Annotated in this window: 36 protein-coding genes and 6 pseudogenes; 21 read left to right on the top strand and 21 right to left on the bottom strand. The window is 40.0% G+C overall.

Translation table 11 applies throughout. The features are described from left to right. Positions 1–782, top strand: a pseudogene (locus JMX13_RS11775) (IS3 family transposase); the annotation flags it as partial. A 48-nt stretch (positions 783–830) separates the two neighbouring features. Here the strand turns inward: JMX13_RS11775 and JMX13_RS11770 are convergent. Beyond that, a complete protein-coding gene (locus JMX13_RS11770) occupies positions 831–1,286 on the bottom strand; it encodes an Lrp/AsnC family transcriptional regulator (RefSeq protein ID WP_045456039.1) in 456 nt (151 codons plus the stop codon). 148 nt (positions 1,287–1,434) lie between these two features. Between JMX13_RS11770 and JMX13_RS11765 the strand changes: the two genes are divergently transcribed. The 4 genes from JMX13_RS11765 (at position 1,435) to JMX13_RS11750 (ending at position 3,936) form a co-directional block, all read left to right on the top strand. Then, the gene (locus JMX13_RS11765) at positions 1,435–2,352 is read left to right on the top strand and encodes a DMT family transporter (protein WP_227676802.1); all 918 of its coding nucleotides are present in this window, start codon (positions 1,435–1,437) and stop codon (positions 2,350–2,352) included. A gap of 149 nt (positions 2,353–2,501) precedes the next feature. Beyond that, on the top strand, positions 2,502–2,777 hold the full coding sequence (locus JMX13_RS11760; RefSeq protein ID WP_045456042.1) for a transposase: 276 nt from the start codon (positions 2,502–2,504) through the stop codon (positions 2,775–2,777). Positions 2,778–3,394: 617 nt separating this feature from the next. Continuing rightward, on the top strand, positions 3,395–3,685 hold the full coding sequence (locus tag JMX13_RS11755; protein ID WP_201612787.1) for a type II toxin-antitoxin system Phd/YefM family antitoxin: 291 nt from the start codon (positions 3,395–3,397) through the stop codon (positions 3,683–3,685). After that, entirely contained in the window at positions 3,682–3,936 is a 255-nt protein-coding gene (locus JMX13_RS11750) for a Txe/YoeB family addiction module toxin (RefSeq protein ID WP_045456466.1), read from the top strand. The genes JMX13_RS11755 and JMX13_RS11750 overlap by 4 nt, the downstream gene beginning before the upstream one ends. Before the next feature lie 1,173 nt (positions 3,937–5,109). Here JMX13_RS11750 and JMX13_RS11745 read toward each other — a convergent pair. The 3 genes from JMX13_RS11745 to JMX13_RS11735 form a co-directional block, all read right to left on the bottom strand. After that, a complete protein-coding gene (locus JMX13_RS11745; protein WP_201540987.1) occupies positions 5,110–6,078 on the bottom strand; it encodes a DNA-binding protein in 969 nt (322 codons plus the stop codon). A gap of 331 nt (positions 6,079–6,409) precedes the next feature. After that, the gene (locus JMX13_RS11740; RefSeq protein ID WP_201540988.1) at positions 6,410–7,648 is read right to left on the bottom strand and encodes a replication initiation protein; all 1,239 of its coding nucleotides are present in this window, start codon (positions 7,646–7,648) and stop codon (positions 6,410–6,412) included. Between the two features lie 724 nt (positions 7,649–8,372). After that, the gene (locus JMX13_RS11735; protein WP_045455751.1) at positions 8,373–8,714 is read right to left on the bottom strand and encodes a hypothetical protein; all 342 of its coding nucleotides are present in this window, start codon (positions 8,712–8,714) and stop codon (positions 8,373–8,375) included. 260 nt (positions 8,715–8,974) lie between these two features. Here JMX13_RS11735 and JMX13_RS11730 point away from each other — a divergent pair, with 260 nt between their 5' ends. Continuing rightward, positions 8,975–11,623 carry a MobA/MobL family protein gene (locus JMX13_RS11730; RefSeq protein WP_201606171.1) on the top strand — a complete coding sequence of 883 codons (2,649 nt, stop codon included), beginning with the start codon at positions 8,975–8,977 and terminating at the stop codon, positions 11,621–11,623. Positions 11,624–11,648: 25 nt separating this feature from the next. Next, positions 11,649–12,605 (top strand): hypothetical protein, encoded by a 957-nt coding sequence (locus tag JMX13_RS11725; protein WP_201540989.1) that lies wholly within the window; start codon positions 11,649–11,651, stop codon positions 12,603–12,605. Positions 12,606–12,925: 320 nt separating this feature from the next. Here JMX13_RS11725 and JMX13_RS11720 read toward each other — a convergent pair whose 3' ends face one another. Both JMX13_RS11720 and JMX13_RS11715 read right to left on the bottom strand, forming a co-directional pair. Beyond that, entirely contained in the window at positions 12,926–13,201 is a 276-nt protein-coding gene (locus tag JMX13_RS11720; RefSeq protein WP_045455769.1) for a hypothetical protein, read from the bottom strand. Positions 13,202–13,357: 156 nt separating this feature from the next. Then, positions 13,358–13,582: a helix-turn-helix domain-containing protein gene (locus tag JMX13_RS11715; protein WP_045455772.1), complete on the bottom strand. Its 225-nt coding sequence runs from the start codon at positions 13,580–13,582 to the stop codon at positions 13,358–13,360. Between the two features lie 309 nt (positions 13,583–13,891). On the opposite strand from JMX13_RS11715, the gene parA reads away from it, so the two are divergent. Both parA and JMX13_RS11705 read left to right on the top strand, forming a co-directional pair. Beyond that, entirely contained in the window at positions 13,892–14,530 is a 639-nt protein-coding gene (gene parA / locus JMX13_RS11710) for a ParA family partition ATPase (RefSeq protein ID WP_045455775.1), read from the top strand. A gap of 3 nt (positions 14,531–14,533) precedes the next feature. After that, entirely contained in the window at positions 14,534–14,743 is a 210-nt protein-coding gene (locus tag JMX13_RS11705; protein ID WP_025652656.1) for a plasmid partition protein ParG, read from the top strand. A gap of 151 nt (positions 14,744–14,894) precedes the next feature. On the opposite strand, the gene JMX13_RS11700 is transcribed toward JMX13_RS11705, so the two are convergent. Continuing rightward, complete coding sequence (locus tag JMX13_RS11700) at positions 14,895–15,314, bottom strand: PPC domain-containing protein (RefSeq protein WP_201612784.1); 420 nt, start codon at positions 15,312–15,314, stop codon at positions 14,895–14,897. Between the two features lie 253 nt (positions 15,315–15,567). Here JMX13_RS11700 and JMX13_RS11695 point away from each other — a divergent pair, with 253 nt between their 5' ends. Further along, the gene (locus tag JMX13_RS11695) at positions 15,568–16,014 is read left to right on the top strand and encodes a hypothetical protein (protein WP_025651568.1); all 447 of its coding nucleotides are present in this window, start codon (positions 15,568–15,570) and stop codon (positions 16,012–16,014) included. Between the two features lie 318 nt (positions 16,015–16,332). On the opposite strand, the pseudogene JMX13_RS11690 reads toward JMX13_RS11695, so the two are convergent. Then, positions 16,333–16,659 (bottom strand): annotated as a pseudogene (locus JMX13_RS11690) (DDE-type integrase/transposase/recombinase); the annotation flags it as partial. Positions 16,660–16,842: 183 nt separating this feature from the next. On the opposite strand from JMX13_RS11690, the gene JMX13_RS11685 reads away from it, so the two are divergent. Continuing rightward, entirely contained in the window at positions 16,843–17,295 is a 453-nt protein-coding gene (locus JMX13_RS11685; RefSeq protein WP_144298059.1) for a PH domain-containing protein, read from the top strand. Between the two features lie 81 nt (positions 17,296–17,376). On the opposite strand, the gene JMX13_RS11680 is transcribed toward JMX13_RS11685, so the two are convergent. Together JMX13_RS11680 and JMX13_RS11675 are read right to left on the bottom strand one after the other, a co-directional pair. Next, on the bottom strand, positions 17,377–18,015 hold the full coding sequence (locus JMX13_RS11680) for a tetratricopeptide repeat protein (protein ID WP_011954796.1): 639 nt from the start codon (positions 18,013–18,015) through the stop codon (positions 17,377–17,379). Between the two features lie 33 nt (positions 18,016–18,048). Continuing rightward, positions 18,049–18,399 carry a hypothetical protein gene (locus JMX13_RS11675; protein WP_201612782.1) on the bottom strand — a complete coding sequence of 117 codons (351 nt, stop codon included), beginning with the start codon at positions 18,397–18,399 and terminating at the stop codon, positions 18,049–18,051. 312 nt (positions 18,400–18,711) lie between these two features. On the opposite strand from JMX13_RS11675, the gene JMX13_RS11670 reads away from it, so the two are divergent. The 3 genes from JMX13_RS11670 (at position 18,712) to JMX13_RS11660 (ending at position 21,123) form a co-directional block, all read left to right on the top strand. Next, positions 18,712–19,269 carry a GNAT family N-acetyltransferase gene (locus JMX13_RS11670; protein WP_007115212.1) on the top strand — a complete coding sequence of 186 codons (558 nt, stop codon included), beginning with the start codon at positions 18,712–18,714 and terminating at the stop codon, positions 19,267–19,269. Between the two features lie 360 nt (positions 19,270–19,629). Beyond that, entirely contained in the window at positions 19,630–20,226 is a 597-nt protein-coding gene (locus JMX13_RS11665; protein WP_045456436.1) for a recombinase family protein, read from the top strand. A gap of 228 nt (positions 20,227–20,454) precedes the next feature. Next, a complete protein-coding gene (locus tag JMX13_RS11660) occupies positions 20,455–21,123 on the top strand; it encodes an epoxyqueuosine reductase QueH (protein WP_045456433.1) in 669 nt (222 codons plus the stop codon). Here JMX13_RS11660 and JMX13_RS11655 read toward each other — a convergent pair. The 3 genes from JMX13_RS11655 to JMX13_RS11645 all read right to left on the bottom strand — a co-directional run bounded on the left by JMX13_RS11655 (position 21,120) and on the right by JMX13_RS11645 (position 24,413). Continuing rightward, positions 21,120–22,514 carry a methylenetetrahydrofolate reductase C-terminal domain-containing protein gene (locus JMX13_RS11655; RefSeq protein WP_201606173.1) on the bottom strand — a complete coding sequence of 465 codons (1,395 nt, stop codon included), beginning with the start codon at positions 22,512–22,514 and terminating at the stop codon, positions 21,120–21,122. The two genes, JMX13_RS11660 and JMX13_RS11655, sit on opposite strands and share 4 nt — an antisense overlap. Before the next feature lie 731 nt (positions 22,515–23,245). After that, a complete protein-coding gene (locus JMX13_RS11650; RefSeq protein ID WP_045456504.1) occupies positions 23,246–23,743 on the bottom strand; it encodes a hypothetical protein in 498 nt (165 codons plus the stop codon). Between the two features lie 49 nt (positions 23,744–23,792). After that, positions 23,793–24,413, bottom strand: coding sequence for a hypothetical protein (locus JMX13_RS11645; protein ID WP_045456507.1), 621 nt, complete (start codon positions 24,411–24,413; stop codon positions 23,793–23,795). A gap of 213 nt (positions 24,414–24,626) precedes the next feature. Between JMX13_RS11645 and JMX13_RS11640 the strand changes: the two are divergent. Continuing rightward, a pseudogene (locus JMX13_RS11640) lies at positions 24,627–24,989 on the top strand (Fic/DOC family N-terminal domain-containing protein); the annotation flags it as partial. A 215-nt stretch (positions 24,990–25,204) separates the two neighbouring features. Here JMX13_RS11640 and JMX13_RS11635 read toward each other — a convergent pair. The 4 genes and pseudogenes from JMX13_RS11635 to JMX13_RS11620 all read right to left on the bottom strand — a co-directional run. Beyond that, positions 25,205–25,783: a biliverdin-producing heme oxygenase gene (locus JMX13_RS11635; protein WP_045456012.1), complete on the bottom strand. Its 579-nt coding sequence runs from the start codon at positions 25,781–25,783 to the stop codon at positions 25,205–25,207. A 142-nt stretch (positions 25,784–25,925) separates the two neighbouring features. Further along, entirely contained in the window at positions 25,926–28,412 is a 2,487-nt protein-coding gene (locus JMX13_RS11630) for a TonB-dependent hemoglobin/transferrin/lactoferrin family receptor (RefSeq protein WP_227686305.1), read from the bottom strand. A 236-nt stretch (positions 28,413–28,648) separates the two neighbouring features. Next, positions 28,649–29,089 carry a YbaN family protein gene (locus JMX13_RS11625; protein WP_045456021.1) on the bottom strand — a complete coding sequence of 147 codons (441 nt, stop codon included), beginning with the start codon at positions 29,087–29,089 and terminating at the stop codon, positions 28,649–28,651. A gap of 614 nt (positions 29,090–29,703) precedes the next feature. Next, a pseudogene (locus JMX13_RS11620) lies at positions 29,704–30,138 on the bottom strand (recombinase family protein); the annotation flags it as partial. An 880-nt stretch (positions 30,139–31,018) separates the two neighbouring features. Between JMX13_RS11620 and JMX13_RS11610 the strand changes: the two are divergent. Both JMX13_RS11610 and JMX13_RS11605 read left to right on the top strand, forming a co-directional pair. Then, positions 31,019–31,435 carry a hypothetical protein gene (locus tag JMX13_RS11610; protein WP_045456027.1) on the top strand — a complete coding sequence of 139 codons (417 nt, stop codon included), beginning with the start codon at positions 31,019–31,021 and terminating at the stop codon, positions 31,433–31,435. Positions 31,436–31,757: 322 nt separating this feature from the next. After that, on the top strand, positions 31,758–33,062 hold the full coding sequence (locus JMX13_RS11605) for an NAD(P)/FAD-dependent oxidoreductase (RefSeq protein WP_201540930.1): 1,305 nt from the start codon (positions 31,758–31,760) through the stop codon (positions 33,060–33,062). A 70-nt stretch (positions 33,063–33,132) separates the two neighbouring features. On the opposite strand, the gene uvrA is transcribed toward JMX13_RS11605, so the two are convergent. From uvrA to JMX13_RS11585, 4 genes and pseudogenes are all read right to left on the bottom strand, one after another. Then, the gene (gene uvrA / locus JMX13_RS11600; protein ID WP_045456030.1) at positions 33,133–35,667 is read right to left on the bottom strand and encodes an excinuclease ABC subunit UvrA; all 2,535 of its coding nucleotides are present in this window, start codon (positions 35,665–35,667) and stop codon (positions 33,133–33,135) included. 333 nt (positions 35,668–36,000) lie between these two features. Beyond that, a complete protein-coding gene (locus JMX13_RS11595; RefSeq protein ID WP_102076504.1) occupies positions 36,001–36,384 on the bottom strand; it encodes a VOC family protein in 384 nt (127 codons plus the stop codon). Positions 36,385–36,671: 287 nt separating this feature from the next. After that, positions 36,672–37,598: pseudogene (locus JMX13_RS11590) on the bottom strand (bestrophin family protein). A gap of 117 nt (positions 37,599–37,715) precedes the next feature. Continuing rightward, positions 37,716–38,588, bottom strand: a complete 873-nt coding sequence (locus JMX13_RS11585; RefSeq protein WP_045456034.1) for a LysR family transcriptional regulator — start codon at positions 38,586–38,588, stop codon at positions 37,716–37,718. Between the two features lie 135 nt (positions 38,589–38,723). Here JMX13_RS11585 and JMX13_RS11580 point away from each other — a divergent pair, with 135 nt between their 5' ends. The 4 genes and pseudogenes from JMX13_RS11580 to JMX13_RS11565 all read left to right on the top strand — a co-directional run. Further along, positions 38,724–39,050, top strand: coding sequence for a DMT family transporter (locus tag JMX13_RS11580; RefSeq protein ID WP_010199117.1), 327 nt, complete (start codon positions 38,724–38,726; stop codon positions 39,048–39,050). 207 nt (positions 39,051–39,257) lie between these two features. Beyond that, entirely contained in the window at positions 39,258–40,382 is a 1,125-nt protein-coding gene (locus JMX13_RS11575; RefSeq protein WP_265088415.1) for an S-(hydroxymethyl)glutathione dehydrogenase/class III alcohol dehydrogenase, read from the top strand. 143 nt (positions 40,383–40,525) lie between these two features. Next, positions 40,526–41,359: an S-formylglutathione hydrolase gene (gene fghA, locus JMX13_RS11570; RefSeq protein ID WP_205703355.1), complete on the top strand. Its 834-nt coding sequence runs from the start codon at positions 40,526–40,528 to the stop codon at positions 41,357–41,359. A 370-nt stretch (positions 41,360–41,729) separates the two neighbouring features. Then, a pseudogene (locus JMX13_RS11565) lies at positions 41,730–41,990 on the top strand (transposase); the annotation flags it as partial. Positions 41,991–42,007 lie beyond the last annotated feature (17 nt).

Raw genomic sequence — 42,007 nt, 5'->3', positions numbered from 1 at the left:
TTAAAGAGCATGGCATCAGTATCCGCAGGGCTTGCCTGATCTTTAATATCAGCGTCACCTGTTATTATCACAAGTCGTTAGCAACGGATGAGAATCAGCAGATCGCGCACTTGCTTATAGAGCTGACCGAGCAGAACAAGAACTGGGGCTTTGGATTGTGCTTTTTAAGCCTGCGTAATGTACTGGGGCTACCATACAACCATAAGCGCGTGTATCGCATTTACCGTGAGCTTGAACTGAACCTTAGAATTAAACCTAAGCGTCGCATTAAGCGCGCTAAACCGCTACCCTTGGCTGTACCAGATAAAATAAACCAAAGCTGGAGCGTGGACTTTATGCATGATGCCTTAACTGATGGCAGCGGCTTTAGACTATTCAATGTCATTGATGATTACAACCGTGAAGCCTTAACGGTTGAGATCGACTTCTCATTACCCGCTCACAGAGTCATACACAGTTTAAATCAGCTGATTGAATACCGAGGTAAAACGGTTCAAGTGAGATGTGATAACGGACCTGAATATCTTAGTAGTGCGCTCAGAAACTAGGCTTTCGATCAAGGCATCACCATTAGTTGTATTGAGCCTGGCAATCCACAACAAAATGCTTATGTGGAGCGTTTTAACAGAACGATGCGCTATGATTGGTTGAACCAAGAGCTGTTTACGGATTTAGATCAAGTCCGTCAGCAAGCAGAGGATTGGTTATATCACTACAATTACGAGCGCCCGAACATGGACAATGGCGGCTTTACGCCGATACAGAAACTAAACCACGCAGCTCAATTCTATTTGATAAGTGTCTTATGGTTGGGACGATTACCTACCATATCACGTAAAAATAGGCAACGTTGTTTTATTAATCACTTTTCTCACTGATAAGTGGGTATGTATGCCTTTAACGCTAGTAAGCTTATGCAATTTACGAGTAAACTCTTCATAATCATTGAGGTCTGCGCTGACTACTTCCAATAAGTAATCATAAGGGCCCGAAACAACATGTCCATTGATTACCTCATCCATCTCGGATAACGCTTGTTCGAAGGCTGTAATCGATCCTTCTTGATGGTTGCTCAGACTGACTTCCACAAAAAAGCTCATCGTAATGCCAGCTTTAGCTCTATTTATGTTCGCTTGGTAACCCTCTATATAAAATTCATCTTCTAAACGTTTCAGGCGCCTAGCACAAGGTGAGGGTGACAGACCAATGCGCTCGGCTAATTCAGCTGTTGATAAGCGTCCTTCTTTCTGAAGCGCTTCCAAAATATGACGGTCGATTCTGTCCATATATTGCCTTTCTGGTGTTTTCAGCCAATAATTCTATATTATTTGGCATTATCCGCTAAATAACTATAGATTTGCAATAAATGAATAGAGATAAAAGCGCGATTTTTGATTGATAATTAGGCTTTATATACAAGCATAAGCCATCCATATGAATACCATTTCTCAGCCCTCATCACGTAAAAACCCCTTGTTTACACTATCTCCGCTGATGAAAGGCTATGCGGCGATGATTGTTGTGATATTGATTTGGTCAGGCTTTGCATTAACGGTAAGGGCGGTCGGGGCATCGTCGTTAAGCATTGCTGATGTCATGGTCATTCGATTTAGCGTGCCATTACTTTTATTGACGCCTTGGGTATTCTCTAGTTTGAAGGAAATCAGAAACATTAGAGGGGCTGATGCCATTTTTATTTTATTTGGCGGTGCTCCTTTTCTGTTGCTTGCCACTTTTGGCGCGAGCACTGCTCCTGCAGCTTACGTTGGTACTATTTTGACAGGGACGCCAGTATTCTTTGCCGCACTCTTATCCTTTGTTTTTTATCGCCAACGTATATCGCTAAAGAAATTTTTGGCATTCATGATTATTTTCTTTGGCGTAGCCACGATGATGGTGGGAAATGCAGGGCCAACACCTAATAGTCTGCTACAGGGTATGACCTTTCTAGTGATTGCGAGTTTGGTTTGGGCAGGTTACACATTAGGTTTAAAAAGTACGAGTTTGAGTCCAGTAGCGGTTGCTATCGTCCTTTCTTATACCGCATTTTTGGTGACATTAGTGATGATTCTATCTGGACTTTTAGAGACCAACCTCGGGGCTGTTTCGTTTGACGATGCCCTACCTTTTATCTTAATACAGGGCGTTGGTGTTGGTATTGTCTCAACCATTGGGTTTTCTTATGCGGTCAACAAGCTCGGTTCCATTCGCACCTTATTGCTTGGCTCCTTGTCTCCTGGATTAACCGCTTTACTCGCAGCATTAATACTCAATGAGTCTTTATCAATCGCAATGATGTGCGGCATCGTGTTAAGCACAGTTGGCGTCATTTTATCTAATCGAGCGAAGTAAGAGCTGTCCTCATTTTAAAAATGAGCGTCAAAAATAAAAGCTTAATCTTTCATCGAGTAGTGTTCTTGAGCCCTTTTATCTATGTGTAGTGGCATAATAAATTAGGACAGCACGGAAGAGGTTTATACTAACCCAAAGAGGAAAATAGTATGACCACCAAACGCAACCAATACACCCGAGAATTCAAATTAGAAGCGATTAGCTTAGTTGTTGATCACAAACGTAAAATACCTGACGTGGCCAATTCCTTAGGGATAGGTAAATCCACCTTGCAGAAATGGCTGAGTCAATACCGTCAAGAAATGAGTGGCCAAGCGCCTAAAGTCGGCAACGCTTTAACGGATGAACAGCGCGAGCTCCAAGATCTGCGTAAACAGGTTAAGCGGCTGACTATGGAGCGCGACATCTTAAACGAGGAGGGATAAAACGAAGCACTGCTTCGTCCCGACGCAAGACGAGAGCTATGCTCAAGTGAACCGCCCCGGTATTGTCGGAGACTTAACATTCTGAGAGAATACGACAATGAAAAGACAAACCTACACTCCTGAGATTAAAGAACGCGCCGTTCGTATGCTGATAGGGGCGTCGAGCGCCTATTAGGAAATTACCATTGTAGAAAAGATACCGAGAAACGTAAGTTTATCGTTATCTTTTCTACAATCTGGACATAGCTACTCTGCAAACAACTTACAGCTAAGTGCTCTCGTCAGCTGATAGATGTTATAGCTAAAGAAGTGAGTTTATACTCACATACTCACATACTCACATACTCATATACTCATATACTCATATACTCATATATGTAATTTGGTTGTTTCGACAATATAATGCGGAAAACGTGCCAAGCAGTTTAAACCAAGATCAATATGTCAGCTTTCATATGTACGTTTTAAAAGGTATGCATGGGAACATATCAAATTACCCCTTTGCTTTTTACTAAAATGTGTACAGATATAGGTACGTATATAGTATATACTAGTGTAGCATTTAACCTATAATGATAGGTCATATAACCAACATAATTAAACGTGGAGTAATTATTATGGACGTTGTGAACTACACTGATTTTAGAAAGAGCTTAGCAAAGTATATCGATAAGGTAGACACCGATAAAGGCCCGATATTAATTACAAGACAAAATGCTAAACCGACGGTATTGATGAGTTTAGAAGAGTTTAACTCGTATGAGGAAACACTGCATCTTTTAAGCAGCCCTACCAATGCCAAGCGTCTCAGACGCTCTATTGCTGATGCTAAAGCTGGTCGCTTAATTGAACGTGAGATTGATACCAAAGATATACCCTTCACTTTTGATGATGAGGTAGACGCTTGATACTATCTTGGACGGAAGACGCGTGGGAGGACTATGAGTACTGGCAAAAAACCAGTAAAGAGAAAGTCAAACAGATCGGTAAGCTGATTAAAGCCATCAAACGTGACCCATTTAAGGGTATTGGCAAACCTGAACCACTCAAACATGACCTTGCAGGCTACTGGTCTCGTCGAATTGATCAAGAGCATCGGCTGGTTTATGAAATTCAAGATGATGCGATCATTATCGTCCAGTGCCGTTATCATTATTAAGTAAGGATATGACAGCCTAAAAAATCGCCTGATTTTAAATCAGGCGATTTTTTATAGTGATAGGTAGATAGTTACTGCCCCAGAAGTACTCTTTAATTCTTGAGACATCTCAGCAATCAACTGACGGCAGCACTTAGCCACGACTTGTATTTCAGAATATGAACCGACCCAATATTGTCCGGAACTTAACGTCTTGTGAGGATGTGCTAACTTCATAATAATTGAATTGCTTACGCTAAGATGACGACAAAAAAAGCCTAAGCAATTCAACGAAAAACCAGATATCAAAAAACTAGTCTGCATGACAAACAAAAAAATGCCTCTGGGAGTTGACTCCTAGAGGCATTTAGTTTTTAATGTAATTAACGGTTACAGTGTGCGTCAACACCCTGTAACGAACAAATAAGCATACGCAGTGCGTTATTTGAACAGCATTAAATGCCCGTGTAGGTGCATTTTATCCAAAAACTGCTTTCATATCAACCTTATTCACTATACATTTTAATAAACCGCTTGTTCGCTCGTTACATCCTCGTGCTGCTCTCTTTGTACCCGTTACCCGTCAAATGGGTGGCAGGCCTCGGCGACGACTGCGTTTGACATAAGGGTGAGCTCCCTACAGGGGTGACTAGACAAAGGATCAGAGCAACGCAATGAGTGGTTACTCGTGCATATCGTAGCGGTATATTGGGTTTGGGCCCTTGCTAGCGTATGACAGCACAGTAGCGGTTAAGAGCGTGTCTAGGCGGTGCTATCAGCCGTAATCTTAACAACCGTAGCTTGATACAGTGATACGGTCTTGATGATGCGATGGGCGATGAAGTCGGCATGACTAATCACATCAAATCCAAGGAATGCACTGAAGCGTTTGTGAGTATTTTTTTACTCATAAACGCTTTAGGGTGAGTGTTCCTTGAAATCTGCTCAAGGCTCCAAAATCAGCATAAATTTACTTAGGCTAATTCAAGTAGTATATAGCACACTAGTCTATATACTATAAGACTTAAGAGAAAAAATTAGAATAGTTATTATACAATAGTCACTTATTCAGTGAGTCGATATTGTCATGGTTGATTCATAAGTTTAGTGTGAATAGAACAGGATCTATGCCTTGGGTAAAGTCTCTCCCACACTTATAACTGTTCTTTATCTTGAAACCTCTAATACTTTTATTTAATCAGCATCCAAAGCATTATCTTTGTTTTGAATAAGTATCAGCTCATCTTGTGCTTTCTGAAGTTGATCTTGTAACACAGTCACTCTCTCTTGCTCTGATAGGTGACGGCTTGATAGCTCGCTATACTGCTTATTCAATACGCTATACTCAGCTTCAAGCTTAGCTTGTGTTTGAGTCAGCTGATCATTGAGTCCTGATAGTTTGTTACGCTCAGCGATTATAGCCTTTAACTCTCCTTTGACTTCTGCTGTGTCAGTCGCTATCTCATTGCGTTCAGTAGTTACTGTCTTTAGCTCATCCTTAGTCGCTGTCAGTTCTGCCTGCAGACGTGCAATTTCTGCTTTATCGCTATTAGCAGTGGCTTCAAGCGTGGCCACCTTTGATATGTTGGCACTCAGATCTTTTGATTGCTGATCAAAACTTCTACGCAGATCAGTAAGTTGAGCCTGAGCTGCCGCTGTTTTAGCTCGTTCAAGTTCCAGCTGGTGCTGAGCATCGCTAAGTGTCTGTGTCAGCGTATCCCGTTCAAAAGTCACTTGAGCCGCGGTGATAGCCGTTGCCTCTGCGGTTGCTGCGACCTCATCGAGCTGCCCTAACAAATCAGTCTGCTCACTCTCTAGTGTCTTAACCGCTTCTTGTGCCTCGTCTGTCTCAGCTTGCGACTTGGCCTTAATACTCTCTAAAGCTTCCCGTTCTTTAACCAGACGATCATTGGCAATATCAATGGCCGTCTGCCACATATCCGCACCAAGCGTTTGTAAGCGTTCAGCAATGCCACTTGGTAGCTCAACCTGTCTTAGCTGCTCTTCTTGTTGGTTATCCTGACGCCAAGACTTCATGGCTTCACTGATGGTCGTGAATGATCCACCACCCAGCGCCTTACGCACTTCGGCTAAAGTAGGTTTGATACCTTGTTCATGCAGTTGATCAGCAATAGCATGAATTTGCTGTGTAGTAATGGCCATAATCACTGTCCTTAATTTTGTATGAGTAGATATGTAGCGTTTGTATTTTATTGTATGTAGTATAATACAACATATAACATAATACAATAAGAGGTATAAAAAAACCTCAAGCAATCTTGAGGTCGTAATCGTTAGATTATGGCTAATGATCAGTTAAGTACTCTTCTAGCGCATTACTATCATTTATTAATAACTAGCGCCTGTTTGGCTCTATCCCTAAATTTGGCTGTAATACTTGGGCTAATAGTGCTGGTTTTTTTAGAGAACCCTAGTGGCTTAATACTGCCAAGGCTAGCACCTAACCACTCAGCAATAGGATGTTTTTATTAGTTTACGCATATTCTAAATAATCACGAATAGGACATTTATTGAAAACTGAAGAATCCGTCTTTAGTCTTTTGACCATCTCAATTGCCCACTCTGCCTCATTTTGGCCTGCTAGACTGGTGGAGCTGACCAGATGGTTATAATTGGCTATAAATTCTTTATTCAGAACAATGCGCTTTAATTGTGCGTCGCTTAGACCTTTAGTTGAAAAAGGGTTCAGATCACTCTTCAACACTTTTGACTGCTTAGCCTCTACCTTGGCTTGACTGCTATCTTCAAAACTAAACACAATCTCACTCACCACCCGCCCTTTTTTCTTTTGAGTATAGGTTATCTGATAAGGCGTGTGCGCATGAATATCACTGATGGCTTTATCGATAACATAGCGTTTAAAATTATAAAAATCGGAATAACTTTCAACGCAATTAAATTTTTCACGCAAATAGTCAATGGTATATGTCTTCTTTTTGTGATCTTGGAACATACAACTGGCAATTAGTTCAAATAAAATCATGCCATAACTGCCAAGATTAATAATCCAATGCCGCTCCCACTTGGTAAACGGATTTTCACGGTCGAATACTGACAGCATCTCAATCACCGTATCGGCCAATATAATTTCTAACTGTCCCTCGTTTTCCTTATATTCGCACTGAACAAGCCAAGACACTCCAGTTCTATGCGTTCGTTCGTTATTTTTAAAGTTCCAAAAAAAGAACGCTTTGTGCAGCATACTATCAGCAACTTCTGCCAAGGTACGGTAAATACTTTTTTTTCCTAAATTATATTCATGAGCGAACTCTAGGGCATTAACCGTAAACATTCGTTTTCTGGCATCAGGGTCGCTTTCTACATGCTTACGTACTAATGGCGATAAAAACATAATCAGACGCCGCTCATTCAAGTCCAAATCCGAGATAGCATTTAATAAACGGTTTTGCATCACCAGCCATTTATCACTATAAATTGGCTTGGGTTTATTCTCAACTTCACTGATATTCCGTGGTGGTTTGATTTCTTTAGTATTTGAGGTAATCAAATTGAAATTAAAATCAAATTTTGGTTCTATAACAGGTTCAATAATAAGAATATTGGCATCATTATCACCTACTGTCCTTCTCACATGAGCGATAAGTTCATCACGCTCTTTTTCGCTTAAGTTCTTATCTACTTTGACCGTATAAGACTCGCCTATAGACTCTCGTAGATTATTTTGGAACTGCGTCATCTCATCGCTATTCATATCACAATATTTCGCTTTAACTAACCATTTAGGTAATAATAAGCGGCATTAACGAAAAATACAATTTATAATTTCGTTAATACCGCCTAAACTTTCGTATAATGCCGCCTAAACTTTCGTATAATACCGCCTAAACTTTCGTATAATACCGCCTAAACTTTCGTATTGAAAAAATATTTTTCCGCTGTAGACCAAGTAAAATCAGTGTTTGTGACTGTTTTAACTTTTAGGACAAAAGCTTTTAAAAAATTATTAAAAAATAAGAAATATATTTTTGTTTTAAGTAATAGGAAAAAAGCAGTCACTCACTCATAAAACTGATTAGTATCTCAAAATGCTATGGTCAATAATTTACTCGGTATCAATCTCTATTCTCATGGTTCGATCTTTGAAAATCTCCAAAAGCAAGGCCAAAGACATTTTGAATGTTTGCATCTGTCATTTTAGACAAAGCTGGTTTCATGTTCTCAACTTCAATCTAAGGCTCATTTTTTGTAGATAGTTTGTCTTCATTTTCATTAGCCATTATCGATACCTCCGTAAACACATCTTAAATCGTTGATAGAAAGCCTAAAAAGCACCCTTATATGCATACTACGCTCTGTTTTATACAATAGTAGCTAAAGATATTTTAGGACGCTTAAAACAGCTAGTAATCGTCTCCCAACTTTTCACTAATTAGCAGACGATCCAGCTGTACCGTCAATTAGGTTATTTCTAGCAGTTACTGTGCTGATGAATCATCATCAAACAATGAACCGTGATCACTGTTCTGACTGCTTTTAGGCGGTGTAAAGCTGCTTGATGCCACCTCAGCTTTACTTTGTATTTTATTAGCAATTACATTTAAAAACTCACGGTGCTTTTTTAAACGAACGTACCTTTCATTATCGTGTGCGTCTAAAAATATGGCTTGTAACTCATGATTTTCATCATCGTCTAATGCGTTGGCCAACCACTCCCCCAACACCTGATGTGCTTCAAGCCTGTCCTGATTGATCTCTTTTTTAAGAGCCTGCAACTGCTTCATCTTATCTGTGAATAGATCATCTGATATTACTGACATTAATTTATCCTTTTCTAGCCAACTATGATAGAGTTGATCCTAGCAGTACAAACATAAGGATGCAAGGTAGTAAAATACACAAGACCACGTCTTTTTGTGGCCGCAGTAGTATTTTAACCCTCTGTTAAGAGCGAACTTAGGAGTTTACGTAAAAAAGACCCACAAGGGGTGCTGTTTTTTTACATAAACTCCGTCGTTCGGCAGGGGGCGATCCCCCTACAACCCCCAAAAAACCGTCTTTTAACTTCGGATTTTTCGCCATGAATAATAAAGGATTTCATCTGTCGGTTAGCGCCGTTAGTAAGGCGAAAAATCATAGTGTGCTAGCAAAATCAGCCTATAATTCTGGCTCAAAACTAATCGATAAACAGTCGGGAGAGATACATGATTACACCAGTAAAACCAAAGATAAAATTTTAAATTTAGTTGATAGTGATGGCGCTAAGTACACACAGATGATTGAGAAAAATGTGTTGCATACGGCGTTGATCACACCAACTGTTGCTGGGGATTTGGCAGTAACGCGTGAGGGGTTCTGGAATGATATCGAACGTATTGAGTCTCGTAAAAACGCGCAGTTCGGTACTGAGATTGATGTTATGTTTCCCGAGGGAGTCACGGCTGATCAGCGAATAGGTCTGGTCGAGCGCTACGCTCAAACCTTATCTGATCGCTATAATGTGCTTGTCGATGTGGCCATCCATCGACCCCACAGTCATGAGAAACATGTGGGGAAGGGTGAAGTGGTTGAGCTGACCAGCAGTAACTTTCATGCCCATATTTTACTCTCAAGTCGTGAGATATTAGCGGATGCTGATGGTTATGCCTTGTCAAAGCGTAAAAATTGGTTGCAGTGGTCAACCGGTGAGCGGCTATCTAAAGGATTAAATGGGCGTGGCGATGAGCTTAAATATCAACGCACCCTTTGGGCGGATATGGCTAACGAGCTATTGCCTGAGAATAAAGCGATCAATGAGAAATCGTACCGTGAGCAGGCCATTAATCGCTTACCAAAAATGAAACTGGGTAAATCCTTGTATAAGGATGTCCTAAAAGGTAAGCGCTCAGTGATTAATGAGTACAACGAGACAATTGATGAGATCAATGCCTATATCGAAAAAAATGGTCTGGTAATTGAGTATGACGACAAGGGTCGCATTGATCTTGAGAGCAACGCACAAGAGGTTAATGGCGTTACAGTACATTATAAAAAGCGTAAACCCTTTGCACGACTTGAGCTTAGTAATATCCGCTTGGTAGATCCCGCCGCTGAACTTACACCCGCTACTCCTAAAGAGGATAGTCAGACTCATAGTGATGCGGCCAATGATGACGTACTTGATGAGCTTTTAGTGATCTCAGGCGATTTTGAGCAGCAAAAAAAGATGGTACGCAGCGCCTTATTCTCAACCATTGATAGGCTGCATGAAGAATTAGCACACCAGTCTAAACAGACCATCACCATTGACAAAAACATTAAAAGCACACCGCGGTTCACCGAGGAGGTGGGACAGGATTACAGCACGTCCCGCCAAAAAATGATTGAGCTTGCCAGGCAGATAAGCACAAAAGAGCAAAGCGAGGCTCTAAAGGAGGCTTTAGCGTTGGTTGAGCAGTTTAGACAAGACGATACCCTACAAACGCGCCGCGCCGTTACCAGTCTTGAGAAGCAACTGTCACAGATTGATAAAATAGTGCTGAACAACGAAACGGTGCTAAAAAATCTGATCCCGCTTAATAATGAAGTCATTGCTGACTACGAAGGGTTAAAGGCCACCCTAAAACCGTTTGCCGCAAAGCTGAATAAACTGGCGACTGGCTTTAAAGCACTTGATGAGATTGATATTGAAAAATCTGACTTATCCTTACAGTGGGATCAAGCGTTTGCGGATCTACAAGAGATAGACGTCACCAATAACATGGACACTTATCATAAGTTTGCTGCATTTGCAGATCTGGATGTTGAGCGTTTTAAACACTTTCAAGAAGAACGTGAGGCGCTCAGTACGTTAAAAGCGGTAGAGATAGACACGGATGCTGACACTCGTTTGACGGCCTTGACAGCTGATGTTAAAGCGTTTAAGACTGCCAATGATAACGACATCAAACAGTTAAAGCAGCAAATTAATGCCAGTACAAAGACTTATCAGCGCCTATCGCCGTTTTATGAGCAGCGTATCGCCTTACTGGATCAAAGTGAAGCTGTGATTGTGCAAGATGATGACCTATACGATGAGATTACCCGTACCAAGACCACTCAATTGAACGCAGATCGGCTTGATGACTGGCGCAACCGTACGATGGTGCTTCACCACCAGCTCAACAAAGCACATGAGCAAGCAAAGCTTAAGGAAGAGGCTGAGCGCGCACGAGAGAAGGCTTTGATAAGGCGGCGAGTAGCTTTACAACAGAGACGGCAGCAGGCATCTCTTAAGCGTCAGCGAATCAATGAGACCAAAGCATATCGAGATCGATTTGACAATTTAGTGGTACGGGTGCGTAACCGCGTTGATACTCTTGATTTTAAGGTCATTGATGCACCGATCGAAGTGATCAACGCGGCTGAGGCGGTTGCCGCACAAGCATTTATATTCACCACTCTAAAACACACTGACAGCTTTACGACACTACAAAAAAGTTTACGAGACACCGATGCCAAAAAAATTGCAACGCAGGTGCAGAAGGCAGCAACATCGCTGTGGCAACAGCTTGAGCGCTTGCCTGACAATCAAGATAAGGTCGAGGTGTTAACGAAAATCAATGAGCGCTTTGATCACGTTCCTGCTATCACCATAGATGGGGCAACGCTCACGCAAACCGTGACAGAACACCTGCAAAAAACTAAGAACGCCATCCAAGCGCATGAACAAGCACAAACACGCCGCTACTCCTCACCACGCCCATTTTAGGCGGCATTATGATAATGAGCATCCTATGAATAAAGACAATAGCAATGAGTACGACATTCACGACGAGCTTGTTAATCTCGTGACCAGACTCAAACCTGTAATCGAAGCGCTGCGAGCACTGATTGGACAAGCCGATGATGCAGTGGCAACGCGCCTTGATCACTCTCTTAGCCATATTGATGCCAAGATAGAGGAGATGACTGCCGTTACTCAAAAGCTGGATGATAGCGCAATCAGTGCCTCAGAAGCATTGAGTCAGTATCAGAATCTGGTGTTAGAACAGCTACAAGCGGCAGTGACTACCTTTACTGATACTGAGATGCCGAGCCGTTATGATGACAAAATAGCGGACATCATCACCAATATGAAACAGCAGATTGATACAGCTGTACAGGCGGTCATCACTGCTAAAAACGACAGCATAGAGGCGAAAGTGAATGCCATGCAAGCGGTGGCTGATAAGCTTGGCGTTAGTGCGGACAGTCTTGCGCTATTTACCAGTCAGTATCAAGCTGGTCATGAGCAGATTATCAAAGATATTGAGGCCTTTGAGAACGCTACAAAAAAGCGGATTGGAGAAGTAAAAGAGGATGCTGATAAAGACTTGGGTAAGATTTACAAGTCTATTGAGTCCATGAGTATTAAAAGGATAGCAGCAGTAGCCGCTGCGTGTACGGCAGCAGTGGTAATAAGCCTTATGGCCCTGGTATTTTGGTATGTACCAAGCTTTGATAAGATTGCAGAGATGAGACAGCAGCAAGCAGAGCTACAGCGCGGCATCGATGAGCTTGAAACGGGTTGGAAACAGGCCTTTAATAATGCTCAAAGTGCGCAGTTTATTTTGGCTTGTGATGTTAATAAAGGTCAGCCTGATGTGATCAGCTGGTGCGTCAGAGCAGACAGTAAAAGCTTTTTGAGAGATGAAAAAGGCTTTGTTTATTATAAAATAGCTGGGTCGACTCGCGCGAAACCTACTGAGTAAAGGTTTATGGTAATAGTGAACCATACTCCCCAAAGAGGCCTTTATAGGGTTAGGGTAGCGTAGATAATTGTACGGGCATTTTTAGGCTAAATACTGGTAGCAGATAGCCTTGGTCAAAAATGAGTCTTCTAAAACATATATCAATGAAAAAAGGTTTGTTTGACTGCCGTTATCTTTGTCTATATTAAAAAGCCATTAGTATGGCGTCTGTTAAATTTTTATGGCCATATCAGAAAAAAGCCAGATAATGAAAATTTATCTGGCTTTAGAGATAATTGTTTCTTGTCGAACAAGATATCTGTGCATATCAGCTAAAACGATTATGCTGCTTGGTCAGTATGAGCTGTGACCAAATCAATGAAAGCGGTTTCAAGGGTGCTTAAAGTGTAGTCGTTAACGATAAGACCGTCATCTATCTGTCGTTGCACCCAGACATAAATCGCTTCATCATTATAAAGAATAGCGTCAACACCCAGTAATGATGCCAGTTGTACGCCTTGCTGTATTTGTAAGCTGAATACCAGCTGAGAGGCTAAAGCTTTAGTCTGTTTACTAAACCATGTGCAGCTGTTGAGCCGCGATAAATTGATATTCATATATGTTCTCCTGCAGATTATTATATATTAATAAAGAATAAATTGGCTTACTACAGGTCAAATTATACCTATATTTTAATCTATTGCAAGATAAAATAATCTTCTACAGGTCTTTTTGTTTTTTTGAAGGTAATTAATGTTTATAAATGAGGGTGTTCACACTGGTGACCCATTGCTGTCCTCATTTATGATTTCATATAAATCACCAACATTGATTCTAAGATACGTGCATAAAGACTCGATGACATCTAGGTCAACTCGGGTGGCTTCTTCATGATACATGCGAGTAATGGTGCCACGATTGATGCCAGTATCCCTTGCGACATCGGCAATTTTAAGGCGTCTTTCGCCCATGATGGTCGATAAGTGACACTTCACCATAGTAGTTTCCTTATTAACGATTAGTGGTTTTGATTGGTGAGCGGATTATAACGAATATAAGCGGCTAAAGTATTCCTTTTAGTAGCTCAAATTGGTATCCAATAGCGGCAATTTACCTAGTAGTAGGCAGATTATTATGCTGTCTTTGATATAGGACGTCCATCATGGTGGATATACGCCTTTTTAGAAAAGGCGATGCTATTTTTACTATGAAATATTGCTATTAGTAGTGATGTGACGTACATTTTTAGATATACTTATATACTTATATATTTATATACTCAATGCATGCTACAGGGATCTGTATTTATGAAGGTAATCGCGGTATTAAATCAAAAGGGTGGCAGCGGCAAGACTACCATCGCAACGCATCTGGCTCGTGGCTTACAGTTAAAAGGCCATAGTGTTCTGCTAGTAGATAGCGATCAGCAGGGCAGTGCGCGTGACTGGAGAGCGGTTGATGAAGACAATCCGGTACCAGTGATCGGGCTCGACAGACCAACACTTGATAAAGATTTAAAAAGCGTCTCTGATAAAGATTATGTGGTGATCGATGGATCGCCGCAAGCTACTAGTCTGGCTATTTCTGCTATAAAAGCGGCTGATTTTATATTGATTCCGGTGCAGCCGAGCCCCTATGATATCTGGGCGACCAGTGATTTGGTTGATTTAGTGCAGCAGCGTATTGAGATGATGGATGGCCAACTAAAGGCAGCCTTTGTCGTCTCACGCGCCATTCAAAATACCAATATTGGTAAAGAGGTTGCAACCGCGCTGCTTGATTATAATATTCCGGTATTAGAGACCAGAGTGATGCAGCGAGTTGCTTATCCTAATAGTGCTGCCCTTGGTAAGACAGTATTTGATACCGAATCGCCTAGTAGCAATGCGATACAAGAGATAACCGCATTGGTCAGTGAGATTCAAACATTTTTTGGTGAGGAGTAAGTCATGAGTTTATCAGCAGGTCGTCCTAGTAAGAACGTTAAGGATCAATTGGCTTTATCGGATGTGACGGACAGTCCCAAAAAGACGGTACGCGTGAATTTTAATTTAGATGAAGATAAACACATTGCGCTCAAGCGGTACGCGCTTGAAAGCCGAAAAACGGTGACTGAGTTGTTGACTGAAATGATTGAGGAAAAATTGGTTGAGCGATAGGTATAAAAAATTCGTTTTTCTATACCTATAAAAAGCAGATGGCTGGTAGCATGAAAAGCTGAGAGCATCCTACATTTTGTGTAATTATTGATGAAAGCCACATAGCTGTTACACAGAATATAGGATGCTCTCCATTATTAAGCTTATATACCTATAGAATAGATAATTCTAGCCAATATGGAGGTGTTTTTCCTTTAGAAGCTTGAGAACGTGGCTGAAGAATACGCAATTCATATTTACCTGAATATGGAAGCTTGTAATAACCTTGGTTATCTAGTTCAGAGGAATATTCTCCTACATTGACAGAATCTGATAAATTCTTATTAAATAAATAAGAATCTACATTCCCTCCCGTTGTTTTAACAGAAAGCTTTTGGTTCTTTTTGGCATAAAATGTATAGGAATCGTACTTAATACCCTTTAATTTCCCATAATAGTTAGCTGAACTAGCGCCTTTTTTAAATTGAACATCAACAGTTTTAGCCACTGCATCTGAAGATGCGGCCATTGCTGTAGGACTTACCATTAGAACAGGAAGCGCAATTAGAATAGCAGCAGTTAAGTTTTTCATATTTTAAACACTCAAACAGTAAAAAAACGATTTTATCTCAACGCACACTGTCAACCTTTATAGATATGTTATATTAGTATTACTAATATAGAGAGTACGTTGGTAAGTTACTGAATAAGGCCACCTGTAACGACCCTAACTTCTAGTTCTACCGTAAACCTACTTATGGTAGTAAAAACCTGAATTTCATCACGTAAACAAAGAGAACACTGCTAAATAGTGGTGTTCTCTTATTATATTTAAAGGAAAAATTATGCGTTCTTTGCTTCTAACGACAATGTGCTTAACGGGCAGCTTAGCTCTAGTGGCTTGTAATAACCATCGTGCCGACACCACGGATCTGAGTAAGCAGCCTACAATAGAAGTGCCGGTAGCGTCAGCGGCATTTACTGCTTTTGGAAACACCGCTAAAGAAAAAATTTGGCGAATAGTGATTGAAGGAAATGAGCTAAGTATAGAGGCGAATTTCTTAAAGCCAACGACAGCAACAGTTATCGTGGTGGGTTCTGGTTCTGTCAATACTGAAGGTGTCGAATACGCGAGTACTATCAATGGACAGCCTATTGTTGTGAATATAAAAAATAACCTTTGTATCGATGACAATGGCTATCAAAATGAACTTACTGCAATATTAACTTACGCAGGCGAAGTATATCAGGGTTGTGCCGTTGCCGGTGCAATAGAAATTGCGCCCACATAGAAGATAAGCCTAACCTATGAATAAACCATTGAAAAAATTTAGCCTAGTATTCTTACCATCATTTTTGTGGGTCGTATTAACTGGGCTAGGATTTGGCTCTCAAAGTCTATCTAATTTGATTGAAATTATAGGAATTTTTATAGTATCTGTGCTGTGTTTATTTATCCCAGAACGATTTATAAAATATCAACACCTTCTTCTAATACTCTTAATAATCACTGCCTTAGTGCGTTTTTTAACCCCATATATACCGGAATAATATTAAACCAGTTGGCTATCTGAACCGCCCCGACTATATCGGAGAGCGTTTTATTTGAGTCAGGCAACTTTGCCTGACTCATTAAGACGATCATAATATTGCTTTTCAAACTCAAAAGGTGATACATAACCAATTGTACTATGCATTATCATATGAATTACCCGCGTTCCAACAAAGGTAATAACGCCAGAATCAGCCATCTTATCAGTATAACGAATAGATAAATACTGAACGCCTCTATCACTACGATGAATAACGTCTTTTGGGTTGTTTCTGTCTGCAATGGCTTGATTTAACGCTGCCATCACCATATCGATGTTCATACGATTAGACACCTTCCAGCCAACAATACTACGGACAAACACATCTATAATAAACGCAGTATATCCATAAGGAACTAATTAGGTACTTTCACTGATTCGGTTCCCTAGTGAGGACTTGAACACTAGGCTGTGGGCTATATACGATAGTAGATACAGCCATCAAGATTATGACAGTGTACTTGGTGGTGTACATGAACTGAGCTATTCTAATATAAATATTAACTAAAGGCGCTCTGCTAACAAATTATGATAAATACTATATTTACATCAAAGATTGATTTTTGGTTGGCGTTTTTAATATTGGGTTCTAGCTTACTACTCGTTTTGGTGCCTGTATGGGAATGGATGTACAACAATAGTTCTATTAAAAGAATAATATTTATAAGCCTTTTTACCATACCAACTGCGTTACTGCTATTGGTACTGTTTTTTAATATAAAGTACACTTTGACAGCTGACACATTGTTAGTGAAAAATGGTTTTTCTACTCAGAGTATCTCGTTAGAAGACATTACCCATATCACTCCTACCAGCAGTACTTTATCTGCTCCAGCACTGTCTTTAGATAGGATTGAGATAAGATATGAAGGTGGTAGCATAGTGATATCACCAAAAGACAAAGATAGGTTCTATCATGCAATACAAGAACGTGTACCAGCATTAAAAACCGATGATAATAATGGGCTGATAAAGAGATAGCCGATAGTTCGATGCGCTATACAGACATCGAACTGTAGGTTATAACCCTAATTTTTGAGGAGGTATTTAGATTTCAGATATCTATTTTTGATAAAGTCTTCGATACTCAGCACAGGCAAACGGATATCCATTGCTGCAAGACTTTTGATACCATTCTAGCGCTTTGTTTTTATCCTGCTGTATATTGATACCCTTCTCATAGAATACTGCCAGCCCTGATTGAGCCATTGGAAGATCCTGCAAAGCTGCCTTGCGCGTCCACTCAAAAGCCTTCGTATCACTTTGGGTTGTACCTTTACCTTTAAGGTACATATCTCCAATTTTTGATTGGTATAAGTCAATACCGTCATTGGCTAAGTTTTGATATAACTCAAACGCTTTAGCATCGTTTTGATCTACGCCTTGACCCTTCTCATACATCAATGCCAGCATCCCCTGCATTTCTTTATGTCCATGGTTAGCTGCTTGTTGTAACCAATAAAATGCTTTTGAATAATCTTGAGGAACGCCTCTACCATAGTAGTATATAAGCCCTAATTCCGCTTGGCTTGAAGCATCTCCTAGATTAGCTTGTAATGTGAGATTTTCAAAATCCTTCTCAACATCAGATTTTACGGTTGGAACATTGTTTTGAGTGCTCTCCCTCTGAGTATCAATAACTTTAGTACACCCTGTCAGCATAATACACGTCAGCAAAAATACTGCTAGTCTCTTTTTCATGACTGCTTGTCCTTTTAGTTAATCAAGGTAACACTAACCTTTTTTAACTGACCTTGAGTGTGGAAATATCGTAACTATCACTAAGACAATGCCAGCTACACCTAAAATTAATGGACTCAATTGCAGAATATGAACTGAACCAAATATAATAAAATACATACAAACTGCTATAACCTGAAAATCGTAAGTATGGTCTTTAAAGAATTTAAATATAATAATTAAAAGAAGCGCTATACCTACTATAAGGAAGAAAGTTCCATCAAGAAACATGTCTTTCATAAAAAAATAATAGATCACAGCAAATATGATATAAATGCCTAAACCAATTTTTCTATGAATTGAGTTTTTCTGTGTGGACTTAGTATTTTCTAATTCATCTCTCATAAAGCTATTAACCCCTATCACCTAACATAAAAATATAAATTAACAATTTTTACTATTGTTGGAACACGTTAGATCCTTATATAGGAAACCAAACCAGTGAGAGGGCCTGAGTGGTCCCTTATAGGTATACTCTATTCATGTTCGGTGCGCTATACACGCACCGATCATGAATAGAGTATGTATGGTAATACACTGTGGCTATCTCAGCGAGTTAAAGCCCTGAAACCATCATTCTACAGCCCAAGTTTCAAGTCCTCACTAGGGAACAGCCTTTATTCCTATAAATAACTTCTAGAAGAACGTAGAGTAGATATGCCAAAAAAAATAGAAACAAACCGCCTTTATTTAAGACAATGGCAGAAGATGGACTTAGAGCCATTTTCTAAAATGAATTCGGATAAGGACGTAATGGAGTATTTCCCTAAGCTACTATCAAAAGAAGAAAGTGATGCCATGGCCTCAAAATGCCAATCGCTTATAGAAGAAAGAGGCTGGGGAATTTGGGCAGTAAGCCTAAAAGATAGTGGTGCTTTCATAGGATTTGTAGGCTTACATCAACCGCAATATGATTTCCCATTCAACCCTTGCATTGAAATAGGTTGGAGATTAGATAAAGAGTTCTGGGGCTATGGCTACGCAACGGAAGCGGCAAATGCTGCTTTAAAATTTGCTTTCGAAGAGCTAGAACTTAATGAGGTAGTATCGTTCACTTCAAAGATAAATAAACGTTCACAACTAGTCATGCAACGCCTTAAGATGAAGAATACGAAAAAAGACTTCCACCACCCTGCTTTTGAAGTAGCAGACCCACTTGCCGAATACGTACTATACAAAATAACTCAAAAAGAATGGATTGAAGACAAGAATTAGTGTTAGTTAAATTATGATAAATGACTTTAGATGTATTTGAGGTAGTTCCGCTAGGTATACCCCAAGGAAACCAGTTATTTTACCTTTCAAACCTATTAACAGACTACTTAAAGCAGACTGTTAGCATGGAACCATCTATAACAGACTTTTGAATTATAAGACTGGCTGCTGTGCTTTTTTCCTATCATTAGCCTATACCTAAAACATAAAACATAAAACATAAAACATAAAACATAAAACATAAAACCCCTAAACGATAATCTATCTATCATTAGACTTGTTTCTATTATTAAATGATAGTAATATCTGGCTATTATCAATAAACATTAATTATTAAGTCTAAGTAATAGAGGTGGTGTTATGACCGTTCGTATTTATGTGAGAGCCAGTACTAAGGATCAAGACGCTAAGAGAGCCTTGTCTGACTTGATTAGCTTTAGCCAAAGCTATGATGATAACCATGTTGAGTACGTAGAGCATTTCAGTGGTACTAAGCTTGATAGACCAGCACTCACTCTGTTACTCAATGATGCTGAAGAAGGCGATATTCTGCTGGTTGAAAGCGTGGATAGATTAAGCCGGCTATCTCAAGATGATTTTGCGATCTTAAAGCAGCGTATAAAAGACAAGGGCTTACGATTGGTGGTGGCTGATCTACCAACGACGCATACGGTAAGTAAGGGCATGACAGGTGAGATCCTAACAGTGATTAACCATATGCTGATCGACTTGTTAGCAACGATGGCAAAGCTTGATAATGACAAGCGTAGAGAGCGTATCAAGCAGGGATTGGCTAACAGTGGCTATAAGCCCGCCGGTAAGAAGCCTAATACAACTAAACACAATCGTATTAGAGAATTGGCCAGTCAAAACAATATGACAAAAGAGGAAATCGCTAAGGCGGTTGGTGTTGGGGTAGCTACCGTTTATCGAGTGTTGAAAAAAGCAGTTCGTTAATACTAGGCTGTTTTAGATGGTCTATAAATATGTTTGGAGACCCTAAAGGGTGACTCCAGTGGGGTTTAACCTACTATTGACGACTAGTAATAGTATTTGCATGTATTTTAACCAGTTTATCGTTATCAAAAACTAGAGCGCCATAATCCTCATAAGACCAGTAATCAAGCTTGCCGATAGTATTTAGTTTAAGTAGAATATAAAGTTTAACTCTCACATCAAAAGACTATGTCTAACAAATTACAACGTCAAAAACTAACTCTTCCCAATGATCATAAAAAACTTTTATTACATTCTTGCTGCGCCCCGTGTTCAGGAGAAGTGATGGAAACGCTAATTCAATCTGGAATAGATTTTTCTATATTTTTTTATAACCCTAATATTCACCCAATCAAAGAATATGAGATTCGTAAAGAAGAAAACATTCGTTTTGCAAAGAAACACAATATACCTTTTATTGACTGTGATTATGATATAGATAATTGGTTTGAACGAGCCAAAGGTATGGAAAATGAACCTGAAAAAGGCATTCGTTGTACCATGTGTTTTGATATGCGTTTTGAACGTACTGCTTTATATGCAAAGGAAAATGGCTTTAGCCTTATCAGCAGTTCATTAGGTATTTCACGTTGGAAAAATATGCAACAGATCAATGATTGTGGTCATCAATCTGCATCTCACTATGATGGCATTACGTATTGGGATTACAATTGGCGCAAACATGGCGGTGCTGTTCGTATGCTTGAAATTAGTAAGAAAGAAGAGTTCTATCAGCAAGAATATTGTGGGTGTGTCTATTCACTAAGAGATACCAATAGATGGCGGATGAAAAATGATCGTGAGCGAATTAAACTTGGTGTGAAGTTTTATTCAAATGTGATGGATGAAAAAAGTTAAGCTTTTGTCTTTAAATACCAGTTTTTCCAAGAGCTAGTTCCACGTATTGTAATAGGAACTGTTGGAATCAGTTTTTCTTTTAAAATATGCGTTTGCCCCACAACTTTAGCAAGCCTAGCTTTGACTGAATGAATACATTCTCGATCACCGAACTCACAGTAATCCAATGTGGTTCCACCACATGGACCATTGGACAAACCTTTGGGGCAGGTTTCTGGACAAATATATATTGTTTCTCCCAAACGACATTGCCCACAACTCTCACAACCTAAAACAGCGTGCTTACTTAGCCATTCTGTTTTTAACAAAGCTTTGGTAGTAGACTGTTTTTCCCAAAAAGAAGCTTTAAAAATAAAGCGACCAAATGATCTAGCAAGTTTTGCATCAAAAAATGTGTTATGCATCATGTGTAAATGATGATATTTGATTAATTGTCCTATTGACGGTTGTTTCGAAGAATATGAAAAATCAGGTATAAATTCTTTTCCTGTTTTAACTTGCCATAATGAATTCCATAATAATTCAAGTGCATTTAAATCCAGATGACGATACGCATTAATCCAATGTTCAAGTAACAATTGTTCATCAGGATTATGGCAAGCAGATAGGTGAATACCTGCGAAACCAAGTTGTTTACAAATTAAAATTTGTAATGCACAACGTCTATAAGCGTACTCATTTTTCCCAGATTTTTTCTCATCTTCCAATACTTTTACCATATGTGGAGTAATAACAATTCCAGCAACTTTATGTTTTAACATAAAGTTTGCACGTCCCAGATTTAGCGGCATGACACAGGCTAAAATTTTTTGTGTATAGCCATTTTCATGCATAATTTTTTTGCAATGCTTTAAGGCGTCAATGTCATAGCCTAATTGTGTGATGATAAAATCTGCACCAGCATGTATTTTTTTATGAAGTTTAAAATATTGAGCATCATGTTCAGCTTCATTATATTTAAATGGATTGAATGCGACTCCGATATTAAATCCACCATGTTGTTTGGCAGTCATTACCGCATTTACAGACTCTAAATAACGTGTACGCTTCAGATACGAGTCTTCATCAACATGATTTTTTAATTTATCACCAGTAAGTAAAAGTAAGTTTTGAATATTGGCAGAATTTGCTTGATCTAAAAATTTGTAAAAATCCTGTATATCTCTATCTTTACCTGCAAAGTGCAATACTTTATCAATTCCTGCTGGATAAAAAAAACTTGCATCAAGTGGACTCATATCTTGATCTGAATGTACTCGATCTGCTAAAGTCATCAATGCTGGAAAATCTGTAAGCATAGTTTTGACAGCAAACTTATTTGGTATAGATGTTAGATATTCGATCAAAACACAAAATTTATTTTGTGAAAAATAATGCACAAGGTCGGCCATAAGTTACTACGAATGATTGAGAGTTCAAAATAAAAAATATGATGTAATGTCTAACATCATACGCACCTTATTCTAAGTCAAAAATGAGAGCTATAACACTCTTATTTTTATTGTTATATACCCTACTCTTAACTTGAAACAAGCAATTTAAACTGAGGTGGCGGGTTACCAAGTTTTTGGTTGTGAACCGCCCCGACTATATCGGAGGCTAATTTGCTTGAGTCAGGCACAGGCGTAGCGATTCACAACTTTCATTTGACAAATATTATTACAAACTTTCAAAATTATTGTGAGTATGTGAGTATGTGAGTATGTGAGTATGTGAGTATGTGAGTATGTGAGTATGTGAGTATGTGAGTATGTGAGTATAAACTCACTTCTTTAGCTATAACATCTATCAGCTGACGAGAGCACTTAGCTGTAAGTTGTTTGCAGAATAGCTATGTCCAGATTGTAGAAAAGATAACGATAAACTTACGTTTCTCGGTATCTTTTCTACAATGGTAATTTCCTAATAGGCGCTCGACGCCCCTATCAGCATACGAACGGCGCGTTCTTTAATCTCAGGAGTGTAGGTTTGTCTTTTCATTGTCGTATTCTCTCAGAATGTTAAGTCTCCGACAATACCGGGGCGGTTCAATATGGAATATAGAAGATATTACCATCTAGACTACTAAATATACTTTATGTGAAAGTTTTTACGTTTAGGAGAAAAAAAGGGGGGGGGACAACTAAGACATGCCGTCTTCTTCACCTTCTTCAAAGAACGGCACACAGAATGCAGTGTCTTTCTTGGCATCAGGAATAAAGCATTTTAAAATATCTGTTAAGTCAACAGGCTCTTTATTATAACGCGCATCTAAATCCGCTTCACTAATCTCTTTATAAGTACCGTCGATGAGATTTTTAAGTTTGGCTGGCTTACCATTAAGACTTATTTCTTCCACAAGGTTTTTAACCTTCCCATCCTTACCAAAGTCAAAAGTTGCATCGTTTATGGTGCTGTATTTTGTGCCTGTAGCAAGTTTGTAATTCATTTGTTCGATTGAATAACTCATACTACCGCCTACATCTCCTGTATAAGAACATGCCATGCCATGCGTCTTAGCTTTAGCGATAGAGCTAATGACGATACAGGTTGTATCACCTTTAGTCGAACCCATACCAGCCATAGCACTGATAGATAACAATGATAATGGGATAATAGTAAGTAATGTGGTAATTTTCATTTTTTCGTTCCTAAATACGTTTATAGTCAATGGATTGAGCGATAAATAGCTAGCCATTTATAAGGCTGGATAGCCTTGCCATCCATAAATTTGAATCATTATGGTTAGCAGTCCAAAAGGAATATAAAGGCATATCAGGGTCATTGATTTCTACCCTCATACCAGTAAAAGTAGTCTCAGTCTTTCCGCCGCTAATATGACCCGAACTATGCACCTTATAATTTTCATTTGTCACAGTTGATTCATGTGAATACCACTGCCTGATATCAGAAAAATCGCAAATAATCACTCTCTTTTCTTGTTCTGGATCAATGGTAAAGGCTATCTTTCTAGCTTCTTTATCTATAATTATCCCAGGAGCCTCGTAAGAAACATTTATATTATTCTTTATGGCTAGCTCTTTGTAATAATTATGAACTTTATCGTATTCCTTTCTTCCTTTAGTCGCTATCAGCGTGAACTGTAGAAATGTGAATCGTATACCTAGTATTATAAAGAGCGAAAGCATGAATGTTAGTAAGGCTGATATGAAACCGCCCCCAAAAATAAATGCGAGTATAGATAAACCCAAAGCTATATATAGAGTTTGTTTAGCAATTTTTTTCATTACTCCAAATGTTTCAAAATCAGGAGCCAAGTCATCGTTTGCACTTATTTTCTGTATAGCCATACTAAAGTCCTTTGAATTTCCCCTAAAATTTTAGGCGATACTTTGATCGAACGAATACAATGTCTAATTTATTAAATAACTAAAAATTGTTGATAGAACTCATTGTAACAAATAAGTAACAAATAAGTAACAATTTTAAACTAACAAACTAAAGTTTTTTAAATTTAGTTTGTTAGTCGCCCCGCCCCCTGCGTAAGGGCAACCAACCGATACTTAGCTGAGCTTAAAGGTGTGGTCTCTTCTATTCCTAATGAAGCTATTTTAATCAATACGTTGGCGCTACAAGAGGCGAAGCACAGCTCTGAGATCGAAAATATTGTCACAACCAATGATGAGCTGTTTAAAGCTGAGCTTGATATCGTCAATCAGAGCCTTGCGACCAAAGAGGTGCAGAACTACACACAAGCGCTCAAATCAAGTTTTGATACGGTACGAAAAAGCGGTATTATTCGCTTAAGTGACATTTTAGCGATTCAAGAAGAGTTAGAGAAAAACGTGGCAGGGTTTCGTAAGCTGCCGGGTACGACGCTCAAAAACAGTCAAGGCGATATTGTCTATACACCGCCCCAGGATTGACCTATACTTTAACTTCCGTACTATAGCTTTGCTTTTTCTTAGTCATGGCAAACTCCTCATCGAGTCGTTAGTTTACTAAGTTTATTTATACGGTTTCCTCAGCATAGCTCAGTGATTACTCAATATGGCATTAAAAAACCGAACGTCTGCTTTAAGGCGCGTTCGAATTACATTGATGACCATGTATGTCAGCAACCATTCAATCTAAATGACCGTTACACCGTTTCTTCAGCATAATTTACTTGTCGAATGACCCTTTTAAAAAATGCAAAGGCATCTTCAGCTCCTTTTAATGCTTGTTGGCGTTGTGTTAGTGTCAATTCTAAGCCATCTAATTGCTCTTTAAATTTACGCCAATGCACCATTCTGCCATCTTTATGTGCAGATAGGTGTTTTGCACCATGATTACTTGTAAGTTCAATTTTTTGAGCTTCTTTATATAAAATTGCGGCGCCTAAATTTGAACCTTCAGAGCAATAAAGCCAACCAATAGATTCAAACTCACTTGGACTAGGTATAGCCTCATCGACTAACATAGTCTTAACGTGAAGGTCTTGCATGTCCATGGCTACTTGTTCTAAGCGTGATAGACTATTAAGTCCCTTAATCTTAAGGTTTAAGCTGGGATTCTCATAGATAGGTTTCAAAACTTCGTGAAAAGCATTTTGTGCTTGTAAAAATTTACTGTAATTTTCTATAGAGGCAAATGGTTCCATAGATAAAACGAGCATGTCAACACTATCATGTGTTTGGCGGGAGTGCTTTTTTAATGCTTCACTAAGAGGTAAGTTCATCACTGTTTCCTATATTTATTAATTTAAGGGGCGCTCTCCCATTTCATCCTATTTAGTTAGCTTTTTTTAGATTGAGCGCACGCCAAAATATTTTTGGGTTTTTATTGATAGTTTTTTATGTATTTTATCCAAGACATATGGGCTAAAATTCGTAGGTTAACCCTACTTTGTAATTTCTTCCTGGTGCCGTAAATCTTTCAATGCCAACCCCTTGGTCATCTACCATAGAGTTGACGTTTAATTCTGCTAACGAACGCAAGTTGTCCCATGGAACATATTTAGCATTAAATAAATTAAACACCCCTGCTGATAGTTTTAAATTAGAACCTAGTCTTTTACTGCCATAAACATCATATACATAAGCCGATTTAGACTTATCAATGTGCTTATAAGGAGCAATGACATTTTCATAAGGCATGTTATAACCATTTGATTCTAAGGTAGCTACTTTTGCGTCTTCAGCATGTTTTCTGCCTAAATACCTTAGATTCGCAGACAGTTGCCAATCCTTTTTAGGGGCTTCATAACCTAACCCGAATGTGACATTCAAAGGCTGAGTCGCAAGTAAGTTGGTTCCTTTATCAGTTTTATCTTTGGCACAACTTAAATTAGCAATTACTCGAATATCTCCTTCTAGGTCAGCAAGCTGTCCAACATCCCATACGCCTCCTAAACGCAATCCATAAGTCTCTGCGTCACCAATATTTTGGGCGCTGAGTATATTTATAGAAAGGGGTGAACAAACCGGTTGGCCGGTCGAATAATCTTCATAGCATCGTTGTTGTTCCTCTTGAGAATTCAACAAACTGATAAAGTCACTATATTTAGTATAGAAACCTATAGCTGTAAAACTTAAATCTTGAAACTGGCCAGACAAGCTAAGTTCATGATTGATAGATTTCTCAGGCTTAAGATGAACATTGGGCGTCAAACTGTTTCCCATCATCTCAAATGCTGAATACATTTGGCTGGTAGCGGGTGCCATGAATCCTGTAGATAGCTGATACTGGGTCTGTAAATATGGGCTAAGTTTGTAGTTTATGGAAAACATCCCTCCTATATTGTCCATTTTATTATTGTGATCAAACTCGCCATTCTCATAATCAATACGTACCGGATAATATTTGCTCGCCTTCTCGATGCCTTTTTTATTGATTTCATCCATATAGGGTTTGTAGTTATAATTGTCATACCGAAGTCCAATCGTCGTATCGAGCTTTTCCGTTAAATTTATTTTGTCTTGAATGGCCACATTGAAGATATCTTGCTTCACTGAGGGCCCAATAAAATCGTACCAAGAACTGGGGTTGCCTGAAGAAGGAATATAAGTTTCTTCTAAGGTCAATCTATGGTCCGTCTTTGCATATTTTGTATTAACTGACAAAGTATGAGAGCCTAGCTTCTCAGTTTCTAACGGTAAGCTTGTTGCCTCTATACTTAGTTGTATGGTTTTGTCCTCTTGAGGCCGATGCATCACTCCATCTACCCTATAAGAGTCAGATCCCCATACTTGGCTATAAGTTTCTGTATTAGCCACTCCTGTAATTTTTTGCTGAGTTAAAGTGGTATTGACCTCATCTATGAACTCACTAGTAATAGGTAGGTATCTATGACTGATGCCATAACTTTCTAATTCTGCAGTATCCTTACCAATTCTTGAAGCAAAAGTCTTTCTGGTAAAGTTATTGGATACTCTATCCGTTTTTTGTTTAGTGGCATGAAAACCTAATCGGTTTTCTTCGTTCAAATGGAGGTATAACTTTGCTAACGTTGCCTCTGTTGTATAACTTAATGGGTCAGGTAATATTGCTGCTGTATTAGATCTGTATCCTGTAGAGGGATATTTATAGTCTGGATCATTGATAAAATCATAGGCAGGATCTAGTTTGTTTTTATCGAAATCTAACATTCGGTGATTTTTTGTTTCATGTCCTTCACGATGCACATAATTAATTATTGCCTCAACCTTATCGTTTTTCCCTGCTAAACCAAAAGCGTTACTAAATTCTTCATTGCTATTGCTATAACCTGTTTTGATATAACCACCAAGTTGACGATCAGGTCTTATTAAATCTTCTGGGTCTTTGGTCTTGAAACTAACAGACCCTCCCATTGCACCACTACCAGAATTAAAAGAGTCCGCCCCGACTTCAAACTCCACCTCTGACAGAAGCTCTACATCGGGTGAAAATCGACCCTCAAACATATATCCATAAGCTGAAAATATTTCATTGACTTGCTTATCTGGCAAGCTAACGCCATCTAAGTTTAAAGCTACCCTATTGCCATCTACCCCTCTGATGGCGTAGCCATTGCTACCATATCTTCCTGCATCTGCCACACTTATATCAGGGTTATAACGGACTAAATCTTTATCACTGTCAATTAGGTTGTCTGATATCGTCTTGGCCGTTTTAAGGTCGTCCCCTACATTTATAGGGGGCTGCTTATTAGCATAAACAGTTATCGTGTCCATATGTAACATCGGTAAGTTTTCTTCTTGGTGCTGAGTATCCGCAATGGCTGATTGATACATCAAAGTTCCAACAAGAATACTTAATAGGGTTTTAGACTTACCTTTAAGACTAGGTATATATATCGACTTCTTATAAGTTGAATCCTCGTGCATTCCAAATTTCCTATAGTAAAAATAAGCACAATTTTCTTCACATCAGCCTCGTCGTCAAAGGAAATAATATTAATTGTTAATAACATTGCTGATAGTTTCTTCATATAATAAAACAATATAGTTACATTGTAAACGATAATCATTAACAAATAGGAAAATATATTATCTTAGAGTATTTTACTTTTTGCAAAGGCTTAGCAAGGAGTCAGGAAAACGTCTTGTAATAGTAGGAAAAATTAAGCGTCCGGCAGTCGAGACATCCACACAGTAACAGTGATGCATATTGCGCATGTAACCCAAGCAAGCCACTGCAAACTATCAGAAAATCGGTAAAACAACATACCGCATGACATAGCCATCATTGACCAAGCCAAATATTTTGCCTTACGAGGAATAGCTCGATGCTGCTGCCAGTTCTTTACCATTTCACCGAACACTTTATGTTTGAGAAGCCACTGATTGAATTTATCAGACCCTTTAGCCCAGCATGCTGCCGTTAGTAAAATGAAAGGGGTGGTAGGTAATACTGGAAGAATAATACCGACTAAGCCTATGAAGAAGAAAAAACCGCCTAGCGCCATAAATAATATTCGTATTATGCGGTTATGATGAATTTGGTTGAGCATTACTTTTTTTTGTAAATTCGATGAATTTGTTGAAGGTTGCACATTGTTCATAAGAAAGTAGCTCGATAGTTAAAGAGTAGCAGCCAGTTATTTAGCGAACTGCGAATATTTTTATTAGAGAATAAACTGTATTTGCAGGTAGTTTTTTACAGATTATTGTAAATGATAATCATTCAATTATCAAAATTATGATATGTTACTACCCCAATCATTCCAATGAATGAGTGTTTTACGATTTATATTGAATATTTTTGATAAAAGTAGGGCAGTATTTTTTTATGTGAACTAATAGATACTTATATTACAGACCTATACTATCAATCCTGTAGAACTTGACTTAGGGGGTTTTATTTACGCAGTCTGATAATGAAAGTCAAACCACATTTTTCTTGGCGTTCTATAGCTTAAACGCTATTGAATTCTACTGCTAGCATAGCCACTATCTTGCCTCGGGGCGTAATACTGCTTCGCTTCCTCCTTCCTCATTTAAGAAGTCTCATTCATCCTGAGCTGCCTAGCTACTTTGCCGTTGTCGTTGTCATCTGCTAGTTTTTGACGGTTTCAGTCATAAAAGCGGCACTATGAGTCCTGGTTATCTTAGTCATGATAAACGCTCTATTAAGTCTTTAATTTACCAAAACGGGTTCTACAGTTTTTTCAGCATAGCTTAATCCCTGCTTGATACGCTCTCTACGCTTGTCGTTATCAAGCTTTGCCATCGTTGCTAACAAGTCGATCAGCATATGGTTAATCACTGTTAGGATATCACCTGTCATGCCCATACTTACCGTATGCGTGGTTGGTAGATCAGCCACCACCAATCGTAAGCCTTTATCTTTGATACGCTGCTTTAAGATCGCAAAATCATCTTGAGATAGCCGGCTTAATCTATCCACGCTTTCAACCAGCAGAATATCGCCTTCTTCAGCATCATTGAGTAACAGAGTGAGTGCTGGTCTATCAAGCTTCGTACCACTGAAATGCTCAACGTACTCAACATGGTTATCATCATAGCTTTGGCTAAAGCTAATCAAGTCAGACAACGCTCTCTTAGCGTCTTGATCCTTAGTACTGGCTCTCACATAAATACGAACGGTCATAACGCCCCCTCTATTACTTAGACTTAATCATTAATGTTTATTGATAATAGCAGGATATTACTATCATTTGATAATAGAAAAAAGTCTAATGATAGATAGATTATCATTTAAAGGTTTTATATTTTGGGTATAGGCTAATGATAGGAAAAAAGCACAGCAACCAGTCCTATAATTCAAAGGTCTGTTATAGATGGTTCCATGTTAACAGTCTGCTTTAAGTGGTCTGTTAATAGGTTTGAAGGGTGAAATAGCTGGTTCCGTTGAGGTATACCCTAATTTACAATCCACACTTTAAATTAATAAGTCCAAAAAAGACTTGTTGGTAATTTTCATATCATTCAAAGTAGTTAGCTAACTCTCCCAAGCATAAGATACTTATCCAATAGAATTAAGCTGCCTAGTTTAGTTTTTGCATTGGCGTAAACTTACAAACAATCAAATGGAAAAATTATTATGAAGTCTAAGCTAGTCATTGTGGTGCTCATACTGTTATTTTTATCTGGTTTGTCAGGGCTACTGGAAATTGTGTTTTACAACGGTATTAATGCCGATGGTATATTGCAAGAAAGTTTCTTTTTGCCGTTATCCTTCATATTGGCAACACTAGCGGTCGTACTTTATATATGCTCAATAGTAACTAAACTAATATCTGCAAAGCTCAAATGCTGATGATGGAAGCCTTATTTATACTCTGCAATTATCTTCTATTATTACTAACATGTAAAAGTCATTTGATTCTAATGCTGGTTATCATTTCTCATAAACAATGTAAAGTAGGCGTTATAGATCAGATAGTAAGTAACGAGCTGAATCTATAGTGCTAAAAAACATATGATTTACAGATACTGATCTTTAAGTCAACCTTATTAGGATTAAAATAATGACTCTTTCCGTAAACAAAAACAATGTAGACTCACTTGCTCAAGAATCTGGTATCCAACTTATTAAAGCAGGTACTTATAAGCTAAACCAACTCGCTGGCTTACTTGAAGTTAACAACCTAAAAAGTCAAATGGCAGAAGTTAATGTCACCGATAATGCCAATGGCTTAACGGTTGGTTTTTTTGCCATGCAACCTGGTGTTGATTTTGAGTTTACTTATGAATTTGTAGAATACAAAGTAATCACTAAAGGTAAGATTGTGATGCGAGACTTACAAGGCAACAAGTATGTGGCAGAAGTAGGTGATATCTTACTATTTACACCTAACGTGACGGTTATATTTGATGGCGAAAGTGATGGTGAGGCAGTTTATACCGCACATCGCAGTGCTGATAACATGTTTGCACCTAAGTAAAATTTCAGGCTTATTATGAAAAATACATGATGAGCCTGTTAGCTGATTTCATGGTTGTTAATAACGATTTGAACAAGTCATCTGCCTTCGATCTATTGAGGAGGGTAGATACATCAAGTACTCACGATTAAGCTTCTAATATTCATGATTGTGATGGCCATAAGCTCACCATTTCCTGCCACGTAAAAGCCTGATTTATGATTTTAGCTTTCATGAATCTCACCTCATAATGACAGCAGTCTATTAGTTACTCTGGTTTTCATAACCTACCTTGCGAATAGATTGTCAGTTATTTGAATATGTTATTGTCTAGGACAACGTTATGAATATAATCACACCTAAAATTGTCGTTATTGGCGGCGGTGCTGGTGGTTTAGAGCTTGTAACCCAATTAGGACACAAGTTAGGAAAGAAAAAGCAAGCCGATATATTATTAATAGATAAAAACCGTACTCATATTTGGAAACCGTTACTGCATGAAGTCGCGACAGGCTCTATTGATTCTGATTTAGATGGTGTGGTGTACTCGGCGCATGCTGCTCAGCATCATTACCACTTTCAGCTGGGGGAATTTGATAATATTGATCAAAAAACTAAAACCATCACTCTTGCTGCACTGTATGATGAATCAGGCCATACTATCTTGCCGGAACGCCACGTGCACTACGATCATCTTGTTATTGCCATTGGCAGCATAAGTAACGACTTCAATACCCCTGGGGTGAAGGAAAACTGCTACTTTTTGGACTCAACTCAGCAAGCTCAACGTTTTCAGCATTCATTGCTTGATGGTTTTACGCGTCTTCATCAAGATGATAACCAGCAGCAAGCACTTAATATCGCCATTGTTGGTGGAGGTGCAACGGGAGTAGAACTTTCAGCTGAGCTGTACCATGTGTCTAATCTATTAAAGCTATACGGCTTGACAAATATGTCGCCGAAACGTTTACACATCCATTTAATTGAAGCGGGACCACGCATTTTACCTGCCTTGCCTGAGCGTATTGCATCAAGTGCTAAGCGCGAATTATTGAAACTAGGCGTTCATGTACGTGAACATACACAGGTGAAAGAGGCGACGAAGTACGGCTTTATTACGAAAGATGATGAGCAGATTGAGGCTGATATCATGGTATGGGCGGCAGGCGTAAAAGCCCCTGATTTTATTAAAGATTTGGGGGTTTTTGAGCTTACTTCTAATAATCAAATTCGGGTAAATAAATTTTTACAAAGCACGGTTGATGACAGTATCTTTGTATTAGGCGATTGCTGCGCCTTCACCCAAACCGATGGCAAACAAGTGCCACCGCGCGCGCAATCTGCACATCAAATGGCAAAATGTGTTGAAAAAAATATAATTGCAACGCTAAGAAAGCAGCCACTACGAGGTTTTACCTATAACGATTATGGGTCACTGGTTAATCTATCACGTTACGGTACTGTGGGAAACTTAATGGGTAATCTCACCAATAACAGCTTTTTCATTGAAGGAAAGATTGCCCGTTTTATGTACATATCGCTCTATCGCATGCATCAAATGTCTATTCATGGTGCCTTCAAGACATTTGCTTTATGGATCAGCGAAAAAATATTACGCATAGGTCGTCCAAAGATCAAATTACATTAAGCAAAACGACAGCGATAAACTGATTATCGCTGTCGTTTTTTGCACTGTCATAAGAGGTTTGCGACGGGCACTAGAAGCGCATGAAAGGTGCAGTTCGGCTGGTCTTCGACTCAGCGACTGTTTCAGGTAATCCTTGCGCCACGATAAGGCCACCTGCATCACCTGCACCAGGGCCAATATCAATTACCCAATCACTATTACTAGCAACCTGCATGTCGTGTTCGACCATGATAACGCTGTTACCGGCATCAACAAGTCCATTCAATTGCGCCATCAACATCGAGATATCTTTTGGGTGCAAACCCGTTGTTGGCTCATCTAGGATATACAGCGTATCGCCGCGCTGCGTTCGCTGCAATTCAGTGGCAAGTTTAATACGTTGGGCTTCACCGCCAGATAGCTCAGTTGCTGGTTGGCCAAGTCGTAAGTAGCCAAGCCCGACTTGTAGCAAGGCACTTAATGCTCGCAAGATAGCAGGGTCGTCTGCAAAGAATTCATAAGCTGATTCAACCGTGAGCGCCAGCACATCGGCGATGTTTTTGTCATGATACGTGACCTCTAGCGTGTCCTCATTGTAGCGCTGTCCGTGACAGACTTGGCAAGGCGAATAGACGCTAGGAAGAAACAGTAGCTCGACACTCACAAAGCCTAAGCCTTCACAATTAGGACAACGACCTTTAGTCGTGTTGAATGAAAAACGCCCTGCGTTGTAACGACGAGATTTTGCCTCGCTCGTTGACGCGAATAGCTTACGGACATGATCAAACAGTCCGGTATAGGTAGCAAGGTTTGAGCGCGGCGTACGCCCAATGGCTTTTTGATCGACGGTTACCAGTCGTTTGACATCATCCATACCCTCAATGATTTGTCCACCGGTTGGCGTCTCCAACTCTTGCTCAAGTAGATCGGCTTCGCCAGTTGGAGCTTCAACCGTTTGTTTTTGTCCTAGAGCCTCATAAACGAGCTCTACCAAAGCTTGACTCACTAGACTCGACTTGCCTGAACCTGATACACCCGTGACAGTAGTCATCACACCCAATGGAAAACCGACATCCAGCTCTTGTAAGTTATTACGCGTAATCCCTGTAAGTTTAAGCCACGCTGTCGGCTCTCTTGGTGTGCGTTTTACGATAGCGTCAGTGCTGAACAGATAGCGGCTGGTATGCGAGTGAGTCACGTCGCGCAATCCCTCTACAGGACCACTATAAATCACCTCGCCGCCATGAGTACCCGCATTGGGGCCAACGTCTACGATCCAATCAGCGTGTCTGATGACGCTCACATCATGCTCGACGACAAACACTGAGTTACCAGCGGCAATGAGCTCATCTAAGGCACTTAGTAATGCTTGGGTATCTGCTGGATGAAGACCAGCGGATGGTTCATCTAGTACATAAACCACCCCAAAAAGTTGTGAGCGAATTTGAGTGGCTAGGCGTAAGCGTTGTAGCTCACCAGGAGATAGTGTAGGTGTGGTGCGCTCAAGTGATAAGTACCCCAAACCCAATAGGGTCAGTGCTTTTACCCGAGATAACATATCACTGGCAATGCGCTGAGCGACGATAGCCTTTTCACGATTTGCCATATTGTCAGTTGGGACTTTATTGGCCGCAGTCTCAAGCTTGCGCGCCAGTTCGATAAAGGTCAGTTGCGACAGCTCCCCAATATCGAGTCCTGCGAACGTAACGGATAGTGATTCTTTTTTCAGTTTTTTACCATCACATTCCGGACATACAGAGATTTGCATAAACTGAGAAACGCGCTTTTTTGTCAATGAGCTCTGAGTAGTGGCAAAAGAATGCAGTATGAAGCGCTTTGCACTCGAAAACGTGCCCATATAGTTGGGCTTTTCGCCGCTCTCAATCGCTTTTCTTACTTGCTCAAGGCTGTATTCAGGGTAGACAGGAACGGTTGGGGTTTCATCTGTAAACAAGATCCAATCGCGGGTTTCTTTTGGCAGTTTATGCCAAGGCGTGTCAATATCGTAGCCGAGTGACACCAGTATGCGGCTTAGGTTTTTGCCTTGCCACGCTGGTGGCCATGCTACGATAGCACGCTCTCGAATGGTTTTGGTGTTATCAGGTACTAGTAACTCTTCGGTGACTTCAAACACGCGGCCAATACCAGAGCAAGTAGGACAGGCACCCTCAGGTGTATTTGGCGAAAACGCATCGCCATACAATATCTCTTGACCGGTAGGATAATCTCCAGCTCGTGAATAGAGCATGCGTAGCCCGTTTGAGATAGAAGTAACACTGCCTACTGATGAGCGCACTGAGGGCGTACCTCGTTGTTGTTGTAGAGCAACTGCTGGCGGCAGACCTTCTACCATATCAACATCAGGCTCATCAACCTGATCTATCAATCGACGCGCATAAGGGGATACTGAATCTAAATAACGACGTTGTGACTCAGCAAATAAAGTGCCAAAAGCAAGTGATGACTTACCTGATCCTGATATACCGGTAAAAACAACCAGTGCATCACGAGGTAAATCTACATCGATATTCTTTAAGTTGTGAACGCGAGCTCCCCTGACTCGAACACTGTGGTCAGTGTCACAGAGAATGTCTTTATTGATATGTTTATTGTTATTGGTAGCCATAAACAGGCGACTCCTATTGAATTGTATTTCTTGATTTTAAATATATTTGGATTTTGCTCATTGACGTTTGCAGTCATGGATAAGTGTTATTTATCTATTGATATTCTTTATAAAAGGTTGAAGGTAATAAGAAAGATCTTAATGTTTTTTTTGTTATTGCAGAGCCTATGTTTAACGTACACAGTACGCGGACTCACATAAATAGACAGAATATCAAGTGTCACAAAATTGATTTTAATGACAAAAGGGTCCTGCAAAATTTGCAGGACCCTTTTTACGGTAGTATTGATACTAATATTAGTGGTTACGAACGAGCGGTCCGTAATACTACTATTATGCTTCTTTGAAGCAATAAACGGCAAGCTTATTACCATCCAGGTCACGAACATAAGCCGCGTAAGCGTTAGGTGCCCAATCGCGTGTACCAGGTTGGCCTTCATCTTGAGCACCAGCGCTCAATGCTGCTGCATGAAATGCGTCAATAGCAGCGCGACTTGGTGCTTCAAAGCTCACCATATTGCCATTACCAACACTAGCTGGTTGACCGTTATTAGGTTTCATAACAAATAACGATGGTGCGTCTACGCCCCATATTGAACCATTATCACCTAGGTCAGCAATGCGTTTAAGCCCTAGAATCTCTAAAACGTTGTCATAGAATGTACGTGCTTGATTAACATCGTTAGTGCCAAGGGTAACGTGAGTAAAAATGCTCATGTGTTGTTCTCCAGTTGTGGATGATTTTTTATCAATAGTTTTTCTATCGAGTTGCAACAAGTTTGCCGCGTTGTCTGTCGATGGAAACCATCATACGTTATTCCATATAAAAGATAATGGGTCTAAAAAGAAAATAACTTTTACCATAAGGTAATAATTATTTTCTTGATAGAAGCGCGTATATCCACTTATGTTTGAGCAATGCCATTATTTGTTCTGTCACCATCAAGACTGTTTATATAACTACTCAGCCAGAGACTTAAGGCTAACTGCTTACGCAAAATAATTTACTGTAAGTAGCCATTCTTAGATTTTATATCGGGCGGCAGATCGGTTTCTCCCAGTGCCTCTAGTAAGTTAATTTCGATGGTACGCGACAGAGCACTCAGTGGTAGATTGTTAGCGGCCAAGCCAAAAGGCGATTCCAACTCCTCACTAAGAGCATCTAGACCAAAAAAAGTATAGGCGATCACTGCACAGACAAACGGAGTAGCCCATCCCAGAGATGACACCAAACCAAAAGGCAACATAAAGCAATATAAGTAGGTGGTGCGATGTACTAACAGCATATAAGCAAATGGTAGTGGCGTATAATGAATGCGCTCGCAGGCGGCCAAAACTACAGTCATAGAGGTCAGCCGTTCATCCATGTTCTGTACTAGAAATTCCGATAATAATCGCTCACGTCGGCTATAACCGACCTTTTTCCCCATCAGCCGCAGCAGGTACTCGGGCAGATTTTGCGCTTGGCGCATGCTGACGTGGTGCTCGGGTTCTACAAAACGATCAACGTCCTGCCAAGGTTCAGTGTCACGTAGTCGATGGCGCAAAGCATGAGTAAAGGCGATGGTTAGGTGAATCATACGGCGCTGGGTTTGTCGTCCAGTCTCCGTTTCTTCATCCATAAATGAGAGCACTTGGCGGGCCAAGCTACGAGCATCCACTACTAGCTGACCCCATTGACCCCTAGCTTCCCATCAGCGTTGATAGCTGGCATTGTTACGAAAGCCGAGGAACAATGATAAAGCAACCCCTAGAAAAGTGAAGGGAGCCGTACTATAAGAGGAGAAGAAGCCTGGAAACCAGTACTGGATGCCTGCTATTAGAGTACTAAGCAAGATGGTGAGAAAAATCTGAGGATAAATTTTTGGTAGGATAGAGCCGCGCAAGGTAAAAAACAGCTTGAGTGCGTTCGGTTTTTGCTTGACGATCATGTCAGCCTCCTAACGATCGAGTTAGTTAGAGTAGTGTGCAAGACCTCCAAGTAATTAGATGATTTATCTTTCGAGGTGCGAGGCCTTAAAGTATGGGTAGTTCTTACTATCACCCAGTTAGGGTTTAGATAAATGTGCTGCTAAATAATCTAGTAGCAGCCTAATTTTTGGCGACAAATGGCGATTATGAGTATAAACGGCCCAAATACCTTCTTCAGGTTCTCTAAAGTTATCCAATAAGCTGACAAGCTCCCCCGACTCTAAGTGCTTTTGTACGTAATAATCAGGTAGCTGCACAATACCCAATCCCTTTATAGCCGCATCGACTAAACTATAACCGCTGTTATAGCGCACTCTACCTGCCACTCGAATATTTTTCTCTTTACCCGATTCTTTAAAGTGCCAGTAGTCTAGCGTACCCAACAAACAGTTATGTTGACCAAGCTCGGTTAGAGAATGCGGTATGCCGTATTTTTCAATATAAGAGGGCGACGCGCAGACAAAATTAGTGCGACTACTGAGCTTTTTTGCCATCATGGTCGAATCACGAAGCTTTCCGATGCGAATGGCCAAATCATAGCTGTCTTCAACCAAATCAAGCTGTTGATTACTCAGAAGTGCAGTTACTTCAATATCATCATATTGCACCATAAAGTCATTCACCAATGGTATTAATTGTCGCTCTCCATAAGTGACAGGAGCTGTCAGTTTAATCATGCCTTGCGGTTTTGATTGCAAGTGAGTCACTGCTTGTTCCGCGGCATCCAGACCATCAAGTACCCCACGGCAGTGCTGATAAAAAACATTACCTTCTTCTGTTAATGAGACCTTACGAGTCGTTCGATAGAGCAATTTAATATTGAGACGTTGCTCTAAGGCGCTTACCTGTCGACTCACTTGGGCGGTCGAGATGCCTATTTTTTTTGCAGCTTTCGTAAAACTTTCATATTCAGCCACGTAGACGAACTCACTAATGCCATCCCATTTCATAATTATTACCTATATGTAAAAGATACTTTCGAATATAGCATATTATCATCTAATCAGAAATAGATATAATACAAGCACAAATTCAAAAGAGCTCCAGTTCATTGTAACTAAGCTTGCTAATATAAGAGGTGAAAGATGAGTTGGATGTTTCTTTTTTTTGGAGTAGTCGCAGAAGCTTTGTCTCATGTTGCATTAAAGGAGACAGATGGCTTCACTAAGCCGTTAGCAAGTATGTTAGTTCTATTAGGACATCTGGCTGCCTTTGTTTTTTTAGGACAGGCCATGAAAGGAATGCCGGTTGGTATTGTTCATGCATTGTGGGCAGGACTTGCAATAGTGACAGTAACGGCATTATCGTCTGTTATCTACCGACAACATCTCGATTTGAGCACTTGGATCGGCATGGGGTTGGTTGCAGTAGGCGTTGCTACCATTAGCCTATCACAAGGGCATAGCCATTGATTTAGAGTGGCAACGCGCGGCCCTAAATCTTTCTAATTAGCTCTATTAGCTGAGGCTAGAAGATAATAGAAAGTCAGTAGAATACCCTTATCACAAAGTGATAAAGTAAATAGAGATCAAATTTTTCGCTCAGCTCAACATGGTGTTCTAGAAATATGTCTGAGTTGAACAGGGACAACAATCAACTAACCAAAAAGAGAGACTCTTATGTCAGATAAATTTATTAAATCGAAAGCCGCCATTGCTTGGGGGCCAAATCAGCCGCTATCTATCGAAGAAGTGGATGTCATGCTGCCACGTAAAGGCGAAGTATTGGTAAAGATCATCGCCAGTGGCGTTTGTCATACCGATGCCTTTACCTTATCTGGTGAAGACCCAGAAGGCGTATTCCCAGCGATTTTGGGTCATGAGGGTGGCGGTATCGTTGAGCAAATCGGCGAAGGCGTGACCAGTGTCCAAGTTGGCGATCATGTTATCCCTTTATACACCGCAGAATGTGGCGTCTGTAAAATGTGTACCTCAGGCAAAACCAATTTGTGTTCAGCCGTGCGCGAGACCCAAGGTAAAGGTCTGATGCCAGACGGTACCACGCGTTTTTATAAAGATGGTGAGCCAATTTATCATTACATGGGCTGCTCAACTTTTTCTGAATATACTGTCTTGCCAGAGATTTCATTGGCTAAAGTCAATAAAGAAGCGCCATTAGAAGAAGTTTGCTTGCTAGGTTGTGGCGTCACGACTGGTATGGGCGCGGTCATGAACACTGCAAAAGTCGAAGAGGGTGCTACGGTCGCTATCTTTGGCATGGGCGGTATTGGTCTGTCAGCGGTCATCGGTGCTGCAATGGCAAAAGCCAGCCGCATCATTGTGATTGATATCAATGAAAGCAAGTTTGAGTTAGCCAAAAAACTAGGCGCAACTGACTGTATTAATCCAAAAGATTATGACAAACCAATTCAGGAAGTCATCGTTGAGTTAACCGATGGCGGTGTTGATTATTCGTTTGAATGTATCGGTAACGTCGATGTGATGCGTTCCGCGCTTGAGTGCTGCCATAAAGGCTGGGGCGAGTCGGTTATTATCGGCGTGGCTGGTGCAGGTAAAGAAATTTCAACCCGTCCATTCCAGTTAGTGACTGGTCGTGTCTGGAAAGGTTCAGCATTTGGCGGCGTGAAAGGTCGTACGGAATTGCCAGGTTATGTTGAGCGCTATCTAGCGGGCGAAATCCCATTACAGGATTTCATTACTCATACCATGCCATTAGAAGACATCAATGAAGCGTTTGACTTGATGCATAAAGGCGAGAGTATTCGTACGGTTATTCATTTTTAAGAATGAGTCATCATGATCTTTTTTAACAAATGATCGGTCATTTATAGGTGATTAACATTAAGTAGTTATGTTGTCATGATAACAGTGCTGTCTCTTTTTGGGGGCAGCATTTAATGTTTTAACAGAGGTGTTTTAGTATGTCCATAGAGAATATTAGTGTCAATAAAAGTTTTGGTGGCTGGCATAAGCAGTATAGCCATCATTCAAAATCATTAAATTGTAGTATGCAGTTTGCTATTTACTTGCCGCCTCAGATGGGCAGTGGTACAAAAGTCCCTGTCCTTTATTGGTTGTCAGGCTTGACCTGCACAGATGAGAACGTCATGCAGAAGTCTGGGATACAGCGTATTGCTGCAGAATTGGGTATCGCTATTGTCGCCCCAGATACTAGCCCTCGTGGTGAAGATGTTGCTGATGATGCAGCCTACGATTTAGGTCAAGGGGCAGGATTCTACGTTAATGCTACTGAGATGCCTTGGAGCAAGCACTACCAGATGTATGATTATGTGGTCAATGAGTTGCCTGAGTTAATTGAGGCATCGTTTCCAGTATCTGATAAGAGAGCCATTTCTGGTCATTCGATGGGTGGTCTTGGTGCGTTGAACATTGGCATGCTTAACCCAGAGCGCTATAGTTCAATATCTGCTTTTAGTCCTATCAGTAACCCTGTGAATTCTCCATGGGGACAAAAAGCTTTTACTGCTTATTTAGGTGAAGATAAAGCCAATTGGCTGAACTACGATCCTAGTGAGCTCATGAAACGAGCAACTGAATTAGTTCCTGCTAAAGTAGATCAGGGTGAGTCTGACAACTTCCTTGTAGAGCAGCTCAAGCCAGAAGCTTTACTCGCAGCTGCAGAATCAAACGATTATCCTTTAATGTATCAATTGCATGAGGGCTATGACCATAGTTACTATTTTATCGCCAGCTTTATTGAAGAGCATTTGCGCTTTCATGCCAAACATCTAAGTCAGTAAACTGAACAACTGATGAAATATTTGGTGGTGTTCTAAAAAGTATGCTGGCGCTAAAAATCAATAAGAAGTCTATGCTAAGTTCTCTGATTCTATATGGCTTTCAAAGCTTCAAAAATTGTTCAAATTTTGATCAGCATACTTTTTGACACACCACCGAATATTTATGGTAAGTACACCATGAAGTGCACTGTGGCTATTTCAGCGAGTTAAAGCGTTGATACCATTCGCCCACAGCTTAGCGTTCAAGTCCTCACTAGGGAACCGAACCATAGGTATAATCCAGTGAGTAGATAGGGCGGTAATCCCCCCAATAAATAAGAACACCTAGAAATAGAGATTAACTGCTAAAATATACCAGCAGGAGACTCCTATGAAAAAGACACGCTTTACTGATAATCAAATCGTTAACATCCTCAAACAAGCAGAACAAGGCGTCCCTATTGCTGACTTGTGCCGTGAGCACAATGTCGGCCAAAGCACCTTTTACAACTGGCGTTCTAAATATGGTGACATGGATGCTGCGCTCATCAGCCGCCTCAAAGAGCTTGAAGTTGAGAATGCTCGATTAAAAAAGATGTACGCTGATGAATGTCTTAAATCAGACATATTACAGGATGCCATGTCAAAAAAGTGGTAGCGCCCCTCAGG

The organism is Psychrobacter immobilis (genome assembly GCF_904846285.1).
In the GTDB taxonomy this organism is placed as follows: Bacteria; Pseudomonadota; Gammaproteobacteria; order Pseudomonadales; family Moraxellaceae; genus Psychrobacter; species Psychrobacter immobilis_D.
Note: the sequence above shows the minus strand (reverse complement) of the source record. Positions and strands in the feature narration are given on the sequence as shown.

Coding starts and splice junctions, on each gene's coding strand:
- JMX13_RS11685 (WP_144298059.1), top strand. CDS start 16,843: ATGATAAATACTATATTTACATCAAAGATTGATTTTTGGTTGGCGTTT.
- JMX13_RS11725 (WP_201540989.1), top strand. CDS start 11,649: ATGAATAAAGACAATAGCAATGAGTACGACATTCACGACGAGCTTGTT.
- JMX13_RS11700 (WP_201612784.1), bottom strand. CDS start 15,314: ATGAAAAACTTAACTGCTGCTATTCTAATTGCGCTTCCTGTTCTAATG.
- JMX13_RS11730 (WP_201606171.1), top strand. CDS start 8,975: ATGAATAATAAAGGATTTCATCTGTCGGTTAGCGCCGTTAGTAAGGCG.
- JMX13_RS11645 (WP_045456507.1), bottom strand. CDS start 24,413: ATGGCTATACAGAAAATAAGTGCAAACGATGACTTGGCTCCTGATTTT.
- JMX13_RS11585 (WP_045456034.1), bottom strand. CDS start 38,588: ATGAAATGGGATGGCATTAGTGAGTTCGTCTACGTGGCTGAATATGAA.
- JMX13_RS11705 (WP_025652656.1), top strand. CDS start 14,534: ATGAGTTTATCAGCAGGTCGTCCTAGTAAGAACGTTAAGGATCAATTG.
- JMX13_RS11735 (WP_045455751.1), bottom strand. CDS start 8,714: ATGTCAGTAATATCAGATGATCTATTCACAGATAAGATGAAGCAGTTG.
- JMX13_RS11670 (WP_007115212.1), top strand. CDS start 18,712: ATGCCAAAAAAAATAGAAACAAACCGCCTTTATTTAAGACAATGGCAG.
- JMX13_RS11575 (WP_265088415.1), top strand. CDS start 39,258: ATGTCAGATAAATTTATTAAATCGAAAGCCGCCATTGCTTGGGGGCCA.
- JMX13_RS11755 (WP_201612787.1), top strand. CDS start 3,395: ATGGACGTTGTGAACTACACTGATTTTAGAAAGAGCTTAGCAAAGTAT.
- JMX13_RS11605 (WP_201540930.1), top strand. CDS start 31,758: ATGAATATAATCACACCTAAAATTGTCGTTATTGGCGGCGGTGCTGGT.
- JMX13_RS11760 (WP_045456042.1), top strand. CDS start 2,502: ATGACCACCAAACGCAACCAATACACCCGAGAATTCAAATTAGAAGCG.
- JMX13_RS11595 (WP_102076504.1), bottom strand. CDS start 36,384: ATGAGCATTTTTACTCACGTTACCCTTGGCACTAACGATGTTAATCAA.
- JMX13_RS11630 (WP_227686305.1), bottom strand. CDS start 28,412: ATGCACGAGGATTCAACTTATAAGAAGTCGATATATATACCTAGTCTT.
- JMX13_RS11660 (WP_045456433.1), top strand. CDS start 20,455: ATGTCTAACAAATTACAACGTCAAAAACTAACTCTTCCCAATGATCAT.
- JMX13_RS11745 (WP_201540987.1), bottom strand. CDS start 6,078: ATGGCCATTACTACACAGCAAATTCATGCTATTGCTGATCAACTGCAT.
- JMX13_RS11695 (WP_025651568.1), top strand. CDS start 15,568: ATGCGTTCTTTGCTTCTAACGACAATGTGCTTAACGGGCAGCTTAGCT.
- parA (WP_045455775.1), top strand. CDS start 13,892: ATGAAGGTAATCGCGGTATTAAATCAAAAGGGTGGCAGCGGCAAGACT.
- uvrA (WP_045456030.1), bottom strand. CDS start 35,667: ATGGCTACCAATAACAATAAACATATCAATAAAGACATTCTCTGTGAC.
- JMX13_RS11635 (WP_045456012.1), bottom strand. CDS start 25,783: ATGAACTTACCTCTTAGTGAAGCATTAAAAAAGCACTCCCGCCAAACA.
- JMX13_RS11665 (WP_045456436.1), top strand. CDS start 19,630: ATGACCGTTCGTATTTATGTGAGAGCCAGTACTAAGGATCAAGACGCT.
- JMX13_RS11650 (WP_045456504.1), bottom strand. CDS start 23,743: ATGAAAATTACCACATTACTTACTATTATCCCATTATCATTGTTATCT.
- JMX13_RS11720 (WP_045455769.1), bottom strand. CDS start 13,201: ATGAATATCAATTTATCGCGGCTCAACAGCTGCACATGGTTTAGTAAA.
- JMX13_RS11610 (WP_045456027.1), top strand. CDS start 31,019: ATGACTCTTTCCGTAAACAAAAACAATGTAGACTCACTTGCTCAAGAA.
- JMX13_RS11770 (WP_045456039.1), bottom strand. CDS start 1,286: ATGGACAGAATCGACCGTCATATTTTGGAAGCGCTTCAGAAAGAAGGA.
- JMX13_RS11715 (WP_045455772.1), bottom strand. CDS start 13,582: ATGGTGAAGTGTCACTTATCGACCATCATGGGCGAAAGACGCCTTAAA.
- JMX13_RS11625 (WP_045456021.1), bottom strand. CDS start 29,089: ATGAACAATGTGCAACCTTCAACAAATTCATCGAATTTACAAAAAAAA.
- JMX13_RS11765 (WP_227676802.1), top strand. CDS start 1,435: ATGAATACCATTTCTCAGCCCTCATCACGTAAAAACCCCTTGTTTACA.
- JMX13_RS11675 (WP_201612782.1), bottom strand. CDS start 18,399: ATGAGAGATGAATTAGAAAATACTAAGTCCACACAGAAAAACTCAATT.
- JMX13_RS11580 (WP_010199117.1), top strand. CDS start 38,724: ATGAGTTGGATGTTTCTTTTTTTTGGAGTAGTCGCAGAAGCTTTGTCT.
- JMX13_RS11680 (WP_011954796.1), bottom strand. CDS start 18,015: ATGAAAAAGAGACTAGCAGTATTTTTGCTGACGTGTATTATGCTGACA.
- JMX13_RS11655 (WP_201606173.1), bottom strand. CDS start 22,514: ATGGCCGACCTTGTGCATTATTTTTCACAAAATAAATTTTGTGTTTTG.
- JMX13_RS11740 (WP_201540988.1), bottom strand. CDS start 7,648: ATGAATAGCGATGAGATGACGCAGTTCCAAAATAATCTACGAGAGTCT.